Raw genomic sequence first — 57,671 nt, 5'->3', positions numbered from 1 at the left:
ACCTCGCGGTGTCTTTCCCACGCAACGGCGAAGACATGCACTACGCTCGTCAGCTCGCACGAGAAGCAGGTTTAGAAGCTCACCTTGTAGCAAAAGTTGAGCGAGCAGAGACGGTAGCCACTGTTGAGAACATGGATGACATCATAATGGCCTCAGATGTGGTCATGGTGGCTCGTGGTGACCTTGGAGTCGAAATTGGCGACCCTGAATTGGTCGGAGTACAAAAACAGCTTATACGCCGTGCTAGAGCGCTTAACCGAACGGTGATCACCGCAACCCAAATGATGGAATCGATGATTTCAGCGCCAATGCCAACCCGTGCCGAAGTCATGGACGTTGCCAATGCGGTACTTGATGGAACAGATGCGGTCATGCTTTCAGGTGAAACAGCTGCAGGTGATTACCCGGTCGAAACCGTAAAATCGATGGCTGAAGTGTGTATTGGTGCTGAGAAAATGGCGGGGATTAACAACCAATCCAATTACCGAATTGATCGCACATTTGTGACCGCAGAAGAAACCGTTTCGATGGCGACTATCTACTCGGCAAACCATATGGAAGGCATTAAAGGCGTAGTCACTCTCACTGAATCAGGCCGTACTGCACTGATGATGTCTCGTCTAAGTGCTGACATGCCTATCTACGCGCTGTCTCGTAACGAAGGAACTCTTAATCGCTGCACCTTGTACCGAGGTGTAACACCTATCTACTTCGAGACAGAAGCCAAAGACAGTTTTGACATTGCCCTATCTACGCTCACCTGCCTAAAAGAGCAAGAGCATCTTAAGTTTGGCGATCTCGTTATCGTCACTCAGGGCGACATTATGGATGTGGCAGGATCAACCAACTGTATGAGAATCTTACCTGTCACCTAATGTTTGACCGTAAGGCGAAACGATTTGCCTAATCTCAAGACAAAAAAAGGGTTATCGAACCAAGTTCAATAACCTTTTTTCATTTCAGAACACGACTCACTAACGATCAGCTTAAACAGCACGATCAGCTCACAGCATGCTAACTCATCAACTTCAAATATTATTAATCAACCTCAAGCATTACTTCTCAGCAGCAATGGTTGCCAAATATTGCATGTGTGAGCTTCGAGCATTTTCCGTTGAGGTATAAGTTTCAACAAATCGGTAACCGGCTTCTAAACCCAATTCATAATCGTGCAGTAAATCTTCTTTATTACTCATTAATGAATTGGATTTCAGCGGCTTACTCGGGGCAATTTGCACGACAAAAGCATCGTCTGGTGGGGAGTTCAAAAAATCCTGAGTCAATGAGTAAGTTTGGTAATGCACCATCAGCATATCTGCTAAGCCGGAATCAAACTTATCACCAATTAAATGACTTAATCTATAGATGTCATCCGCCCCGAATAACCATCGACCACCATTCAACAAATCCAAATGTGATCTGTCGCGCTTCTGTTCTTTTGAGCTGAGAATTTGTTGTTGAAAGAACGAGCTCCAATCGGTTTTCCACTGCTCCACTTTTTGTTGCCAATGACCTTGAACACTGTCAAAAGATTCGCGGAACCATTCCAGTTCTTCGGCTGATATCGGTTTGGGTGTTTTTAATCTCGTACTGTTAGCTTGAACCTCGACCTCTTCCTCTAGCGTAGGCTCAGTTCGGATCACAACAATGGAACGGGCTTGTCTACGCCACGCTTCTTGAACTGGGATGCAAGCTGATACACCACCATCCACATAAGCATTGTCGCCAATAAAGATTTCATCATTGTATAAGCGAGGAATCGCACAGGTTGCAATCATCACTTTGTACCAATCTTCACCCAATACTGGAAAGTAGTGATCTCGTAAGTCTTTAGAATCCGTGACGGCTGCATAGAAATGGCGATCGCCTAGCGTTTGTCGTCCTAAATCCAAATCAAGCTTGTATGGGTAAGCCATGATTTGTTCTAAGGCCCACTCTAATCCAAGGTTCTTTCTGTGTCGTATATAAGAAAAGAGATTGAAGAATTCAGGTGATGTTGTGAGATCGAGAAGGAAAGAACGGCCAAGGCCTTTATCGCGGCACAGATAAGCACACAAATTAAGAGCACCTGCAGAGGTACCAAAAAACTCGTCGAAGGGGTCAAAATTAGAAAGAAGAAAGGCATCCAGCACTCCAGAAGTAAAAATACTTCTCTGTCCACCACCTTGGGCGACCAGTGCTGTTTTTCCAGCAATAAACTTAGCGTAATAATCTAAGTCTATTGCTGTATCAATATTGGTTATAATCCCACTATTCATTATTCCCTGAGTATAAAAACCCAGCCTCGCAATAAATGGTATTAACTACCAATTGCAATAAAGCCAAATGAGAGAATGATTGCGTAGATGACAACCGTTATTTGTAGGGCATTTTTCAGATTATGGTCCATAGACACCTCTGTCTTATTATTAATTTGTCGAGTCTCTATTTAAGTACTATCAGGTGTGTGAAGTATCTTCAAGAATCGTCGAAATTAGTCGCACAATATTGATGTAACCATCACAATTAGTAAGTGTATGGATAAGGATATACTCATGAATAACAAAGCAAATATAATGGCACTGATTACGCTTCTCTCCGTTTCGAGCGTATATGCCTCGCCGGAGATCATCATTACTCCGATGGTGGGCTATACAGGCGGTGGCAGTGTCGAAGACCAGGACGGTAAAACCTATGATATGAAAGGGTCTGAAAACTACACCTTTTCGATTGAAACGCCATTTGAAAAAGGACGCATCGGCTTTTTCTATTCTAATCAAAGCTCTGAATTAGAAACGCTCAACCTAAGCTCCTCCATCCAATACCTGCACTTTCAAAGTAGCATTTACTACCCAGCTTCTTCTGTGTTGTCTGGTTATTTGGGGTTAGGCCTTGGTGCTTCTTACGTCGATGTAGACTGGGCAAAGGATAAGTATGGGTTCTCAACCTCTATCTTTGGTGGTTTAGAGTACAAATTTAGTGACCGATTAGCGTTAAACACACAACTACGTTGGTTAGGTACCGTTGTCGATAACGACACCTCCGGCGTTTGTAACATCCCAAGTAACGGGCAAGAGTGCATCATCCGCTTTGATACCGACTGGATGAACCAATTCCAAGCCAATGTCGGACTGAGTTTTACTTTCTAAGTATCGATGACCATCTCATACCAATAGAACCTCCGAATAGTTGGTCAGTTCAACTATAGAGTGTATGAATTTCAGTCATACGCTCTACTTTTAAATAAAGTCACATAACCTAATAAAGCCGAAAAAATCAGACACATAAACCAACCAGAAAACCCCAAACCAATTAATACCTCTAAAATAACCGCCATTTAACATCTTAAAGACCATAACCCTACAGTTATTAAACATAGCTAATCTATTGCTTTAACCATTCTAACTAGGTAGGCTCATTAGCACGCATCAGCTGAATATTTCAGGTTATGCAAACACACATCAAACAATTAAGAATTATCCGCTGAGTTCTCCAATCGCTAACAACATAATAATCTAAACTTTTGCTTAATCACGGAAGATAAAGTAAACAGTCAAACCGTTTACCTGTTTTAACTATCATCTCCTTACCAAGCACAGCGTGACGAGAAGCTTCATACCTCAGGGAAGTTGTAAAGGAGTTAAATATGAAGCGAGAACAGTGGGGATCCCGAGCAGGATTTATCCTTGCCGCAGTAGGATCTGCTATTGGTTTAGGAAACATTTGGCGTTTTCCATATATGGCTTATGAAAATGGCGGCGGTGCTTTTTTCATTCCATATCTATTTGCCATGCTTACGGCTGGTATCCCATTTATGATCCTAGAGTTCAGTATGGGTCAAAAATATCGTGGCTCTGCACCTGCAACCTTAGCGCGCATCAACTCAAAATTTGAGTGGCTTGGTTGGTTCCAAGTGGGTGTAGCGGCTGTCATCGCGGTCTACTATGTTGCCGTTATCGGTTGGGCAATTTCATACTTCGGTATGTCATTCAATCAAAGCTGGGGAACAGACACTAACGCATTCTTCTTCAGTGAATATCTAGCTCTAGGTGATAACTCACCGACGAACCTAGGTAGCATCCAATGGGGCATCGCTGGCGCAATGTTACTCGCTTGGGCAATCACTTATGCAGCTATCGTGGGTGGTGTTAAAGCTGGTATCGAACGTGCTTCTAAAGTAATGATGCCAGTGTTGTTCATAATGGTGATTTTGCTTATCGGACGCATGGTTTTCCTTCCTGGTGCTCTAGATGGTGTGAACTACATGTTCGAACCTGATTTCAGCAAGATCTGGGACGTAAAAGTATGGGCTGCTGCTTATGGACAAATCTTCTTCACGCTAAGTATCGGTTTTGCGATCATGCTGGCTTACTCAAGCTACCTGCCTGAAAAATCAGATATCACGAACAACGCGTTCATGACGGTTCTTATCAACTGTGGTTTCTCAATTCTTGCGGGTATTATGATTTTCTCTGTTCTTGGCTACATGGCTCAAGAACAAGGTAAACCATTAACTGAAGTAGTATCAGCAGGCGTTGGCCTTGCGTTTGTTACGCTACCTGCTGCGATTAATTTACTTCCAGCACCGTATATTCTGGGTCCACTATTCTTCTTTGCACTTGTTGTGGCTGGTTTAAGCTCTCATATCTCAATTATGGAAGCAGTAACATCTGCAATTATGGACAAGCTGAACTGGAGCCGTAAAAAAGCAGCAAGTATTGTTATTGGCGTTGGTGTTGTGGTGTCTATGGCATTTGCAACTAACGGCGGCCTACTTCTACTAGACCTAGTCGATCACTTCGCTAACAACGTCGGCATCATGGTAGGCGGATTCATTGAAATCCTTCTAATGGCATGGCTACTAAACAAAGTTAGCGATGTACGTGCGTACGTCAATGAGATTTCAGATTTCTCTATTGGCGTATGGTTTAACGTATGTTTACGCTTCGTCACTCCAGTTATGCTTGCAATCATTCTTGCAACTAAACTAAGCGCATTGTTTACAGACGGTTACGGTGGCTACGACCTGACTCTTGGCTGGGCGATGATCGCAGGATTACTAGCGATTGGCATTATCATAAATATGACAAGTAAGAAGGAAGCATAATCATGACAACGAGTGCGATTATTATGATGGTTCTTGGTCTTGGTATCACTTGGGGTGGTGCTGCAATTTGCATAAAGCGTGCAATGGACAAACAGAAATAACCTTATTTAAACCATTCAAAAATGCCAGCTACTAAGCTGGCATTTTTTTGTCTCATCACCTAGAACTTGTAGGTGATACCCAGTGCACCACCCACTTGTAATTCAACACCTTTATACATGTCGAGCTCAGGGTGAACTTGCACGTACGCATTCCAACCTTCGTAGAAATTCACTTTAATACCTAAAGGCAAACGTAAGCCAAAATCATTATTCCACTCAGCCCAAGCACCTGCACCGACATATCAACTCAACGGAGCTTCAGCCTCAAACTGACCACGCTTCAAAATGTAGTCAAATGCAGCACCGTCGTTGCCAATCGTGGCACGGTATTTCTGATCAAATTCGACAACGACACTCAGGTCTTGGTCTATGGCTAATCCAACTTCCAAATCTGGAGCTTCAGAAGCATGCACAAACGCGGCTCCGCTGCAGCACATAAGGCCGATCAAATAACGATGTTTCATAATATTCTCAGACTGTTTTTAAAAATGATAGTGTACTGGGTTCACAAAGAGAGGTGTCATCGCTAGGTAAAAGCGAACTGGTGCTCAAGGTTCGGTATCGGCCTTCAACACATAGAGTTGAGTAGAACTAGTTGAGTAAAAAGAGCTTATACCAATCACAGTAAGTAAGTGTTCAGGAATAGCGCAGGAAAAAACCTTGAGAACAAGGCATAATTTTTTGATAAGTAGTTGTTCTACAATCAAAAATTCTAACGAAGTTATCGAGGTTTTTAACAAGCTAGGATGACCAGTTATTTACTACGATTGGTATTAAACGTGAGGGTATTTTGCATATTGCAGAAAACAAAAAAGGAGGCCTTTCGGCCTCCTTTCAATCTATTGAATCAGTGAATTAACCGTTGTTACGGATCCACTCATCCATGTCTGTCTTAAGGTTGTCAGACTTAGTACCGAAGATAGCTTGTACGCCACCAGCAACTACAACAACACCTGCAGCGCCTAGTTTCTTCAGTTTGTCTTGGTCAACAAGAGCGGTATCAGCTACTGCAACACGTAGACGAGTAATACAAGCGTCAAGACCAGTGATGTTCGCTTTACCACCGAATGCAGCAACTAGCTCACCAGCAAGTTCAGAACCTGTAGCAACTACTTCTTCTTCAGATTCGTCTTCACGGCCCGGAGTTTTAAGGTCAAGTGCTTTAATCACAGTGCGGAATACGATGTAGTAAATTGCAGCGTAAGCAACACCACATACAACCATTAGACCCATCTTAGACGCGTTGCCAGATAGAACTAGGAAGTCGATTAGACCGTGTGAGAAAGATGTACCGTGTACAAAACCTAGAGTGTTCGCAAGAACGTATGCAGAACCAGCTAATAGAGCGTGGATTGCGTACAGTACAGGAGCAACGAATAGGAATGAGAATTCGATTGGTTCAGTGATACCCGTTAGGAATGAAGTCAACGCAGCAGAAGCCATGATGCCCATTACTTTAGCGCGGTTTTCAGGTTTAGCTGAATGTGCAATCGCGATTGCAGCAGCAGGTAGACCGAACATCTTGAACATGTAACCACCAGCTAGCTGACCGAAGCCATTGCCCGCTGCACGAGATGCGTCATCAGCAACTAGGTAACAAGTAAGAACACCGTTTTGAGTTTCGCCAGCAGCGTTTACACAAGTACCAGCTTCGAAGAAGAAAGGTACGTTCCAAACGTGGTGAAGACCAAATGGAATCAGAGAACGCTCAACGATACCGTAGATACCAAACGCCACTTGTGGGTTTTGGTGAGCAGCCCAATCAGAGAACGCAGAGATAGCGCCGCCAACTGGTGGCCATACTACAGATAGTAGGATTGCTAGACCAATCGCAGAGAAACCTGTGATGATTGGCACAGCACGCTTACCAGCGAAGAAGCCAAGGTACTCCGGTAGTTGAATACGGAAGAAACGGTTGAATGCCCAAGCAGCAACACCACCGACTAGGATACCACCTAGTACACCAGTGTCGATTTTATCAACGCCCATTACACCAGCCATTACGCCTAGTGTAGCAGTCATGATGCCGTAACCAACGATAGCAGCTAGACCAGCTACACCGTCGTTATTAGTAAAGCCAAGTGCTACGCCTACTGCGAACAGTAGTGCCATTTGACCGAATACTGAACCACCCGCTTGTTCCATTAAGTTTGAAACGATTTCTGGAATGAAAGGAAGGTCTGCTGCACCGACACCTAGCAAAATACCCGCAACTGGTAAAACTGATACTGGTAGCATCAGAGACTTACCAACTTTCTGCAGGCTAGCAAAAAGGTTCTTAAACATGTTTATGCTCCTGATAAAGATAAAATAATTATATGGGTCCTAACGGCACACCCCCGTAGCCTATATGTTAGCACCCAGTGAAAATGTAACCATGTATTGCATTATATTTTCTGCCGCTAAATATATATTGATGGGGAACTAACTTTCTAGTCACTTACGAAATTTAGTTTCAAAACACGTCTTGGATCACATGTCAAATATAGAAATGCAATGCTTTACAAGTCTATAACTAACTGAAAAGTAAATGAATTATAACACCCTTCTATTATTTTACTGAGTAAATAAAATAGAGGGTAATGTTATTTTTAGTAACAAAATTACAAATGTTGTAATTCACGCTCTCAAGTTCAACATATTCCGTAAACATTAAAAAAAAACGCATTTTTGGTGATCAAAAACACAAAAAGGGAGCTTTCGCTCCCTTTTGTTTGTTTAGTTAGATTTCTATCGCAAAAAAAGTTTTTGGTAATTTTTGGTCGTTTGTTCAGCAACCTCTTTCATTGATACCCCTTTTAACTGGGCGATATAAGCCGCAACTTCGACTACATATGCAGGCTGATTCTCTTTACCACGATATGGAATTGGCGCCAAATATGGCGAATCCGTTTCGATCAGCAACCTATCTAGAGGTAGGTTTTTCACAACGTCTTTAAGTTCAGTGGCTTGTTTAAAGGTCACAATACCTGAGATCGAGATATAGAAACCTAGTTCCATTGCCGCTTCAGCGAACGCTTGATCTTCAGTAAAGCAGTGAATCACACCACCACACTTCTCTGCTCCGCCATCGCGTAAAATAGCTAACGTATCTTCACGCGCGTTACGCGTGTGGATGATCAAAGGTTTATTAAGCTCAACAGCCAACTCAACGTGCTGCTTGAACCTGAGCTGTTGTAGCTCTGCAGTCTCTGGTTGGTAATGATAATCTAGGCCAGTTTCACCAATCGCCACCACTTTAGGGTTGCTCGCGTACTCACGCATTCTTTCTAAACAGAAGTCGCTCTCTACGTCGAGAGGGTGAACGCCACACGAAGCCTTAACGTTATCAAACGGCGAGATCATCTCAAGCATGTTTTCAAACGAATCCAACGTCACACCGACAGAAAGCAGTTGGTCAACGTTGGCTGCTTTCGCTTTATTAACCACGTCTTCTACGCTGGTGTGTAAATTTTGGTAATCCAGTTTGTCTAAATGACAATGGGAATCTACGAACATGTTTCCTCGCAAGTGGCTATCAGCCAATTCATTATGAGTAGCTCCGTATTGAGCCCAGGGTGTTGCTTTAACTGCTCAATCAATATCAGCAGTTTATTCGACGCTGCATAAGCACTTTGATAAGACATCACCTCATACAGTGCTTTCGCACTCGGAATAATAGCCTGATTAGCTAAACCAAAATGCAGCTTTTGTACATCTGACAACAAATGCCAAAGCCAGCTAAGTTGAATCAAAGGGTCTTTGCTAAGCTCTGTAGAGAACTTCAGCATGTCGGGTTGAGTGCCTTTTATCACATTCATAAAGCCATCGAGCGCTTTTGTTGAAGCTTCGACACCACCTTGATCAAACATTGCTTTCGCTTTCAGGGGGGCGTTGTCGTTCAATGTCAGTATGTACTGAGGAACCGTTTTACCAACTTCTCCATTTAACCATGCCGATCCTGCATCCAATTGTGGACACACCACATTAAATTGCTGGCAACGGCTAAGAATAGTTGGCATTAAGCGATTACTGTTGCGCGTTGAAAGGATGAAAATACAATTACTCGCAGGTTCTTCCAGTGTTTTCAACAGCGCATTAGACGCCGATTCATTCATCGCTTCAGCCGGACTCAGCAAAATGACACGCAAGCCACCCAACTGTGACGATTGTTGAGCCCAGCGGTTACTCGCACGCACTTGGTCAACGGTAATCGATTTACCTTCTTTCTCAGGTTCGATCACATGGAAATCCGGGTGACTCCCCGACTTCATCAGTTCACAACTGTGGCAAAATCCGCACGCTTCACTTTCGTAATTAACACACATCAATGCATCGGTAAGTTGGCTAACCAGCGCTTCCACACCAAGCCCTTCCGGCGCATTAACGATCACAGAGTTAGGAAAACGTTCTGCATCGAGACTTTTTTTCCACTCACTCCATACAGGTGTGAGCCAAGAATAAACTTCAGCCATGACTACCTACTGTTTATTGAGCCAAGCACTGAGCGCGACTTTAATATCAGCGGCTACTTGCTCAATTTCTTGCTGCGCATTAATCACGAGTACAGAATCGTCTTGCCCTGCAATTTCTAAGTAACGCTCACGCGTGCGATCGAAAAATGAGATGTCCATCTTTTCAATTCTATCAAGCTCACCACGACCTCTAGCGCGTTCAAGCCCGACTCTAGGGTCTAGGTCCAAATATAGTGTTAAATCTGGCTTAAAGCCGCCTAGCGTGGTTGCTTTCAGTGATTCCATAGTGCTACGAGCGATCTGACGACCACCACCTTGGTATGCTTGAGAAGACATATCATGGCGATCACCCAACACCCATTTACCACTGTCTAGTGCAGGCTTGATGACGTTTTCTACTAATTGAACACGCGCTGCGTACATCAGCAGCAACTCAGTCATGTCTTGAAGCTTCTCGCCCTCGTGTTCTTCTTTGACCAACGAGCGCATCTTCTCGGCAAGCACGGTACCACCGGGTTCACGAGTATTAACGATGTCAGCGACACCAGCTGTTTTCAATGTCTCAACGATGGCATTGATTGCTGTACTTTTGCCAGCACCTTCAAGGCCTTCAACCACGATAAATTTCGACTGATTCATAATTCTTTCTTTATTTGTTTTTTCTTAATTGCTTTAAGTAAGCTCGTACTGCACGGTTATGCTCAGTCAAACTCTTTGAAAATACGTGACCGCCGGTTCCACTCGCAACAAAATAAAGGTAGTTGCTCTTCTCTGGATTCAGAGCCGCGTTGATAGACGCTTTACCCGCCATCGCGATCGGTGTTGGCGGTAAACCGCTCATTGTATAGGTGTTGTACGGCGTTGGTGTGCGTAGATCTTTCTTACGAATATTGCCTTTGTAGCTATCGCCCATGCCGTAGATAACCGTTGGGTCAGTTTGCAAACGCATACGCTTGTTCAAGCGGTTAACGAATACAGAAGACACACGCTCACGCTCAGAAGCGACAGCAGTCTCTTTCTCGATGATAGACGCAAGAATTAAAGCTTCATAAGGCGATTTAAGAGGCAGTTTATCGGCTCTATTTTCCCACTCATCATTGACCACGTTCATTAGATCTCGGTGGGCACGTTTCAACAAATCTAAATCCGTTGTGCCATAGGTGTAGTGGTATGTTTCCGCTAAGAAAAGGCCTTCTAGCTTTTCATTTTCAATACCAAGCTTTTGTGCGATCTCTTTTTCAGAGACATCATTCAACGTCTGCTGAATGAATTCGTTGTCTTTTAGCTGAACAAGCCACTCGTCAAAACGACTGCCTTCTACAAAGGTAATGGTAAATTGGTGCTCCTTCCCTTCTACAAGCACTTGTAGCGCTTGCTCTAAGGTTAAACCTGGTTCAAGCAGGAAAGTACCCGCTTTTACGTCTACAAGCTCAGGATGTAACTTACGGATTAATTTCTCGTAAGGAGAAGCCTCAAACAGGCCTTCGTTAATCAACTGGGCTAGAACGCGGTTAAAGCTGCTACCTGAAGCAACAGTCACGACTTGTGGTTTTTCTAATTGAATAACTTGTTTCAGGTTATCTTGCGCTTGGTTGTAAACATAAAAACCAGCAGCACCGGCTGCGATTAAGCACAAGATAATAAAAATAAATAACTTTTTGATCACGAGTTTAGTTGTCCTTGAAGGCTACGAGTAACGGTTCCAATGTTAAATTGGGTATCACTAATACGGGTAACTGGGGCAACCCCTAAGATGGAGTTGGTCATGAAAACCTCATCAGCTTGCATGAGTTGAGATAAGCAGTAGTCACTAATTGTAACGGAAAGTTCAGCTTGATTCAGCGCGGTTAACACTTGCTTACGCATAACCCCCGCGACACCACTTTGAGTGAGTTGAGGTGTGTATATCGCCTGACCTTTTCGCCAAAACAGATTGGCCATGGTGGTTTCAATCACATTGCCCGATATATCAAGAACCACACCATCCACTTCATTAGCCTGATCCATTTCATCTTTCATCAAAATCTGCTCAAGACGATTATTGTGCTTATGGCCAGCAAGTAGTGGGCTCAAACCTAGCGCTTGATGACAGATACCGAGTTCAACACCGGAGTCTTGCCACGCTGAATAATGACTTGGGTAATCAAAGGTACTGATGGTGATTGTCGGCTTGGCGATATTCTTAGTACTGTAGCCACGTCCACCAGCGCCACGGCTAACGTGCAGCTTGAGCCCTGCTTTTTCATTATGAGGCTTGTTTTTGTCTTGAAGATTCGTTGAACCATTAAGGCTCTTTGTACCAGGAAGCGCATTGTGTTGGATATGTTCAAGTGCATTATCGAGCCAAAGGTTAACCGTATTCCAATCAAGTTCGGAAATGCGTAACGCTTTAAGACAATCATCAACACGACGCTGATGATCGTGAAAATATTGAATCTGGCCATCTTGAACAAGCATGGTAGTAAAACAGCCGTCTCCATACTGAAACGAGCGATCTAAGATATCGACAGTTTGCTGACTTTCTCCATCAACCCAAAACATGTTTTTCCCCATAAAAAGAAACGGCTCAATGCTAAAGCATCGAGCCGTTTAAAAACAGTTCTAATTATGACTATCTACGATGTTTGACTCTTATATAAGATGATTAAATCTTTTTGAAGATCAAACAGCCGTTAGTACCACCGAAACCGAATGAGTTACATGCAGCATATTCCATACCGCTAACTTTACGCGCAGTGTGAGGTACTAAGTCAATATCTAAGCCTTCTTCAGGATCATCTAAATTGATTGTTGGTGGAACAATTTGATCAATTAGAGACATCGCAGTGATGATCGCTTCAGCAGAACCCGCAGCACCTAGAAGGTGGCCAGTCATTGATTTCGTAGAAGAAACCAAGACTTGCTTGCTGCCTGCTTCGCCAAGAGCACGCTTGATGCCCTTCACTTCCGCTACGTCACCTGCAGGAGTCGAAGTACCGTGTGCGTTAACATAACCGATTTGTTCACCAGTAATGCCAGCATCACGCATAGCCGCTTCCATTGCTAGTGCGCCACCAGAACCATCTTCACTTGGAGATGTCATGTGGTAAGCGTCACCCGACATACCGAAGCCAACTAGCTCACAGTAAATCTTAGCGCCACGAGCTTTAGCATGTTCATACTCTTCAAGAACCATCATGCCTGCACCGTCACCAAGAACGAAGCCGTCACGGCCTTTGTCCCATGGACGAGAAGCTTTTTGAGGCTCATCGTTACGAGTAGACAGTGCTTTAGCCGCACCAAAACCGCCCATACCTAGTGGTGTCGATGCTTTTTCAGCACCACCCGCTAGCATTGCGTCAGCATCGCCGTATGCAATCATACGAGCCGCGTGGCCAATGTTATGTAGGCCAGTCGTACATGCTGTAGAGATCGCGATGTTTGGACCGCGTAGGCCACGCATGATAGACATGTGACCCGCAATCATATTCACGATCGTCGACGGTACGAAGAACGGGCTGATTTTACGAGGGCCTTTTTCAGTTAGAGCCTTGTGACCGGCTTCGATCAAACCAAGACCACCAATACCAGAACCGATAGCAACGCCTACACGAGGAGCGTTTTCTTCAGTAATAGTTAGGGCTGAATCATCTAAAGCTTGAATACCTGCTGCGACGCCGTACTGGATGAACAAGTCCATCTTACGAGCATCTTTTTTAGTCATATACTCTTCGCAGTTAAAGTCTTTAACTAGACCTGCAAAACGAGTTGAGAAATTGGTTGCGTCAAAATGATCGATATTAACGATACCACTTTGACCAGCTAGCAGGGCTTTCCAAGAAGATTCTACAGTGTTGCCTACCGGCGACAACATACCCATGCCAGTGACAACTACACGACGCTTGGACACGATATTACACTCCGGGGATTGAGGTGATTTAAGATGAGGATAGATGAGTTAGATAAAACACAGGCGGTCGAGGTGACCGCCTGGGAGAGATTATTACTGAGCGCTAGTTACGTAATCGATAGCAGCTTGAACAGTAGTAATTTTCTCAGCTTCGTCATCTGGAATCTCAGTGTCGAATTCTTCTTCTAGAGCCATTACTAGCTCAACTGTGTCTAGAGAATCTGCACCTAGGTCATCAACGAAAGAAGCTTCGTTTTTAACTTCAGCTTCGTCTACACCTAGCTGTTCAACAATGATTTTCTTTACGCGTTCTTCGAGGTTGCTCATTTTTTCTTTTCCTTTACAGAGTTCGCTTTATGCGATGTTTTCCGTAGTTTATTCAATCTATTGAAAGTTGCAAGGTCAACTTTTCTGGTCAAACCACAATTTTCACGATTTTAACCGAAATTACGTATGATCTTGACTTAAATCATGCACAAATGTTGCACATAATTTACACCATGTACATACCGCCATTGACGTGAAGTGTTTCACCTGTGATATAAGCTGCCGCAGGTGACGCCAAAAATACCACAGCTTCAGCGATTTCGCGAGGGTCACCTAGTCGACCTGCTGGTACATTCGCCAAAGTTACTGCACGTTGGTCATCATTTAGCGCTTTAGTCATGTCAGTTTCGATGAAACCAGGTGCTACAGTGTTCACTGTAATACCACGAGACGCAACTTCACGAGCCATTGATTTAGTAAAACCAATTACGCCTGCTTTTGCAGCTGCGTAGTTAGCTTGACCAGCGTTACCCATAGTACCGACTACAGAACCAACGTTTACGATACGTCCTTGACGCTTCTTCATCATGCCACGCAATACAGCTTTAGACATGCGGAAGATAGGCGTTAGGTTAGTATCGATGATGTCATTCCATTCATCGTCTTTCATACGCATAAGTAGGTTATCACGAGTGATACCTGCGTTGTTAACCAGAATGTCAATCGCACCGAATTCATCGTTGATGGTTTTCAGTGTAGCTGCAATTGAGTCAACATCCGTTACATTAAGAGCAAGACCTTTACCGTTCTCACCTAGGTACTCACTGATTGCAGCAGCGCCGCCTTCAGACGTAGCAGTACCGATAACTTTAGCACCACGCTCAACTAAAAGTTCAGCGATTGCACGACCGATACCACGGCTTGCGCCTGTAACTAGTGCAACTTTGCCTTCTAAATTCATCATAACTTCTCTATTAAGTGTTTATTTACTTAGCAGCTTCTAGTGATGCAGTGTCATTAACTGCAGCAGCTGTCATAGTTTTTACGATTCGTTTTGTTAGACCGGTAAGAACTTTACCTGGGCCTAATTCTAGTAGCTTCTCTACGCCTTGCTCATTCATAGCTTGTACACCTTCAGTCCAACGAACTGGGCTGTACAGCTGGCGAACAAGTGCGCTTTTGATTTTTGCCGGGTCTGTTTCAGCAATAACATCAACGTTATTGATAACAGGCAGTGCCGGCGTGTTGAACTCTAGAGCTTCCAGAGCAACCGCTAGCTTGTCTGCTGCAGGCTTCATAAGGGCACAGTGAGACGGCACAGATACTGGTAAAGGAAGAGCACGTTTAGCGCCCGCTTCTTTACATAGTGCACCAGCGCGCTCTACTGCTGCTTTGTTACCCGCGATAACAACTTGGCCAGGTGAATTGAAGTTAACTGGAGACACAACTTCGTCTTGTGCCGCTTCTTCACACGCTTTAGCAATCGCTTCATCATCTAGACCGATGATTGCGTACATTGCACCAACACCCACAGGAACCGCTTCTTGCATCAGTTGACCACGTAGCTCAACTAGCTTGATCGCTTCTTTAAAGTCGATAACACCCGCACACACTAGTGCAGAGTATTCGCCTAGGCTGTGGCCGGCTAGGTTTGCAGGTTGCTCTAGACCAAGCTCTTGCCATACACGCCAGATTGCAACAGACGCTGTTAGTAGAGCCGGTTGAGTACGGAAAGTTTCATTTAGATTTTCTACTGGACCATCTTGAACCAATGCCCATAGATCGTAACCAAGTGCTTCTGAAGCTTCAGCAAATGTCTTTTTAACAACATCATACTGTTCGCCTAGGTCAGCAAGCATACCGATAGCTTGAGAGCCTTGGCCTGGGAATACGATAGCAAATTTGCTCATAGTAATTTTCCTTTAAGCAAAGCAAAAAATTGAATAAGGCACATAAGTTATGTGCCTTGTTTGTTGATTATCGCTTGGGGTTAGAATTTAACTAACGCAGAACCCCAAGTGAAGCCGCCACCAAACGCTTCAAGTAGAAGCGTTTGACCACGTTTAATTCGCCCGTCGCGAACTGCCTCATCAAGGGCCGTTGGTACGGTAGCTGCCGACGTATTGCCGTGCTTATCAAGAGTAATCACAACTTGATCAAGCGACATCGTCAGCTTTTTAGCGGTTGCCGAGATAATACGGTAGTTCGCTTGATGTGGAACTAACCAATCAAGCTCTGACTTATCCATATTGTTCGCCGCTAATGTGTCTTTCACTAGCTTAGAAAGCTGAGTTACCGCCACTTTAAATACTTCGTTGCCCGCCATGTGCAACCATTTGTCTGCATCACCGCCACGCTCTGGAACTTCTAGGCTTAGAAGCTCACCATATTTACCATCAGAGTAAATGTGAGTAGACAAAATACCTGGCTCTTCGCTTGCGCCAACAACCACCGCACCTGCAGCATCACCAAATAAGATGATAGTAGAGCGGTCAGTCGGATCACAGGTTTTTGACAGTGCATCCGCACCGATTACCAAAACGTTCTTACACATGCCAGTCTTGATGTGTTGATCAGCAACAGACAGTGCGTAGACAAAACCAGAACACGCCGCAGCCAAATCAAACGCAGGGCAGCCTTTGATACCAAGCTTGCCTTGTACCTGACATGCCGAAGACGGAAATGTGTGGCTACTGCTGGTTGTCGCAACAATGATTAAATCAATATCTTCTTTGTCGATACCTGCCATTTCAATGGCATTCTCAGCAGCGTAAAACGCCATATCCGCAACAGTTTCGTTTTCCGCTGAAATACGACGCTCTTTAATACCTGTTCTAGCAACGATCCACTCATCGCTAGTCTCTACCATTTTCTCTAAGTCTGCGTTAGTACGCACCTGAGATGGCAAGTAGCTGCCAGTACCTAAAATTTTGCTATACATGAAGACTAATAATGCCTCTCGAGTAAAACCGCTTCCAAACGATCGCTAATGCGACTGGGGACTTGTCGTTTGACCTCGTGTACTGCCTCACCAATCGCGTTGACGACTGCAGACACATCAGCACTTCCATGGCTTTTAATGACAATGCCGCGCAATCCTAACAAACTTGCGCCGTTATACTGGTCGGGGTTCAAGGTTTTTAATTCAGTAAATAGCTCAGAAAACAACATTCTGGCGATCCAACCCTTTATTGTTGAAGCCATCATGCGCGTTTTTAGCTTATCAATAAAGAGCTGAGCCGTACCTTCACACGTTTTTAAGCAGACATTGCCCACAAAACCATCACATACGACGACATCAGCAGCATCTTGAAGTAATTGATTACCTTCAATATAGCCTATGAAGTTCACAGACTGAGTATTCGACAACATTTCAGCGCATCGTTTTACAAGGTCATTGCCTTTGATTTCTTCAGCGCCGATATTCAAGATAGCGACACGAGGCACGCGACCTAAATGTTGTTCTGCTAATGCACTGCCCATTACGGCAAACTGAAACAGTGAATCCGCGTCACTAGAAACGTTCGCTCCTAAATCAAGCATCCATGTACGGTTGCCAGAAGCGGTAGGCAAAGCTGAAACCAATGCAGGCCTATCAATACCAGGAAGGAGTTTGAGTCGGAAACGAGATAACGCCATCAGTGCGCCGGTGTTGCCACCACTCACACAAGCATCAGCTTGTGACTCGGCAACCAGATCGATAGCAGCACGCATAGAGCTACCCTGACTGTTGCGTAGGGCCAGTGAAGGTTTTTCAGAATTGGAAATAACTCGATCACAATGCTGGATACTCAAACGAGAATCAGGCATTCGACCTAATGAAGATAATTGAGATGTGATCGCGTTTCGATCACCTATTAGAATGACTTTTAGCTCTGGGAAATACGACAGTGCCTGCACGGCGGCAGGCACTGTAACACGAGGACCGAAGTCCCCGCCCATTGCATCAAGCGCAACGGTTAGATTTTGCAAAGGTCAACCTTACTTGTTGATAACCTTTTTGCCGCGGTAGAAACCTTCGGCAGTCACGTTGTGACGTAGGTGAGTTTCACCTGAAGTTGCGTCTACAGAAAGTGCAGCTGTAGTTAGCGCATCGTGTGAACGACGCATGCCACGCATTGAACGTGATTTCTTGCTCTTTTGTACGGCCATTGACCCTACTCCTATGTAAATTCTTAAAGATACTTACTAATAAGTTACTTCTTTAAGTTTTTTAAAACATCAAATGGATTCGGCTTTTTATCTTCCTCAATTTCTTCAGGAAGTTCACCAAACACCAAGTTATTTGAGTTAACGCTACATTTCGCATCGTCGTGCATTGCTATTTGTGGCAATCCAAGGATGAACTCGTCTTCAACTAATTGAATCAGGTCTAACTCACCGTACTCGTTCAGATCTACCAAATCGTACTCTTCCGGTGCTTCCTCTTCACTTTTCTCGCTGTAAACAGGAGTATAAGTAAATTGGACATCGCACTCATGTGCGAAAACCTCATTACAACGTTGACACTCTAAATCGACTTCGACGTTAGCTTTACCAGAGATAACGACTAATCGTTGTTCATCAAGCCCAAATGACATTGAGACTTGCGCGTCACGTTTTACGCCTTCAGTTGTTTCGGTTAAACGCTTTAAAAGACTGACTTGAATGATACCATCCATATCGAGTCGTTTTTGAGCCGTTCTTGCCGGATCAACTGTACGCGGTATTTTTTCCTTTTGCATAGGGCGCGAATCTTATCTTCCAAATCGTGTTTAGTCAAAGGAAATGGCAAAAAAAATGTACTTTCCTACCTTTCCTGTTCAGAGCATTATGAATAGCAGGCTAAGTTACGTTATCCTGAACTAAATGCTTACACGAATTGTAAATTAAAATGAGAAATTACCAACTAGTTTTAGCTTCTACATCTCCATTTAGGCAAGAGATCCTCAAAAAACTACAGTTAGACTTTGTCACAGCGAAGCCTGACTGCGATGAAACGCCACTTCCAGAAGAGACTCCTCAACAATTGGTAATGCGTCTTGCTGAAACCAAAGCCAAGTCTTGTGCTGTCGAACAACCAAGCCTAGTGATTGGTTCCGATCAAGTATGTGTGATTGACGAAGAAATTATTGGCAAACCTCATACTCGTGAGAAAGCGATTGAGCAGTTGTCTCGTCAAAGTGGTAAGAGCATCACTTTCTATACTGGGATAACGGTATGGAACAGCGAGACCAGTAAAGCTGACACGCGTCTCGACACCTTTGTTGTGCATTTCCGCGATTTAACTGAGCAACAGATCATTTCTTATGTTGAGAAAGAGCAGCCTTATTACTGCGCGGGCAGTTTTATGTGCGAAGGGTTAGGTATTGCATTGTTTAAACAGATGGAAGGTAAAGACCCAAACACGCTGATCGGCTTACCTCTGATCGATTTAGTCGATATGCTTGAGGCACAAGGAATGAACGTGTTGTAAGCGATACTTACCACTCTGTTGGAGATTCCCTACTCCTTCCTTCGTCAGTCCAGGGAATGACGGAACGCGAATTTTATCTAATCCGCTAATGATATAGAACGTAACCTTAAAAAGTCGTCATCCTCAAGAGCGAGGAACGAGCGAGTTGGGGAGCTTCTGCAACATATGAAAACAAAAAAGGTTGACGATATTCGTCAACCTTTTCCATTTGATGCATATTATACTCAATTCACGAAAAATCTCGTATCTTCTTAAAGCTTACGTAAACCAGTTAAGGCTTTCTCTAGCCTTCTTTCCATTGGCGCCGAGATATCCATCTTCTCTTCGCTACCCGGGTGGGTAAACTTGATGTTGGCTGCATGTAAGAACAGACGATTCAGTCCTACTTTGCCCGTATAAGCATCGAAACGACGATCACCGTAACGATCATCCCAAGCTATTGGATGACCAGTATACTGAGCGTGCACACGGATTTGGTGTGTACGGCCTGTAATTGGGCTAGCTTGAATCAACGTCGCCTCTTGGAATTTCTCTAAAACCTTAAAGCGGGTTTCAGAAGCTTTACCATTCGGGTTCACTCGAACAATGCTATTCACTTCATTTTTTAACAAAGGTGCGTTGACGACTTTACAGCTGTTTTTCCATTCGCCCATCACTAAAGCGAAATAGTATTTTTGAACCGTTTTTTCACGGAACTGTGCTTGAAGGTGTCTTAGCGCCGAGCGCTTCTTAGCAACAAGCAAAATGCCAGACGTATCTCTATCAATACGGTGCACTAACTCAAGAAAACGAGCATCAGGGCGAAGAGCACGCAATGCTTCAATCGCGCCAAACTTCAAGCCGCTGCCACCATGAACCGCAGTACCTGATGGTTTATTGAGAATCAGCATGTGATCATCTTCATAGATGATGCACTGTTCCAATTCCGAAACCTTATTGAGTTTCGTACTCGGTACGTTCTCTTCCGTTTTCTCTTCAATAGTAACGGGAGGGATACGTACTAAGTCGCCAGCTTTTAGTTTGTACTCAGCCTTGATACGTTTCTTGTTAACGCGGACTTCGCCTTTACGCACGATTCGGTAAATCATGCTTTTCGGGATGTTTTTTAATTGGTTGCGTAAGAAGTTATCAATACGCTGACCAGCCATATCTTCGTCAATGTCGACAAATTGGACTTGGGTTCTAATTTCGCTCATTGGGTTATTGTATCACTGTCACTTTTGATAATTGAGATTTTCTTAACCCTATTCTGAACTTATTTATCTAAAATCCCTGCGACTCTATCCCTAAAAGGTCATTGAAGTTCTATATTTCTTTGATTCTCCGAACAAAAAAGCACCAAGCTTCCTGCAAATTAAAATATCAATTGATAAATTATTTATAGACAGTGAGTTAGAGCTATCAAAACCCAAACAAAAACTGTTTTTTTTACCGCATTACGACAAAGCAGATTGCTGTGTTTACCGACCACTGCTATAGTTCACAGCTGCTATCAATGGATTGACTAATATTTAAACAGCTAACCATTCATAAGCAAGTAAATGAGTAGATGACTCAGATTAGACAGTGCTGCAATCGGCGTAAGACACGGTCAACTGAGTTCCTTATCGCTCTACTCACGTACACTCATGTTGAGTATTCACCGCCACATCGCGGATCATAGGCTAACTCCCTATGATGACTGACGTGCCCCAGAGCATCCCTCTCCAGCCGGGAGGCTGCACCGATAAAGCCATGGGATCTGGCACCATGAGAAACGAACTAAAGCGATAAGACCAATGATGAAAATAAGAAAAGACAATGAGAATTTCTAAATGAAAAGAATGTTAATTAACGCAACTCAAAAAGAAGAGTTGCGTGTCGCTTTGGTTGATGGCCAGCGACTGTTCGATCTAGATATCGAAAGTCCAGGTCACGAATCAAAGAAAGCGAATATCTACAAAGGACGTATTACCCGTATTGAACCAAGCCTAGAAGCGGCATTTGTTGATTACGGCGCAGAACGTCACGGTTTCCTCCCTCTTAAAGAAATTGCCCGCGAATACTTCCCTGAAGGTTATACATACCAAGGCCGCCCTAGCATTAAAGAAGTGCTAAGAGAAGGACAAGAAGTAATCGTACAAGTTGAGAAAGAAGAACGTGGTAGCAAAGGCGCTGCACTGACAACTTTCATCTCTTTGGCGGGTAGTTACTTAGTTCTTATGCCAAATAACCCTCGCGCTGGCGGTATTTCTCGTCGTATCGAAGGTGATGAACGCACTCAACTGAAAGCAGCATTAAGCACTCTTGAGCTTCCTCAAGGTATGGGCTTAATTGTGCGTACAGCGGGTGTAGGCAAAAGTGCAGAAGAGCTAGAGTGGGACTTGAACGTTCTATTGAATCACTGGGGCGCTATCAAGCAAGCTTCTGATTCAAATGCAGCTCCTTTCCTTATTCACCAAGAAAGTAACGTTATCGTTCGTGCGATTCGTGACTATCTACGTCGTGATATTGGCGAGATTCTAATCGACAGCAATACTATTTTTGAACGTGCACAAGCGCACATTCAATTAATACGCCCAGATTTCATGAATCGCGTTAAGAAATACGATGGTGAAGTACCACTATTCAGCCATTACCAGATTGAAAGCCAGATCGAATCTGCTTTCCAACGTGAAGTTCGTCTTCCATCTGGTGGTTCTATCGTAATCGACCCAACAGAAGCTCTGACTTCTATCGATATCAACTCTGCTCGTGCAACAAAGGGCGGCGATATCGAAGAAACAGCACTTAACACTAACCTAGAAGCAGCCGATGAAATTGCACGTCAATTACGTCTACGTGACCTAGGTGGTCTTGTTGTTATCGACTTTATCGATATGACTCCGGTTCGCCACCAACGCGAAGTAGAAAGCCGTCTACGTGATGCCGTCCGTTTAGATCGCGCACGTGTTCAGATTGGTCGTATTTCTCGCTTTGGTCTTCTAGAGATGTCTCGTCAACGTTTGAGTCCATCACTAGCAGAAGCAAGCCACCACATTTGTCCTCGTTGTACAGGTACTGGTGTTGTTCGTGATAACGAATCTCTAGCACTATCTGTTCTACGTCTGATCGAAGAAGAAGCTCTAAAAGACAACACTGCGCAAGTTCTTGCTGTAGTCCCTGTTCCTATCGCTTCTTACCTATTGAACGAAAAACGTCGCTCAGTAAACCACATCGAGAAGAACCAAGAAGTTAAGATCACTGTAGTTCCTAACTCTGACATGGAAACACCGCACTTTGAGGTTATCCGTGTTCGTGAAGGTGAAGAGTTCGACCTACTGTCTTACTTGCTGCCTACCAAGCTAGAAGCTCTAAAAGAAGCAGAAAGCAAAGAGCCTGCAGAACAGACTATTCGTCCTAAGAAGATCGAAGAGCCAGCTCTTAAAGGCTTCGCAGCTCCTGCTCAATCAGCACCGACTCCAGCTCCAGCTCCTAAAGCTGTAGAAGAGAAAAAAGCTGAATCAGCAGCGACTCAAGAACCAGGTTTAGTTGGTCGTTTCTTCAAAGCTATCGGTAGCTTCTTATTTGGCTCTTCAACTCAAGAAGAGAAAAAAGAAGAAGAGAAGCAAGAAGAGAAGCCTAAGAACAATCGCAACAACGGCAACCGTCAACGCCGTGATCGTAACGATAACCGTCGTCGTAACCAACGTGGTGACCGTGGTGAACAACGTGGTGAGCGTGGTGACAATCGTAACGAAAACCGTGACAACAAACGCCGTCGTAAACCAGTTCGTGATGAGAAACCTGAAGAGCAGAAAGAAACTGCTCCACAGCAAAATCGCCAGCCTCGTAAGCCTAAGCAAGACCGTCGCAATAAGTCACGTGATGAGCAGAAGCAACGCGAAGAGCTAGCACCATCTAAATTAGCAGAAGAAGGTCTACAGCTAGCGGCAGAAGCTCAAGCTGATAAACTAGAAGCGCCTAAGGCTAAGCCAGAAGCGAAAGCAGCTAAGATTAAAGAGCGTCGTCAGCGTCGTAAACTGAACAAACAAGTTCGTATTAAAGACCAACAAGCTGAAGCTTCAGAAAACTCGTCAAATGAGTCTGCTGTTGCTAAAGAACAGTCTATTGCGAAAGAACAATCAGTAGCTCAAGAGCAAAAAGTTGCGGAACAAGTAGAAGCAACTCAAGTAAACGCTGATGAACAAACAGAACAGGAAGAGCCGAAGCAACGTCGCAACCGTCGTTCTCCACGTCACCTACGTGCAAGTGGTCAACGTCGTCGTCGCGGTCGTGATCGTCGTCCTAACCCATTCCGCCTACGTAAAGGTGGTGTAGCTTCTCCAGAGATGGCTATGGGTAAAGTGATGCCTCGCTTCATTCCAAAACCTCACCATAATCAGGCAAAACCTGAAGTGGCTGAAGTTCAAGTAGCAGTTGAAACTCAAGTTGCTGTACAGGAGCAAAACGTAGCTCAAGAGACGGCACCACAAAGTAACACAGCTATTGCTGGCGGCTTTGCATGTCCTGAACTTGCGATGGGTAAAGTCATTATCCGCCGTGAAGAAGCTGAAACTGTCGTTGAAACTCAGTTAACTGAAGCTCCTGCGGTAGTTGAAACTGAGAAAGTTGAAACTCCAGTGATTGCTGAAACTGCGAAAGTTGAATCGCCTGTTGTAGCAGAAGCTGTGCAAGTAGAAGCAACACCAGTTGTTGAAGCTGAAGCACCTAAAGCTGAAAGTGTAAAAGTAGAAGAAGCTCCTGTGGTAAAAGTAGAAGCTCCTAAAGCGGCACCAAAGGCAGCGGTTGCTAAAAAACAAGCAGGTTCACCAATGACTAAAGCTCCTGGTCCTCAAGAGATCAAAGAGATTCAAGTTGTTGCGGCTCCATTCCGTACTGAGCGTTTTGTATCGAAAGGTGCAGGTAGCCAAGCAGCGTCAAATAAAGCCGGCGCAGGCATGACTAAACCTCAATACTAATGAGCTTCGCAGAGTAATCTGCAGAGAACTATCTAAGGGCGACTTATTCATAAGTCGCCCTTTTTTTATATCCACAGTTCCGATTAGTTATAATAGATATATTACTCAAAATAGGGTTCAACCTTGAACTTAATCACATTTTTGGGTAGCATTCGCGCACTTATATTTTCGACACTTAGCTATTGCCGCTCTTTTTCATCACTGTTTGGCTACGCAATACATTCGTGTCGGTAAACCCATTTTAAGCATAGCTGAGCAAACATGTTCGAATTCCCACAATTTTCAAAGCACTCTGTAAAAAATGATGTGCTTTCAGGTCTTACCGTAGCCTTAGCTCTGGTACCTGAAGCCGTAGCATTCGCCTTTGTTGCAGGCGTTGACCCAATGGTTGGTCTTTACGCAGCATTCATCGTAGGTTTAATCACTTCTGTCTTCGGTGGTCGTCCAGGTATGATTTCTGGTGCAACTGGCGCAATGGCTGTTGTAATGGTTAGCCTAGTAGCAACCCATGGCGTTCAATACCTCTTTGCGGCAGTTATGCTAGCCGGCCTTCTGCAAATTGCAGCGGGTGTATTTAAGCTAGGTAAATTCATCCGTATCGTTCCGCACCCAGTAATGATTGGTTTCGTGAACGGTTTAGCGATCGTTATCTTCTTAGCGCAGCTTGGACAATTTAAAGCACCAGACGTAACAGGTGCCTTAACTTGGTTACCAAGCGGTCAAATGACACTAATGCTAGGTCTAGTAGCCCTTACAATGGCTATCATCCACTTCCTACCTAAGCTCACTACAGCAGTACCTTCTTCATTGGTAGCTATTGTTACAGTAACAGCTTTGGTTGTAGGCCTTGATCTTGAAACTCGCACTGTTGTTGATTTCCTACGTACTATGTCTGGTGACGAAGCAGCAACACTAGCGGGCTCTCTACCAACATTCTCTATTCCAGCAGTACCGTTTAGCCTAGAAACGCTATACATCATCCTGCCTTACGCAGTGATTCTTGCAGCGATTGGTCTAATCGAATCACTACTAACGCTAACCGTACTAGACGAAATGACAAACACTCGTGGACAATCTAACCGTGAATGTGTTGGTCAAGGTATGGCGAACGTGACGTGTTCAGTATTTGGCGCGATGGGTGGTTGTGCGATGATCGGTCAATCGATGATCAACGTAAACTCAGGTGGTCGTGGTCGTCTTTCAGGTATCGTAGCGGCAGTTGCACTACTGATGTTCATCCTGTTCGGCTCTGCACTGATTGAAATGATTCCTCTAGCAGCACTTGTGGGCGTTATGTTCATGGTTGTTATCGGTACGTTTGAATGGGCAACCTTCAAGTTGGCACGTCGCGTTCCTAAGCAAGACTTCTTCGTTATCGTCCTTGTAACTGTCGTTACAGTACTAACAGACCTTGCGGTAGCAGTTGGTGTGGGTGTTGTTGCTTCTGCACTAATGTTTGCATGGCAACATGCTAAGCACATCTACGCAGACACATCGGTTAACGCTGAAGGCTCTAAAGAGTACAAAGTTAACGGTCCAATCTTCTTTGGTTCAACCGCTAACTTCCTTGAGTTGTTTGACTCATACAACGATCCACAAGATGTTATCGTTGATTTCGCAAACTCACGCGTTACTGACCACTCTGCTATTGAAGCGATCGACACGATTGCTGACCGTTACGCGGCACTAGGTAAAACACTTCACCTTCGCCACCTAAGCCAAGACTGTGTTGCTATGCTGCACAAAGCCGGTAGCTTAGTTGAAGCGAACGTTGCAGAAGACCCAATCTACAAAGTAATGTCTAAGTAAGCTTAGTCATAGCTTAAAGCTAGATTTAGAAAGGCCGACATTCAATGTCGGCCTTTTTTATATCGATGAACCTTGATACTTTATCGCCCACCAAGAACACAGCCTCTACACTATATTGAACGCAGTATCGCTTCGCTCGACTCTTCGATTAAATCCAACACTAATTCAAAGCCATTCCCCTCACCATAATAAGGATCGGGAATTTCTTGATATTGTGACTCTCCAAAACTCAAAAATAACGCGAGCTTGTATTGGAGGTGAACTGGACACTGGCTCACTAAGTCATCTAAATTCGCCTTGTCTGCCGCAAGTATCAGGTCAAACTCTTCGAAGTCATTATCTACCACTTTACGAGAAGTAATCCCTTTAAAGCTGTAGCCTCGCTTCTCTCCTGCTGATTTTGAACGTGAGTCTGGCGCATTGCCTTGATGAAAGCCAATCGTCCCAGCGGAGTCGACCGTTACATTAATATCCATCTGCTGAGCTTTCTTTCTCAGCACCGCTTCACCTGTTGGCGAACGACAAATATTCCCCATACAAACCACGAGTATCTTTTTCATCCGTAATCACCTGTTCTTCCGATGGTTTTTGCTATCGTTAAGTTAGGCTATGATAGGCGTAATCACAACTTAAAAGGATTTGTTATGTCGACCGAAGACAACAAAGAACAACGCCACAAAGCAAGACAACAGAAAGTAAAAGAGCAAGTCGATGCACGTGTTGCAGCAGCGCAAGAAGTGAAAGGACTGTTATTGGTTATTACTGGCAACGGGAAAGGGAAATCGACATCAGGTTTCGGTACGATTACACGTGCAGTCGGTCACGGTAAGAAATGTGCCGTTGCTCAGTTTGTAAAGGGAACCTGGGATAACGGTGAAAAGAACGTTCTTCAAAAACTCGATGTAGAGTTCCAAGTGATGGGTACAGGCTTTACTTGGGAAACTCAAAATAAGGCGAAAGATATTGAAGCCGCACAGCGCGTATGGAAAGAGTGCCAACGCATGCTAGCTGATGAGTCGATTGATGTAATTCTGTTTGATGAGCTGACGTACATGGTGAGCTATGGCTACATTGAATTGGATGAAGTGGTAGAAGCTCTGAATAACCGCCCTAAAATGCAATCAGTGATCATCACAGGCCGTGGAGCGCATCGAACTTTAACGGACATGGCCGATACCGTGTCTGAAGTTCGTAACGTTAAACACGCTTTTGAATCTGGTGTTAAAGCTCTGCAAGGCGTTGACTGGTAATTGCATTCAACCAGAGATCCCCGACTCGGTCATTCTTCCCTCTCGAGGATGACGACCACTAGACTGTCACGCCCTTGAACAAGGCACTAATACCTATCGTCATTCCCTAATGCGAGGGGCGAGCTTCATAGGGAATCTCTCTTGGGTATTATCGGCAGCCAAACAAAAGCGCCATTCCTCGTAATAAGGAATGGCGCTATTTATATGCTATTTATTTAAAATGGCGATTAGTTAAACAAGCCTTTGAGTAAACCATTGACTGCATCTCTAGTTTTCTCATCTTTGATCTTGTCACCGTATTTTTCTTCAAGTTTCTTAATACCGCGATCAATCTCTTTTTCAGCTTTCTGTTTCAACACATCATCAAAAACAAGCCCAAATTTCGGGTCAGCCCACTGGCCGGTTACCTTAATTGGAATCGTCACATCTTTGAGATCATCAATGCTCTTACCACCCTGGCCTTCAAGCGAACCAACAATTGACGTGCGAACCAGGAAGTCGACCGTTTCATTGATGAAGTTTGCTTTACCTTGACCTGTCACGCGTAAAAGAGGCGACTGTGCCGATAAGTCGTTCGTTGAAACCCAACCTTTATCAACCTTGAGTGTTGCTTTCATTGCACTAAAATCTGTCTTTTGAGACTCATCTTTGCTTTCGACTTTTTCGCCTTTGATCTTAGCGTAGTTTTCTCTAATCAGTTGCGCGATGTTGATGCCATTAACCGCACCATCTTCAAAGTTAATCGCAATAGTACCTACCAAGTTCTTCTTGATTCCTGTTGGCGTCAAGCTCTTACCTTTAACGTTAACATCGATATTACCGGTACCTTCCAGCGTATCGTTGTTCGCTACGTCAACCAGTAACGGTTGTACTTTTACGCCTTTAATCTTTTTCTTAGCCGTGTAAGTCGCAGGCGTCTTGCGTGCATCTAATCGTGCTGTTGCCGAGATAGAGCCTTGGTAAAGATTCGAGGTAAACGATGTCAGATCTGCGATACCACGGTTAACTAAGAACGCAGTTTTCACGTTCTGCATTTTTGCGTTGTTCGCCTTGAACTTATCGATTGTGATATTACCTTTCACATCGAGCGTTTTCAGAGCTGACAGATCAGGTTCTACTTCTTTCGCAGGAGCCGAGTTATCTGAACTTGACGTCGAAGAAGCTGTAGTATTTGAAGTTGAGCCACCAGCAGAATCAGAAGGCGCAGCACTCGCTGTTTCTGATGTATTACCTAGGCCTAAAAACTCATCTAAATCGATGTTCGGGCTATGAAGAGAAAAACGAACCTTTGGTATTTCAGATAAAGTGATGTCCGCTTTACCGTCTAGTGCGATAGCGTTAGCTTGCAGCTTCTCTAGCACAAAGCTCAAGTGACTCTTAGTTAGATCAAAGCTTAAGTCAGACAGCATATCCACTTTCATTGGTGATTGAGGAAGCGTTTCACCTTTGAATGTTGAGTCTAATGTTAACTTGTTTAGTGTAACTTTTGAGATCGCGCTATCGACAGTTAAGTCACCGCCACCTTTAAGATCAAGGTCAAGACCAGCAGCATTACCAATCACCGCATAAGTCAATTGGTTAACCTTATCGAACTCAAACGTATTTAAGCCAATCTTCGCTGACTCGATCGACGTTGCTGGATCATTGAACTTCGCATTAAGGTCAATATTTCGTAATGCGTAGCTTGCAAAGCCTTCCGCTAATTTGAATTCAGCACTGCCATTTGCAGAGAACTTCTGTTGGTTGTTTTCACCAGAAGCCGCAAACGTCGCGGTCGTCCATGTATCAACGGCAAACTCAGAAAGACTCAAAGACACATCGTATAGCTTAGTGAATGAACCTGCTTGCTTGTCGTCCATCTCAAACAATGCGTTTGAGACAGTTACACCTGCAAGATTGATCGTCCAGCCAGATGTGTCTGTAGAAGTTTGCTCTTGAGGCGCCGGTGTTGCTTCAGAACTTGTATCCGCTGCAGGTTCAGACTCCTTAGGAGCAGACACTTGTGTGAGCGCATCGATGTTCTTGCGACCATCTTTAAGCGTTTCTAAATAAAATTCTGCACCATCTAGAGTGATATTGCCGATCTCTAGTTGATTGCTAAATAGCGGAGTAACCGAAACATCAACGCCAACCGTATCAACCTTAAACAGGTTTGGTTGAGTGAACCCTTCAGGGTTACGTAATTCAGTTTGACCAAGTTCGAAGCCAATAGATGGGAAGAATTGCCAACTGATATCACCCTCGATCACGAGCTCTAGGCCTGTGTGTTTTTGGGCTTGTTCGACAATTAATGGCTTAAATTGGTTGGGATTCACTAACAGCACTAGTGCCAGAGTTGCTGCAACGACAACAAACAGTGGTACAGCTATGAAAATGAGTAGTTTCTTCATCCGCATATTCCTTGCTTAGATTCCAAAAGAAAGTGGCACTATAAAAGTGCCACTGATTCGGTAAAAAATAAAGCTAAGTGAGTCACTTAGGCAAAATTTTATTCGATTAAGACTTCAACAACTTCGCAATATGCGCTTTTAGAACATCAATCGCAATACGGTTTTTACCACCACGAGGAACGATGATGTCTGCATGTTGTTTTGAAGGCTCGATAAACTGCATGAACATTGGGCGTACTGTTTCTTGGTATTGTTTAAGTACCGTATCCATTGTTCGACCACGCTCTTCTACATCACGCTTAACACGACGTAGTAGACAGATGTCCAACGGTGTATCCATAAATACGCTTGCGTGCATTAGTTTACGAAGACGCGGGTCTGTCAGAAGCAGAATACCTTCTAAAATGATCACTTTCTTAGGAGTAAGTGTAGTCGTTTCAGAAGTGCGTGTGTGCTCTGTGTAGCTGTATTCAGGAACTTCCACGGCATTGCCACTCATTAGCTGCTGTAGATGTTCGCATAAAAGGTCATGATCTAGTGCATTTGGGTGGTCGTAGTTAGTTTTAACTCGCTCTTCCATACTCAAGTGACTTTGGTCGCTGTAATAGCAATCTTCCGTGATAACACCAATTTGATGGTCGCCTACTTTTTCGCGCAGCTCATTATAAATCGTACTCGCGATCAGGCTTTTTCCTGAAGCTGAAGCGCCAGCGATACCTACGATGACACATTGATTATTATCAGACATTAATTTGCACCCGATATGGTTTGGTGGTGGGAAGAGATAAACCGCCTGATTATAGGGGCTAAAGCATATAGATTCTAGTCGCGATGTTAGCTAATTGCAGTCAAATTGATGATCTCAATACATTTACTTAAAACAATCGTTTGCTTTCAAATAACTTAAATACAACTATGTGCACAAGCCCTATGGCTATCCACTTAATCCAACCGTTGTTTATCTCACCCAAACATGATTTACACACCTTTGTGATCAGCCATTGCTATTCAACCATCGAGAAGTTAATCGCCTCTGGTCTCGCTTTTCCCGTCCAGAACATCTTCGCAGCCACATTCTCAGCAAGCTCTAAGTAATGACGCGTGTGTTCACTATCTGGACGACGTATAACGGTTGGGCAACCTGCATCAATATCTTCACGTACATCAATGTGCAGCGGGATTTGCGCTAAGATATCGAGGTAAAACTCTTCTGACATGGCTTCCGCGCCACCAGCGCCAAAGATATGCTCTTTCTCGCCACAGTGGCTACAGATATGGTAGCTCATGTTTTCCACTAAGCCTGCCACTGGCACGCTCACTTTATCAAACATCGCCACACCTTTACGCGCATCGGCTAATGCCAAATCTTGAGGGGTGGTCACCACAACCGCGCCCGTCACTGGGATCTGCTGCGAAAGCGTTAACTGAATATCACCCGTGCCCGGTGGCATGTCGATAACAAGGTAATCCAACTCTGGCCATACGGTTTCGTTAACAAGCTGACCTAATGCTTTCGCCGCCATTGGACCACGCCAGATAGCTGCATCATCTTTTGATACAAGGTAACCGATAGAATGCGTAAAAATGCCGTGCGCTTCGATTGGCATCATCCATTTGTTATTCTGTACTTCTGGTTTTGCGTCTAGCTGACCAAGCATCATAGGCACAGATGGACCGTAGATATCCGCATCCAACAAGCCCACTTTTGAACCTGACTTAGATAACGCAAGCGCAAGGTTTACAGAAGTAGTCGATTTACCCACCCCACCCTTTGCCGACGTCACGGCGATAATGTTCTTAACGCCCTTCAAAGGTGTCGCGACTGTTGTTTCTAGCGCAGACGGCTTCACTTGTACTTCAAACTGAAAAGCACTAACAAGTTGCTGTTCAATCTGGGAGTGGATCCACTGTTCCAGTTCAATTGCGAGCTGATTAGCAGCAAAGGGTAAAGTAATAATGAATGATCCACGCGGATCAACCGATACAATATTTTGGTGTAGCGCCCACTCTGGGATGAGAATTGGTGACTCGAACTCATTCAGACATGAACAGAAATCTTGCTTAGAAGTAAAGTTACGCATTGGGGCTCCTTTTTTTATTTATGCTATCACCCACGAGATGAAGACTGAACCCCTAAAAAACTAGGGGAATCCTTTGTCTGATAACTTGGCGTATCACACGTTATAAAGTAGTATTACCTCTCAAAATTTATACCTATCAAAAAAGCGAATTATTAAGTATGGCAACTGATCCAAGACAACTTTTGGTAACTTGTGCGCTTCCGTACGCTAACGGCTCTATTCACCTTGGTCATATGCTTGAGCATATCCAAGCTGATATCTGGGTTCGATACCAGCGTCTACGTGGCAACACTGTAAACTTCATCTGTGCTGACGATGCTCACGGCACGCCAATTATGCTTAAAGCTCAACAGATGGGTATCACGCCAGAAGAGATGATCGCTGCTGTTAGTGAAGAGCACCAAAAAGACTTCGCTGGCTTTGATATCAGCTTTGATAACTACCACAGCACACATAGTGAAGAGAACCGTGAACTGGCTTCTCACATCTATCTAGAACTTAAAAAGAACGGCTTCATTTCTAGCCGTACTATTTCTCAGCTTTTCGATCCTGAGAAAGAGATGTTCCTACCAGACCGCTTCGTAAAAGGTACTTGCCCTAAGTGTAAGTCAGAAGACCAGTATGGTGATAACTGTGATAACTGTGGTGAGACATACAGCCCAACTGAGCTAATTAGCCCTAAATCAGCGGTTTCTGGCGCAACTCCAGTAATGAAAGATTCTGAGCACTTCTTCTTCGATCTGCCTCAGTTCGAAAGCATGCTAAAAGAGTGGACTCGTTCTGGCTCTCTACAGAATGAAACTGCAAACAAAATGCAGGAATGGTTCGAGTCTGGCCTGCAACAGTGGGATATCTCACGTGATGCACCTTACTTCGGTTTCGAAATCCCAGGCGAGAAAAACAAATTTTTCTACGTTTGGCTAGACGCTCCTGTTGGCTACATGGCTTCTTTCAAGAACCTATGTGACAAGCGCGACGATCTCAACTTTGACGAATACTGGAAGAAAGACAGCACAACTGAGCTTTACCACTTCATCGGTAAAGACATCGTTTACTTCCACAGCCTATTCTGGCCTGCAATGCTTGAAGGCGCTGGTTTCCGTAAGCCAAACAACGTATTCGTACACGGCTACGTAACGGTGAACGGTGCGAAAATGTCTAAGTCGAAAGGCACATTCATCAAAGCAAGTACGTACTTAAATCACCTAGACCCTGAGTGTCTACGCTACTACTACGCTGCTAAGCTAAACAGCCGTATCGATGACCTTGACCTTAACCTTGAAGACTTCACTCAACGTGTAAACGCGGATGTAGTAAACAAGATTGTTAACCTAGCGTCTCGTAACGCTGGCTTCATCACGAAGCGTTTTGAAGGCAAACTTGCTGCTGAATTTGCAGAACCTGAGCTATACAACGAATTCGTTGCTGCTGCTGAGCGTATCGGTCAGCTATACGAAACTCGTGAGTTCAGCCGCGCTATCCGTGAAATTACTGCACTAGCTGATAAAGCTAACCAGTACATCGACGAAAAAGCACCTTGGGTTCTTGCAAAAGAAGAAGGTAAAGAGAAAGAGCTTCAAGAAGTTTCTTCTGTCGGTATTAACCTATTCCGCGTGCTAATGGCTTACCTTAAACCCGTTATGCCAGAGCTTGCGGCTCGCACTGAGGCTTTCCTAAACGAAGAGCTTACGTGGGAAGCGATTGCTACTCCGCTAACTGATCACGAAATCACTAAGTTCAAGGCGTTGTTTAGCCGTATTGATCCGAAGAAAGTAGAAGCAATGATCGAGTCTTCTAAAGAAGATGCAGCCGCAGAAGCCGCTGCGAAAGAAAAAGCAGAAGCTGAAAAAGAGCAAGCAAGCCAAACTGAGCTAGACAAAGAGCCAATCGCAGACGAGATTGAATTCGATGCCTTTGCAGCAGTCGATATGCGTATTGCTCGTATTATCTCATGTGAAGAAGTACCAAAAGCGAACAAGCTACTGAAGTTCCAACTGGACATCGGTGGTGAAACTCGCCAAGTATTCTCTGGTATCAAGTCAGCATACAAACCTGAAGAGCTAGAAGGCAAGCTAACTGTAATGGTAGCCAACCTAAAACCTCGTAAGATGAAGTTTGGTATGTCTGAAGGCATGATCTTAGCTGCTGGTCCTGGTGGCAGTGACTTGTGGATCCTTGAACCACACGAAGGTGCTCAACCTGGCATGCGTGTAATGTAGCTCTGGCTTCAGTCAGATAACAAGCACTCATAGCGAAATCCCTAATGCACTTTTAACTTGAATGAGTTGATAAGCATTGGGGATTTTTTATATCTACCGAAAATAAGCGTTCTCTGTTAGAGTCGCCGTCAACTATGCTATGTAGAGTAGAAATTTGTTTGCCGACAATAACGGGCTAACCAACACCTCTTTACTCTTCAAACCCTTTTTAGGAATCCCCAGTGACTAACAACGAAATCTTGCGTCGTATTCAACACGCGCTAAACCTTAAAAATGCACAGATCATTAAAGCTATCGAGCAAGCTGATGTGACCGTTGCTCATGACCAAGTGATTAATTGGCTAAAAGACGACAACGACAAGTCATGCTCTACGATGAAAGATAAAGAGTTAGCGGTATTCCTAAATGGTTTTATCAATCTTAAGCGTGGCAAAAAAGAAGGTGTTCAACCTAAACCTGAAGTTGCTCTGACTAACAACATGATTTTCATGAAGCTGCGTATTGCGTTGAACATGAAAGCAGAAGATGTATTAGATATATTAGAAGTGGTAGGCATCAGCCTAAGTAAGTACGAGATTGGTGCCTACTTCCGTAAGCCAGAGAACAAGAACTACAAAGTATGTGAAGACCAACTACTTTGCGATTTTCTAAATGGCGTGCAATTTACTAACCGTCCAGACTCAGAAGAGTTTGCAGGGTAAGTTACTGCCTATTGATACATTCTCACCAACTATCAATAAATAAAAAGCGGCGAGATAATTTGATTATCTCGCCGCTTTTTCGTTTTCTTTACGTCGTTTACTCAATAAGTAAAACAACCGAACAGTAGTTTAATGAAAAGACTTAGCTGTCGTCTTCAGTAAAGTTTGTCGGTAACGTTGTCTTCATCTCGTTCCAAATCTGTGCGCTTGCGATACCGTAGTTACGAATCACAAGTGGCAAATTTTCACGCTCACCGCTTTCACAAATAACAAACAAGTTTTTGTAGAACTCCATGGCTAAACGACGAGCTTCTGGGTTAGAGAAGTAGTAGCTACCAACACGGTCGTACAATTTACGAACACCATTAAAGATCAGGCCATAAATTTGGTTACCTGAATGGAATGCTAAACGTTGGAAAAGCATGTAATCGTAGAAGTTAAAAGTTTTAGCAATTAAGATCGTTTGACGCTTCGCTTCATCTTTTTCTACGTCTTCTTTCACCGATTGTTTGATCTTGTCAGCATATGGCGACGATTCTAAGAATTCATCCCATGTCGGTGCCGCAAGTAAAGATTCACAAGATTCAATCACGTTAGTAATCGTACGCTCTGAAGCCTCTTTATTTGCTTTGAATGCATAACGCATAAAGATAGGGCTGATATTAGTACGAGCAGCAAGCAGGTCTTCTACCATTTTACTTGCGTTATCAACGTCCAACGTCATTAATGTATCAAGGATATGAAGACCTGACGTTTCCATAAACTGATTAACTTTAGTTGGCTTACCGTGTTGGATTGTCAACCAACCATCACGAGCAAGACGCTGAAGTACTTCACGAAGCGTAGTACGTGTAACACCAATCAGCTCAGAAAGCTCACGCTCTGCGGGCAAGATAGAACCTGGAGCGAAACGGCCATTCCAAATACTTTCAATGATATACTTTTCTGCAAATCCTGCCGGGCTCTTTGCCTTAATGACCATCTACACTTCAATCCAATTTAATTATTTTATTCTAATTTACTCATCATACCACTAGTTAACACCCTGCGGAAATACCCCCAAAAAATTTTACTCACTCAAAACCCAAGTAGAGTTAAAACTCTAAAGTTCAGCACACGTTTTCACTCAAGGTTTGGATAGCAAGCGACTACAAACCATCATTTAAACAAACTATTAACACAACAAATTCTTTTTAAAATCAATGAGATTGGTCATATTTTCAAATCTATTAATTTGCAATATTAAGTTGTAATAATCATATATAAGCCGTCGTTATTCTGTAAATTTTAATCATTTCGCTGAAATATTGATTCTAGTCGGTTTTTATCACATTTTAAGTGGTATGCTTGCGCTACTTTGATCGCGTTTCTCAACAAAAAAGAGGTATTTTTAGTGCTACAGGGGTTTTCCTGTTGACTAAATGTTATCTAAGAGTAGAGTTGCGCTCAAAAATAAGCAGTGCTTGAGTTTCTAAGGGAGTGACTTGGCAAGACCACAGAACATTACATGGAATGTAGTTTTTCTAAGTCACTGTTAGTTATAGGTTTTAACTAAACCTACAACTCGATTCTCAAAATGTTGTATTGCTTGTCTATTCATAATCAACATAAAAGAGTATTAACATGCCGATGTCTCTCGGAAACGCTTTTATCAAAAACTTCCTTGGTAAAGCTCCTGATTGGTATAAACTTGCCATCATTTCCTTTTTAATCATCAACCCGTTTGTTTTTTTCCTAGTTGACCCATTCGTTGCGGGCTGGCTATTAGTGGTTGAGTTTATTTTCACTCTAGCTATGGCTCTAAAGTGCTACCCTCTCCAACCCGGTGGCTTATTGGCAATTCAAGCCGTCGCCATTGGCATGACTAAACCAGAAATGGTTTATCATGAGCTACAAGCAAACCTACCAGTATTACTCTTACTAGTATTCATGGTTGCTGGCATCTACTTCATGAAAGAACTACTTCTGTTCATTTTTACGAAGATCCTGCTCGGTATCCAATCCAAAATTCTACTCTCTGTCGCTTTCTGTGTCGCCGCAGCATTCTTGTCTGCCTTCCTAGATGCGCTGACAGTAATCGCCGTAGTCATTAGCGTTGCAGTGGGCTTCTACTCTATCTACCACAAGGTTGCATCAGGCAAGGGCACAACGTCTGCGCACGATCATACTCATGATGAAGAGATCTCTGAGCTAACTCGTGATGACCTAGAAAACTACCGCGCATTCCTACGTTCACTACTTATGCACGCCGGTGTTGGTACTGCTCTGGGTGGTGTAATGACCATGGTAGGTGAACCACAAAACTTAGTAATTGCTAAGCAAGCGGGTTGGGAGTTCGGCGAATTTATTATCCGCATGCTGCCAGTTACACTGCCTGTTTTCTTCTGTGGTATTTTAACTTGTGCACTTGTCGAGAAATTCAAAGTGTTTGGCTACGGTGCAGAGCTGCCAAATAACGTTCGCCAAATCTTAGTTGAATTTGACAACAAAGAACGCGCAAACCGTACAAAACAAGATGTAGCTAAACTATGGGTTCAGAGTGCAATCGCAGTTTGGCTTATTGTTGGCCTTGCGCTTCACGTCGCTGAAGTCGGTTTGATTGGCCTTTCAGTGATCATCTTAGCTACAGCGTTTACAGGTGTAATTGAAGAGCACTCGATGGGTAAAGCTTTTGAAGAAGCACTGCCATTTACCGCACTTCTTGCCGTCTTTTTTGCGGTTGTTGCTGTAATCATCGACCAGGCTCTATTTAAGCCAGTAATCGATGCTGTACTTCACGTTGAAGATAAAGGCGCACAGCTCGCACTCTTCTACGTAGCCAACGGTATCTTGTCGATGGTTTCTGACAACGTATTCGTCGGTACGGTTTACATCAACGAAGTTAAAACAGCTCTGGTTGAAGGCGTCATCACTCGCGACCAATTTGATCTGCTTGCTGTTGCTATCAACACAGGTACCAACCTACCTTCTGTTGCTACGCCAAACGGCCAAGCTGCATTCCTATTCCTATTAACGTCAGCACTTGCTCCGTTAATTCGACTGTCTTACGGCCGCATGGTCATCATGGCTTTGCCATATACTCTCGTATTAGCACTTGTTGGCCTTGCCGGTATTGTGTTCTTCGTAGAACCGATGACAGCATGGTTCTATGATGCAGGTTGGATCATTCACCGTACGGGTGAAGTGGTAGCTCCAGTTATCTCCGGTGGCCACTAACCCGGATTTCTATCGCTAAACACAATAGGTGCATCTAACTAATCAAAAATATTAGTTGATTAGGAAACTTATCCAAGATAAAAAGCTCTGAGTAATCAGGGCTTTTTTATTTTATTGACAGGATTAAATTCGTGAACTTTTTTGCAATGCTCAAAGACTTCTCTAAGGGACGTTTATCTTGGCTTTTACTGCTGGCTTTTATTGTCTTTTTTGAAGCATGTGCTCTTTTCTTTCAGCACGTGATGATGCTTGGCCCTTGCGTAATGTGTATCTACGAGCGCGTTGCTATGCTCGCTATCGGCATCGCAGCAATGATTGGTGCTATTGCCCCGCATAATCCGATTTCACGTTGGCTAGGTCTACTTGGTTGGGGGTTAGGTGCGTATAAAGGGTTGATGCTTGCTTTAGAGCACGTTGACTACCAGTTTAACCCATCTCCTTTCGCTACCTGTGACCTGTTCGTGACCTTCCCTAGCTGGGCACCTCTAAACCAATGGGCTCCGTGGATGTTTGAGGCCTACGGCGACTGCAGCAAGGTTGTATGGCAGTTCTTAGAAATTTCAATGCCTCAATGGCTAGTGATTATCTTCGCGGGTAACTTGGTTGCTTTCGGTTTTGTAGTGATTTCTCAATTCGTTAAATCGAAGAATGACTAACAATTAGCACATCATGTTAAGAAACGAAAAAGTCGACATTACGTCGACTTTTTATTATCTATTAACAATGCAATTAAGATTTTTTACCACAGCACTGTTTAAACTTTTTACCACTTTCACACGGGCAAACATCATTTCGGCCGATGCCCTTAAACGGATTCACACTTTGAGATTTATTTCCGAGCATCGCTTCATCCGCTGCTAGCGCAACTTCTGTCACCATCAAATCGACTTGCCCGACGAGATCATTCAAAGTTGGCGGGGTTTCTAATCCAGCCGCTTTCATTTGCTCGATTGTCTGTTCTTCATCAATCGCCAGCATGAATGTTGTTAACATTGCTTGTAGCATGCGTAATGTGCCATCTGCGATTGACGTTTCCTGCCACTGTTCTTCAATCGTCGGCCAGACCATCATAAAACCTTCAGAAAAATCGGCTAGCTGTTCAGCAAAGTTATCTGCATCAAGCACTTCTGTAAGCAAATATTCACTTCGCTGAATGAGGTTATGTTGGCGATTAATTTGCTCGGTGACTTGAGGAACAAAGTCCTGACCAGTTTCAGGAATAGCTATAGGTAACCAAGCCTCTGGGTCAAGAGGTTTAGTTGCAAGGTTAGATGCAAATATAGCACCTTCTACAAACTGGGCTGTTACGTCGTTAATTGAGTCAGGAAGACTCAATAATTGATACTTCATATTACTTCACTAGTCGGTCAATTCTGTTGTCTCCATTATACCCACAAGGCTAACAATTAGTAATTATTCGTATAGCTCTATGATTAATTACACCTACCAGTAGCCACGCAAACATTATCTTTAGTTCAATTCAGCAAACTAAACTTATTTCATTTTGAAAATTTAAGTTTGAAGTGTAAAAAGAGTCACTGAAATATTTAGTTACATATAGAATACATTATGAAACAACACCAAAATGGTTTTACTTTGATAGAGCTGGTCTCTGTCGTCGTTATTTTAGGCATACTTGCCGTTACCGCAGCTCCTCGCTTTCTAAATTACCAACGCGATAGCCATGAAGCTATAGCTCAAGGTGCTTTTTCTTCTTTTCGAACTGCGGTTAACCTTTACCACTCACAGTGGCTTGTTGATGGAGAGCCTGATTTTAATCAAGATGTCGATTATGGTGAAGGCAGCGTTTATCCTTCATCGACTGGTTTTCCAATCGCTGTTGATCAACTACCGATTAATTCGGGGACTGCAATTAGAGGGAGTGACTGCGCAAGGCTTTGGCGGGCGCTCATGAATACTGACCTCACCGTTAGAGATCACGGTAGCTCAGTATTCCCTTCAGAAGAACCGATCGTTGCTTGGTATACATCAGATCCAAGCTGCTATTACTACTACACTGATGGTTACTCGCTAGGCGAAGATTTACCAAGGCTCAACTACTTCCCTCTAACCGGTGAAATAACTGTTACGTCAGATTCACCTAGCTCATAGTGACAAGCTTTTAACTTGCCCGTACAATCACGCGTCTTAATTTTCGATCCATTCAGTTTCGGTAAAGCAAATGCGAGTAATACTTGGCCCTATGGAGGGCGTTTTAGACCATCTAATGCGTGAAATTCTCACAGAGATCAATGATTACGATCTCTGTGTGACGGAATTTGTGCGCGTAGTTGATCAACTTCTTCCTCCGCATGTTTTTCACCGTATTTGCCCTGAATTGCATCAAGGCTCTCAAACCATGGCTGGTGTTCCAATCCATCTCCAGCTTCTAGGACAACACCCAAATTGGATGGCCGAGAATGCTTTTCAAGCTGCTAGTTTAGGCGCTAAAGGCATTGATCTTAATTTTGGTTGCCCTGCAAAAGCGGTAAACAAAAGTAATGGCGGTGCGTCACTGCTAAAAGAACCAGAACTCATCTATCAAGTGGTGAAGTCTTGTCGAGATGCGGTGCCAGCACACATTCCCGTATCTGCAAAAATTCGATTGGGTTGGGAGCACCCGGAAGAGTGCTTTGAAATTGTCGACGCTATCGAACAAGCAAAGGCAGACGAACTCACTGTGCATGCAAGAACCAAAGTTGGCGGCTATAAAGCCAGCGAAATTAAATGGGATTACATCAATCAAATAAGAGAAAAAACGTCTCTACCTTTGATTGCTAATGGGGAAATCTGGAACTATCAAGATGGTCAAGATTGCATAGAAGCCACTGGCGTCGATTCATTGATGGTCTGTCGTGGCGCTTTCAACATTCCAAATCTTGGCAACGTCGTTAAGCACAACCACCCAAAAATGCCGTGGAATAAAGTCATCGAACTTTTGCTACGCTATTCAGAGTTTCAAATAAAAGGGGACAAAGGCATGTACTACCCCAATAGAGTGAAGCAGTGGTTTGTTTATCTAAGTAAAGGCTACCCTGAAGCGAACGAACTATTTAAAGAAATTCGCACTTTCAAGAAAGCGCCACCTATTGTGGAGCGCCTTCAGCGTTATCAAGAGGAACATCGCCAAACTGTGTGAGTTAGTTCCCCTTCTTCTCTAACACAGAAGTTCAATAGCGTGGTTAAAATACGATGCGGTCTTTACCTGTCGTCTTAGCCACGTACAACTTTTCATCCGCGTGTTTGAATATCTCTTCAAAGCTTAGGTTATTATGCTCAGCTTCAGTAATACAAACACCACCAGAGACAGTAAAACCATTAGGTACAATGTTAGCTGAGTTTGCACAGACAGCATTTTTAACACGCTCTAATGTCCTCATTAACGTTTCACGATCATCACCTTTAAGATAAACGACAAACTCTTCACCACCAAACCTTGCTGCTACATCACTACTTCGAATGCTATTACTTATCTGGCGGGACATGTAGCGAATAACATCATCCCCTTTGTCATGCCCAAAGGTATCATTAATCAACTTGAAATTATCAATGTCAAATACAGTCAAGGCGAATAACTGGTCATGCTCCACACTGCGCCAAAAAGCTTCCAATCCTCTGCGATTTAGCAGCCCGGTCATCGGATCTTTAGCTGCTAGCTCTTTGAAGTAACCACGTTCAATATTGGAGTTAACGAAGAAAAAGAGCGTTACAGAGAATAGATATACGATGATAGCGACAATCAGACTGTCTTTCTCGTAGACAAAAAAGTGCTCTACCTCTTTGGCAAAATCTAATTCGTAGTACATCGCGTGATGAGAGGTGACTCCTTCCAGTTGTATCGCGCGATAGAAAGTAGCGCTATCAACCGGATTAACCAAGGTGGTATCAATAATATCGATTCTACCGGCTAAGTGCTCATTCGAACTCGCAAGCAATTTACTGGCGTCAATCTCAACAGAAAGCATTCCTTGATGTATCCCCTTATGAAACACCGGAATCGTCATGCTTATCATACGGTCAAGAGAGTCAAATCGATACGCAGGACCCGTTAAAGTCAATTGTTCTGGATTGTTGGCGGTTCTTTGCCAATACGGGCGGCTTTTTATGGTCGAAAGTAGTTCTTTCCCTAGCTCTTTAGCAAAGTCTTCTGGCGAAGAGATCACATACCCACGAGTATCAATAAAGTGTACGCCGTTGTGATATTCATCAAGCTGGGACAAAAATGAAAGAATTGGCGCGAGAGCAATTTTTTCTGACGCACTTTTATAGCTATCACTGGTTTCATTACAAAGGGGTTCTTGACCAACCAACATATAGTCGATATCGACAGAGGGGATATCTGCGGTTTTTCCGTCAGCAAGAAGTAATACGTCGATGGGCCAAATTCGGCAAAGACCATCAACCACTTGCTTATTGTGATCAAGGAAAAGAGGGTTTCCTGATTTGTAGTAATTAGAGAAGCTGTAATCTAGAGCGGTAACAATTTTGGTCGTTCGTTTAAACACTTCTTCAATACGCTGAAACTCACTGCTGATGTCTTTTTCAACCGCATCAAAATAATTTTTTCCTATCAGCCCAAGTAACATGGTCGCGATCACAGCGGGAAAGCCGAAGACAAAGGTAAGGCTAAAGTGCCTATTTACTTTCATAGAATGTGCTCTTAGCGCTCAGTTATTTTCATTAGTTCCATTAATATTATGACATTAATCGACAGCCCTCTCGATGTAAAATAATGTAAGTTGGTATTAACGATGCACCTATCGGGTAAATAACTACTTAAAAATGAATAAAATAGATCGCAGCTAATGGTGAGAGTCGACTAATGTTGTTCATTATGATGGTTTAAGTCCCTGTTAACAAAGTGACTTATCAAACATGATTTTTTTGATGTAAATACCTATTAACGACTGACTATCGCACGATCAACCACAGACTTAGGTAGCGTCAAACCAAGCATACGAGCGGCATCTAGGTTAACTACCAACTGAGAGCTTTGAGCCGTTTTAACACTCAACTTCCCTGGTTTTTGTCCGTCCAAAATAGCGGCCACATAATCAGCGGTCTGCACCCCAACGTCATAGTAATCTAGACCTAACCCAGCTATTGCTCCCTTGCCAACATAAGACGTTGCTCCTGCAACCACGGGTGTGCCAGCTTGGTTTGCTGCATTTATAAGTCCTTCAATACCGCTTGCCACCGTGTTATCGGTTAGCGCGTAGATAACATCAGATTTTTTAGCCACGGATGCTGTTTTTTCTTCTACATCATCGATAGTCAACGCTTTAGCAGTATGCAAAGTAAAGCCAAAGTCTCGTGTAGCCTGCTTTAACAGCCCTACTAAAGCAACAGCATTTGCCTCTGCTGGGTTATAAACCACACCGACTGAAACTGCATTGGGGAGTAGCTCTTTAATAAGAGATACATGTTGGGAAATAGGTGATAAGTCAGAAAGGCCCGTGACATTTCGTCCCGGCTGCTCCAATTGTTTAACAAGTCTTGCTCCGATAGGGTCTGTCACCGCGGTGAACACAATCGGGATCGTTCGAGTCGCTGAAACCAACGCTTGAGAGGTCGGTGTCGCGATGCCAACTAATACATGAGGGTTCTCACTAACTAACTCTCTGGCTATTTTTGCTGCCTGAACGGGATTGCCACCAGCCATTTCATAAGAAAACTCTAAATTTTTACCCGGTTCGTAACCTTTTGCTCTCAATCCTTCAAGAAGTCCTAGACGTGTTGCATTCAGATCTGGATGGTCAACAACTTGTGAAACCGAAACTTTGGCAACGTTCGCCATGACATTGCTTGTCCATAGCAACAACAGACAACTTACGACCGCTGCCAATACCTTTTTTACAGAACTCATTATCGCTCCCTGAATCAAGCTCTGCTCATTATTGCTCGCTCAAAGAGAACAACATCACTATTGATATTATTACCTGTAACCATTGATGACTTGAAGTTATATTTAACAAAAACACAACAAGGCTCGAAAAATGCGTGAAATAGTGAAAGGCAGAATTTGAAAAGTAAGAAACTACATGAGTAGTAAGAGAAAAAAGGAATGAGGGGGAGCGAGATGAATAAAAACGAAGTGAAAATATTAAAGTCAAACCTGAGAACAAACCATCAATGAAGAATAGTTGCTCTCAGACAAGAGGAGAGTTGAAACTCATTAGAACCAACGTTCCATTGAGGATTTATCCAGCTGACGAAATGCGCGATTTAAAATGATCGCCAATTCTTTATAACGAGGGCGCGACTTCATTGGCTCTAACGCAAAACCCGTTTCAGTGATCTTCTCATGAAGTTCGCGATACCACGAGACTAGCGCAGGTGGAAGTTGTGTGTTTGAGCGATTACCTAACCACCACATGCCTTGAAGCGGTAAGCTGATTGCAAACAAAGCCATGACCACAGCTTGTGGCATCGCTTGGTAATTATTAAAGACCATTTGTGTAAGAACACTAATAGCAGCAATCGCAGGCATCACTTTCACGCCAAAACGGGTCGCTTTAATAATGCGCTGTTCTGGGAAGATCGCGTTTAACTCTTTTCGGACGGGCCAGAGATCCATGTACTTTTGGCCATCTTTTAAACTACTAGCTAAACCAACTCTATTGCTCATATGAGTCTCCCATTAAAAAAAAGTTGAAATCATCAACTAAAAACACAAAAATTTGACGAAAAATAATATTCTTTCAAATTTTTTTGTTATATTTGCACAATATCGCTATTATTTGCAGGCCTCAATCTCATTGTTGCCCTTATTTACAATTTAAGCAACTTTGAGAAGACTTCTGCAAGGAATGCACAAGCCTCTTTTTGATAAAGAGCGCTTTCACTTTATACGGAAATTAACGTTTTTTTGACCAAGGTTAGTACGCAAGCCTATGTGCTTCGACTATTCTTGAGATTAATTTTCATCCTTAACTGATTTCGATCAGAAAAATAAACAGGTAGTCATTAATGTCTAAGCTAGTTTTAGTTTTAAACTGTGGTAGTTCTTCTCTTAAATTTGCTGTAGTTGACGCAGTATCTGGTGACGAGCATCTAACAGGTCTTGCAGAATGTCTGCATCTTCCTGAAGCTCGTATCAAGTGGAAACTTGATGGTAAACACGAAGCTCAACTAGGTAATGGCGCAGCACACGAAGAAGCACTAGCCTTCATGGTAGAAACTATTCTTGCTTCTAAGCCAGAACTTTCTGAAAACCTTGCAGCAATCGGTCACCGTGTTGTGCATGGTGGTGAAAACTTTACTTCATCAGCACTAATCACTGATGAAGTAATTAAAGGTATCGAAGATGCAGCGACTTTCGCTCCTCTTCACAACCCTGCGCACCTTATCGGTATTAAAGCAGCTCAAAAATCATTCCCAGCACTAAAAAACGTTGCTGTATTTGATACTGCTTTCCACACGACAATGCCAGAAGAAGCTTACCTATACGCGCTTCCATACAACCTATACACAGATCACGGTATTCGTCGTTACGGTGCACATGGTACATCTCACCTATTTATTACTCGTGAGTGTGCCACGCTTCTAGACAAACCTATTGAAGAAGTTAACATCATTAACTGTCACCTAGGTAACGGCGCATCTGTTTGTGCAGTCAAGAATGGCCAATCTGTAGATACTTCTATGGGCCTTACTCCTCTTGAAGGTCTTGTAATGGGTACTCGCTGTGGCGACCTTGACCCTGCTGTTATGTTCCACCTACATGACAAACTTGGCATGAGCGTTGATGAAATCAACACAATGTTCACTAAAGAGTCTGGCCTACAAGGTCTAACTCAAGTAACTTCTGACTGTCGTTTCGTTGAAGACAACTACGGCGAGAAAGAAGAAGCTACTCGTGCAATGGACGTATTCTGTCACCGTCTAGCTAAATACGTTGCAAGCTACACTGCAACCCTAGAAGGTCGCCTTGACGCTATCGTATTCACTGGTGGCATCGGTGAAAACTCAGCGCCAATCCGTGAAATGGTTCTTAACCGTCTTGCATTCTTCGGTATCGAAGTAGATAGCGCAGCTAACCTTAAAGCTCGTTTCGGCGGCGAAGGTACTATCACGACTGAAAACAGCCGTGTACCAGCAATGGTTATCTCTACTAATGAAGAGCTAGTGATTGCAGAAGATACAGCTGAACTAGCAGGTCTTTAATCGAATTTTCTGACTAGCTTCACTCGACGCTAGTCAGATTTTTATCTAAGAAAAATGGGGCTCAACTTTTATTCCTACCCCTATATAAATGTTGGTAGGAACAGGAGTTGAGCTTTTTTCATTCCAATAGTTAAAGGTACTCCTCAATGTCCCGTACTATTATGCTTATCCCTACAAGCGCTGGTGTTGGTCTTACTAGTGTAAGCATGGGTGTTCTTCGCGCGATGGAGCGCAAAGGCGTAAGTGTTTCGTTCTACAAACCAATCGCTCAACCTCGTAGCGGTGGCGATCAACCAGATCTAACATCAACTATCATTAGCACAAACAGCGACATCAAGATTGGTGAACCAATTGCGATGACTAAAGCTGAAGCGTTGATCGGTAGTGAAAAAATGGATGTACTTCTTGAATCTGTTGTTGAGCAATACAACAAAATCAACAAAGACGCTGAAGTAACGCTAATCGAAGGCCTAGTCCCTACTCGTAAGCACCCGTTTGCAAACCAAGTGAACGCAGAAATCGCAAAAACGCTTGGCGCAGAGATCGTATTCGTTGCGACTCCTGGTACTGACAACCCTACGCAACTTAAAGAGCGTATCGAAGTAGCATGTTCTAACTTCGGCGGTACAAAAAACAAGAATATCAAAGGCGTAATCATCAACAAGCTTAATGCTCCTGTTGATGAAGCTGGTCGTACTCGCCCTGACCTATCTGAAATCTTTGATGATGCAGACAGCGCTCAGCAAGCGAACCTTGAAGTAATGCAAATCTTCAATTCTAGCCCTATCCGTGTTCTTGGCTGTGTGCCATGGAGCATCGACCTAATCGCAACTCGTGCGGTTGATATGGCTAAGCACCTTAACGCTGAAATCGTTAACGAAGGTGAAATCTCAACTCGTCGTATTAAGAGCATCACTTTCTGTGCACGTTCTCTACCGCACATGATTGAGCACTTCAAGCCAGGTTCACTGCTAGTAACTTCTGCAGACCGTCCTGACGTTATCGTTGCTGCGGCTCTTGCTGCGAAAAACGGTGTTGAGATTGGCGCAATCCTACTGACTGGCGGTTACGACATTCCAGAAAGCATTGCTAACCTTTGCGCACCAGCATTCGCTTCAGGTCTACCGATCTTCAAAGCTCAAGGTAACACTTGGCAGACGTCTCTAAACCTACAGAGCTTCAACCTAGAAGTTCCTGCTGACGATAAAGAGCGTATCGAGTTCGTTAACGATCACGTTGCAAGCCACATTGATGGCCCTTGGATTGATTCTCTATCTGAAGGTACTCAAGGCATCCGTCGTCTAAGCCCACCAGCATTCCGTTACCAGCTAACTGAATTTGCTCGTAAAGCGGCTAAGCGCATCGTTCTTCCTGAAGGTGACGAGCCACGTACAGTTAAAGCTGCGGCTATCTGTGCTGAGCGCGGTATCGCAACGTGTGTACTTCTAGGTAACCCTGAAGAAATCCGTCGCGTTGCAGCGCAGCAAGGTGTTGAGCTTGGCGCTGGCGTTGAGATCATCGATTCTGCATCAGTTCGCGAAAACTACGTAGCTCGTCTAGTAGAACTTCGTGGCGCTAAAGGCATGACTGAAGTTGTTGCTCGTGAGAAGCTAGAAGACTCAGTATTCCTAGGTACTATGATGCTTGAAGCTGGCGAAGTTGACGGCCTAGTTTCTGGTGCTGTTCACACAACGGCGAACACTATCGTTCCTCCGTTCCAGATCATCAAGACTGCTCCTGATGCTTCTATCGTATCTTCAATCTTCTTCATGCTTCTGCCTGATCAAGTGCTTGTATACGGTGACTGTGCGATCAACCCAGATCCAACAGCTGAACAGCTTGCTGAAATCGCTATCCAATCTGCAGATTCTGCTGCGGCATTCGGTATCGACCCACGCGTTGCTATGATCTCTTACTCTACTGGTGAATCTGGTAAAGGTGCAGACGTAGATAAAGTGCGTGAAGCAACCAAACTTGCTCAAGCGAAACGTCCTGATCTAGTGATCGACGGTCCTCTTCAGTACGACGCAGCAATCATGGAAAACGTAGCCGCTTCTAAAGCGCCTAACTCTCCAGTTGCAGGTAAAGCGACAGTATTCGTATTCCCAGACCTAAACACGGGTAACACGACTTACAAAGCGGTACAGCGTTCAGCAGATCTAGTGTCTATCGGTCCAATGCTTCAAGGTATGCGCAAGCCAGTAAATGACTTGTCTCGTGGCGCTCTAGTAGACGATATCGTTTACACAGTAGCTCTAACGGCTATCCAAGCAGACCAAGCAGCTCAAGCTGAAGAAAAAGTAATTAACTAATTTTTCTTTTGTAGAAAGCAAAAAACCCTAGATTCTTATCTAGGGTTTTTTTATATCTAACGCTTAAGGTTACTTGATGCTCTTAAGATTAATCTAACCTCGCCCATGGACTGATTCTAAGTCTAGCGCAGGTCCTTTCGGCACAACTTGGGTTGGGTTTATACCTGTATGGCTGTAATAATAGTGGCGCTTGATGTGATAAAAATCGGTCGTCTCTTTAATGCCTTCGACCTGGTAGAGCTCTTTTAAGTAGCCCTGAATATGGACGTAGTCTGAAATTCGCTGCTTATTACACTTAAAGTGCCCAACATAAACGGCATCAAATCGAACCAGAGTGGTAAACAAGCGCCAATCCGCTTCTGTAATCTCGTTACCCGCTAAATAGCGATGTTCGCTAAGGTGAGCGTCTACTTTGTCTAAGGCTTCAAATAACGCACCATACGCTTCTTCATAAGCTTCTTGTGTGGTTGCAAAGCCAGTACGATAAACACCGTTGTTGATGCTTGGATAGATGTAGTCATTCCACTCATCAACCTTCTTAGCCAATTCCCACGGATAGTAGTCATCCGTATTGCCTGTTAACTCATTAAATTCTGAGTTGAACATGCGGATAATTTCAGAGGATTCGTTGCTCACGATGGTGTTGGTTTTCTTATCCCATAGCACAGGCACCGTCACTCTACCCGAGTAGTCAGGTTTGGCTTGAGTGTAGATTTGATGCATGCGCGTATGGCCGAACAGAGGTTCAGGTAACCCCATTTGCCAACCATCACTCATCATGTCTGGGCAAACAACCGTCACGTCAATGTGATCGGTTAGGTCTTTAAGCTCTCGGAAGATAAGGGTGCGGTGCGCCCAAGGGCAAGCCAATGATACGTACAAGTGATAACGGCCGCTTTCAGGCTGAAACTGCGCGGACGCTTTATTCTCTACCCAGTGACGAAAGCCTGCATCTTCGCGAACAAACTTGCCACCGCTTTCTTTGGTGTCATACCAAACGTCATGCCAAACACCTTCAACTAACTTACCCATATCCAAACCTCTGTCATCCAAACTTTTCTCTAGTATAAAAAAAGCCAACTTTTTCAAAACTAGAAGAAGTTGGCTTAGTTGTTCAAATAATTTGATGAAGGTGAAGATCCTCGAATACGTAAGCATAAAAAAAGCGCAACCTATAAAAAGTTGCGCTTAAGCCTGTCACAGGCTGAACCGTATCAAACGGGTTCTAGACTTGTACGTGCAAGCAAGATACTGCGTGTACGTCATCGCCTTGAATGGTTGGCTTGGTTTGCGCGCAGGCCTCGGTTGCTTCAGGGCAACGAGTACGGAACACACAACCCGATGGTGGGTTGATTGGCGATGGTAAATCACCTTCCAACATCTGAATCGTTTTGCTGCGCTCTAAGCGAGGGTCTGGGATCGGAACTGCAGACATCAATGCTTTGGTATATGGGTGCTTAGGATCTGAGAACAAGGCATCTGATTCACCTAGTTCAACAGCATTACCTAAGTACATCACCAATACACGGTCAGAGATGTGTTTCACAACCGACAAATCGTGCGCGATGAATACCAAAGACAAACCTAACTCTTTCTGTAGTTCCATAAGAAGGTTTACTACTTGAGCTTGGATAGAGACATCCAGAGCAGAAACCGGCTCATCACAGATGATCATCTTAGGCTTCAAGATAAGTGCACGTGCGATACCGATACGTTGACACTGGCCACCAGAGAATTCATGTGGGTAACGGTTGATTACGTTTGGTAGTAAACCAACCTTTGCCATCATCTCTTTAACTCGATCTTTCACTTCCTGTTTAGAAAGCTCTGGATAGAAAGTTTGTAGAGGTTCAGCAATGATGTCTCCAACTGACATACGTGGGTTAAGCGATGCTAGTGGGTCTTGGAAGATCATCTGAATCTCTTTACGAGTCTCACGACGCTTCACTTCCTGCATCTTAGTCAGGTCTTGACCTAACCACATAACTTCGCCTTCAGTTGCCTCCACTAAACCAATAATTGCGCGCGCAAATGTTGATTTACCACAACCAGACTCACCTACCACACCTAGCGTTTCACCTTCGTAAAGATGAACATCCACACCATCAACGGCTTTAAGGTTTGATGGTTTCGCCCAAGGCCAAGCAGACTTAGCCGCAATGCTAAAGTGAACCTTAAGGTTTTTAATATCTAATAGTAATTCTTTACTCATTTTGTCCAAGTCTCCCAATCAGAAAAACAAGCACGCTGACGATCTTTTGCAAATGGCTGCAAAATCGGTGCTTCTTGCTTACAACGGTCCATTACTCGATGACAACGATCTTGGTAAGGACAACCTGTTGGCAGGCGAAGTAAGTTAGGTGGGTTACCTGGAATCGTCGGCAGAATTTCACCTTCGGTATCCAAACGAGGAATTGCTTTAAGCAGGCCTTCCGCATAAGGGTGGCTAGGCTCGTAGAAGATTTCATCTACTGTGCCGTATTCCATGGTACGGCCAGCGTACATCACTAGAACTTTGTCACAAGAACCGGCAACGACACCCAAATCATGGGTGATCATGATGATTGCTGTATTGAACTCATCTTTAAGCTCGTTCAGCAATTCCATGATTTGCGCTTGAATGGTTACATCCAACGCCGTTGTTGGTTCATCAGCAATCAGTAGTTTTGGACGACATAGCAAAGCCATTGCAATCATCACACGTTGACGCATACCGCCAGAAAATTCGTGTGGATACATGGTAATACGTTTACGTGCCTCAGGGATTTTAACCGCTTCCAGCATACGTACTGATTCTTCGAACGCTTCCGCTTTGCCCATGCCTTTATGCAGCATAAGCACTTCCATCAACTGATCACATACTTTCATGTAAGGATTCAGTGACGTCATTGGATCTTGGAAGATCATCGCGATCTGTTCAGCACGGACTTTGTTCAGTGCTTTCTCTGGTAGATTGAGAATCTCATTACCTTCAAACTTTGCACTGCCTGAGATGATGCCGTTCTTAGCCAGCAGTCCCATCAGTGCAAATACCGTTTGAGATTTACCCGAACCCGACTCACCAACAATACCCAGCGTTTCGCCTTGATTGAGTGAGAAGTTCAGGTCGTTTACTGCGGTTACGATACCATCTTGCGTGGTAAATTCGACGCGCAGATCTTTGACATCTAATAAGCTCATTATTGCTTCCTTAATCTTTTATAGCTTTTAATTGCTATTTCTTTATCTGTCTTTTGGATCAAGCGCGTCGCGCAGACCATCACCTACGTAGTTAAAGCAGAACAGCGTAACTACCATAAATGCCGCTGGGAATGCCAGTTGCCAAATAGCAACTTCCATTGTTTGCGAGCCTTCTTGTAACAGCGCGCCCCAACTTGTCATAGGCTCTTGAACACCAAGACCAAGGAAAGATAAGAATGATTCAGTAAGGATCATGCTTGGAATAAGGAGCGTTGAGTAAACCGCAACAATACCCAATACGTTCGGTACGATATGACGTGTAATGATTTTCCATTTACTGACACCACATACGTGCGCAGCCTCAATGAACTCTTTACTACGTAAACTCAACGTTTGGCCACGTACAATACGCGCCATATCGAGCCAAGCAATCGCACCGATAGCAACGAAGATAAGTACGATATTACGACCAAAGAATGTCACCAGTACGATAACTAGGAACATGAATGGCACTGCGTATAGGATCTCTAGGATACGCATCATCACTCGGTCAGTGCGACCGCCAATGAAGCCTGAAGCCGCACCGTAAAGCGTACCTATCAGTACCGCTACGAATGCACCCATCACACCAACCATAAGAGAAATACGGCCACCAATCATCGTACGAACGTATAGGTCACGGCCTAAACTGTCGGTACCAAACCAGTGATCAGCATTTGGGCCTACGTGCATTGCGTACCAGTCAGTATCATCGTAAGCATGCTGTGCCAACATAGGTAAGAAGATTACCGATAGCACCATAACAATTAGAATGAACAGACTGATCATTGCGGCTTTGTTGCGCATAAAACGAATACGCGCATCCTGCCACAAGCTACGACCTTCAATTTCCAAACTCTCAGAGAATTTTTCGATCGCTTCTAAGTTTTCTTTTTTCTTCAACATAACCATGCGTCCCTGCTAGTAGCGAATTTTCGGGTCAATAAGCGCTAGTAAAATATCAACGATTGCGTTGAACAAGATGAATAGGAAACCAATCAAAATGGTTACACCCATTACTAACGAATAATCACGGTTAAACGCGGCGTTAACAAACAGCTTACCGATACCTGGTAGGCCGAAGATGGTTTCAACAACAACTGAACCTGTGATGATACCTACGAACGCAGGCCCCATGTATGAAACAACAGGTAGCATTGCTGGCTTAAGCGCATGTTTAAGAACGATATAACGGTAACTTAGACCTTTAGCGCGAGCGGTACGGATAAAGTTACTGTTTAGGGTTTCAATCATGCTACCGCGAGTGATACGAGCAAAGGTTGCTACGTATAGAAGAGACATCGCGATAACGGGTAGGACGATGTACATGTACGTACCACCGTGCCAACCACCTGCTGGAAATATATGCCAGTGTAGCGAGAATAGGTAGATAAGCGCTGGTGCCAACACGAAGGATGGCATCACCACCCCAAGCATGGCGGTCGACATTATGGTGTAGTCGATCCAGGTGTTGTGCTTCAAGGCGGCAATGGTTCCGACCGTTACCCCCATCAATAATGTGAAGATAAAGGCAACAAAGCCTACCTTCGCAGATACTGGAAGTGCAACCGCAATCAGCTCATTTACTGTGTAATCTTGGTATTTAAAAGATGGACCAAAATCACCCTGAAGGATGTTGGTCAAGTACGTGGTGTACTGTTCAAATACAGGTTTATCTAAGCCATATTTAGCTTCGATGTTAGCCATAACTTCTGGCGGTAATGGACGCTCGCTTGAAAACGGGTTACCCGGTGCGAAACGCATAAGAAAGAAAGATATAGTGATCAACACCAACATGGTTGGAATCGCTTCAAATATCCTTTTCATAATGAATTTAAGCATAAACTCACTCTTTCAGTCTGTGACAATTAAAATTAGAAAGACGCTACATGCGCGCCCTGCGCATGTAGTGTCTGTATCGTTATAGTTATATTAACTTTTTAGAATCGAAGCGTTTATTATTCAGCTTTGATGTAGAGATCTTTTGAGTAGATTTTATCTTCCGCATTATTAGTTGGGAAGCCACCTACATGTGGGTTAAGTAAACGCGTTTTAACGTACTGATAGATAGGAGCAATAGGCATATCGTTCGCCATTAGCTTCTCTGCTTCTAAATACAGTTCGTTACGTTCTTGTTCTGAAGTGGAGTTAATAGCCTTGTCTATCAAAGTGTCATAATCACGATTTCCCCAATGTTGGCCGCCTGTCGTATTAGCACTTACCATCAAGGTCAAAAATGTAGACGCTTCATTGTAGTCACCACACCAACCTGCACGAGCTACTTCAAAGTTGCCAGTATCTTTAGAAGATAGGTAAGTTTTCCATTCTTGATTTTCAAGTGTAACCTTAAGACCCAGTGTCTTCTTCCACATAGAACCTAGTGCTACAGCAACTTTCTTGTGATTCTCATCAGTGTTATATAAGAGGGAGAACTCAAGAGGATTGTCTTTTCCGAAACCCGCTTCTTCAAGAAGGCGCGCCGCTTCAGCATTACGTTCTTTTTGAGACATTTTACCGTATTGAGGAAGCTCAGGTTCGAACCCAGCAGTAATTTCCGGCGTGAGGAAATACGCAGGTTTCTGTCCTTGCCCCATGATTGCACCAGCGACTATGTCACGATCAATCGCATAAGAAATAGCCTTACGTACACGAACATCATCGAAAGGCTTTTTCTTAGTGTTAAATGAGTAGTAGTAGCTACAAAGGTTACCCACAACGGATAGATCTTCTGGATGTTCTTTTTTCATACGCTTGAAATGCTCAATTGGCAGATCATCTGTAAAATCGATTTCACCAGATAGGAAACGGTTCATTTCCGCTACTTGGTTTTCGATTGGCAGGAACGTGACTTTGTTTAGAACAGTCTTATCATTGTTCCAGTATTGGTCGTTACGCTTAAGTACTAGGCGTTCGTTAACAACCCATTTATCAACAGCAAATGCACCATTACCAACAAAGTGATCTGGCTTAGTCCATTGGTCACCGTACTTTTCAACAGTTGCTTTATGTACTGGCTTAACTGTTGTGTGGCCCATCATCATTACGAAATATGGTACCGCTGTATCTAGTTCAACAACAAGCGTGTTTGCATCTACAGCTTTAACACCTAGCTCACTCTTGTCTTTCTTACCCGCTACGATGTCTTTCGCGTTCACCATCTTGGTATATTCCATGTACCAAGCATATGGAGAAGCAGTGGCAGGATCGACTGCACGTTGCCAGCTGTAAACGAAATCTTCAGCTGTTACAGGATCGCCGTTAGACCATTTTGCATCTTTACGTAGGTGGAAAGTGAATGTTTTGTTGTCCGTCGTTTCCCAGCTTTCGGCTACACCTGGGATTGTATTACCTTCGCCATCTTGGTTCACTAGACCTTCTAGAAGATCACGAATTACGTGAGATTCTGGTACACCTTGAGATTTGTGTGGGTCGATAGTCGCAACTTCAGTACCGTTACCGCGAACAAGTTCCTGAACTTTTGCTAGTTCTGTGCCTGCTGGAACTTCAGCAGCGATAGAAAGAGTAGAAGTGGCAGCCACTGCCAAACCAGCACCTAGAAGAAGGGCCTGAGTGATTTTATTCTTGTACATTTAATAAACTCCAAGTTTTACGTATTGCATCCATGACTTCTTTGCTAAGTTCACTGAACGGCAGTGATTTAGATTTATTTAGCTCAAAATTTAAGCATAAAAATCTAAAACCTTACAAAGATTGAGGCACACACTATCAACCATTGAAGTAATTTGCCATAAACAAGTCGCAAAAAATCGGATAATTCTCCGAATTACTCAAGGTCACAGTGTAAATCTCTAATAAAAACCTAATGAATAGTTAATTACACATAGGAATTAATTAAAAAACAGCCTTTAGTGTTGATGTATCTGAATTGATACTTTTATTTAGCATCTTATGCTAGAACACTGTCGGCAAATTAACATTAATGCCACATGAAATCTAATTGCACATCACATATCCCCTAAATAGACTGCACTATTTGTGAGGATTATCACTTTATACAAAACAGCATAAAGCACTGCACCAAAACAGATTTGGAAATGCACCAAGACAGACTAAATCACGCGTTGAATTCATATGCAACTTGACTGCTTAACCATTTATTAAAGAACCTTTTATTTATAAATCACTTTGTAGCACGCACAAAAAAACCGACGTCAAACGTCGGCTTTCTTACTATCTACGTCCCAATCTGAAATACGCTTTCACGTTAAGATCGAAACACGCTATGGAGTGGATTACTTCTTCCAACGCTCCGCTGCTTTCGCGTCGGAGTCTCGAGAGTCAACCCAACGAGTCGCCTCAGTAGTACGTTCTTTTTTCCAAAACGGCGCTTTGGTTTTCAGAAAGTCCATAACAAACTCACACGCTTCGAAGGCAGCGCCACGATGTGCACTGGATACACCAACGTAAACAATCTGGTCACCGATATCTAGGTCACCAACGCGGTGAATCACTCGCATCTTCTGGATAGGCCAGCGCGCTTCAGCTTGGTCACAGATCTCACTCAGAGACTTCTCTGTCATACCCGGATAATGTTCTAGAGACAAACCAATCACGTTGTCGCCAAGGTTCATGTCGCGAACTTTACCTACAAACGTCACAACCGCTCCCGCAGCCGTACCTTGAGCTAGATAATCGTATTCGTCACCCACAGAAAAGTCTTCAGCAGTCACTAATACTCTTGGATCAATAACTCGAGAGTCATTCATGGTTAACCTCCAGTAACTGGTGGGAAGAAAGCCACTTCGTCGCCGTCTTTCACTTCAGTCGTCAAAGGTACAATTGATTGGTTGAGTGCTGCCAGCAGCTTGCCCTCTTCCAATGCGATATCCCATTTGCCTTCTTGTGTTACAAGGTGGCTACGAATCGCTTCAATAGTATTGTATTGCGCATCGACCTCTAGGCTATCAACACCGACAAGTTCACGAGTTTGTGCAAAGAAAAGTACCGTAATCATGATTCCACCTTGAAGTGACCTGATTTACCACCTGTCTTCTCTAGCAGACGTACGTTCTCGATAACAATGTCTTTCTGAACAGCTTTACACATATCGTAAATCGTCAGTGCAGCAACAGAAGCAGCCGTTAGCGCTTCCATTTCTACGCCTGTCTTACCAGCAAGCTTACATACCGATTCGATACGAACCTTGTTTTCAGACTCAATGGCTTCAAGTTGTACTTCTACTTTAGTCAGTAGCAAAGGGTGACACAGTGGAATCAAGTCCCACGTCTTCTTCGCTGCTTGGATACCAGCAATACGTGCCGTTGCGAAAACATCACCTTTATGGTGGCTGCCAGAAACAATCAGCTCTAGCGTTTCTGCTGACATTTGAACGAAAGCCTCTGCTCTCGCCTCACGTACTGTCTCTGCTTTAGCCGATACATCGACCATGTTCGCTTCGCCAGACGCGTTAATGTGTGTAAATTGGCTCATGCTCAATCCACCTTATACAGAAAGATGTGGCATGAAATTGCAAGGACGGTGACTCGCATCCATCTGTTGCTTGATGATCTTAGTCCAACCTGTACGGCACGCACCTGTAGAACCTGGCATCGCAAAGATAACCGTGTGGTTAGCAAAACCCGCAATCGCACGAGATTGAATCGTTGATGTACCAATCTCTTCGTAAGACACTTGGCGGAAAAGCTCACCAAAGCCTTCTACTTCTTTGTCGAATAGTGGTTTAAGTGCTTCAGGCGTGCTGTCACGAGAGGTGAAGCCCGTACCACCAGTGATTATAATCGCTTGAACGCTTTCGTCAGCAATCCACTGAGATACGATCGCACGGATCTTGTACATGTCATCGATAACGATTTGCTTATCAACCACGTTGTGGCCTGCTTCTTTAGCATGCTCAGCTAGGTAACCACCTGACGTGTCATTTTCTTCTGTACGAGTATCTGAAACGGTTAGTACTGCGATGTTTGCTGCTTGAAATTTGCTTTCTGCGTGACCCATTTGTTCACCTATATAAATTTTTCAATTATGAGGGCGTGTTGACCTTTCGTGATTAAATTTTGTTCGAGATAAAAGCGTTTTAATCGCGGCGAGGGGGAAGTAGCCTAGTCATTCTAAGCAAATCTCCCTCAACAAAGAGT

At 43.8% G+C, this 57,671-nt stretch carries 52 protein-coding genes and 1 pseudogene (1 of these 53 running past the window's edge); 16 read left to right on the top strand and 37 right to left on the bottom strand.

The features are described 5' to 3' along the window. A protein-coding gene (gene pyk, locus AB4589_RS01260; RefSeq protein ID WP_012603578.1) for a pyruvate kinase crosses the window boundary here: on the top strand, positions 1 to 875 show its 3' portion. Its footprint begins 574 nt before the window's first position; the window shows 875 of its 1,449 coding nt (coding positions 575-1,449); the start codon falls outside the window, past its left edge; it ends in the stop codon at positions 873 to 875. Positions 876 to 1,055: 180 nt separating this feature from the next. Here pyk and AB4589_RS01255 read toward each other — a convergent pair whose 3' ends face one another. After that, positions 1,056 to 2,258, bottom strand: coding sequence for a patatin family protein (locus tag AB4589_RS01255; protein WP_122047010.1), 1,203 nt, complete (start codon positions 2,256 to 2,258; stop codon positions 1,056 to 1,058). Between the two features lie 41 nt (positions 2,259 to 2,299). Then, entirely contained in the window at positions 2,300 to 2,389 is a 90-nt protein-coding gene (locus AB4589_RS01250; protein WP_102248935.1) for a YnhF family membrane protein, read from the bottom strand. A 145-nt stretch (positions 2,390 to 2,534) separates the two neighbouring features. On the opposite strand from AB4589_RS01250, the gene AB4589_RS01245 reads away from it, so the two are divergent. The 3 genes from AB4589_RS01245 to AB4589_RS01235 all read left to right on the top strand — a co-directional run bounded on the left by AB4589_RS01245 (position 2,535) and on the right by AB4589_RS01235 (position 5,187). After that, positions 2,535 to 3,128, top strand: a complete 594-nt coding sequence (locus AB4589_RS01245; protein WP_009848988.1) for a hypothetical protein — start codon at positions 2,535 to 2,537, stop codon at positions 3,126 to 3,128. A 497-nt stretch (positions 3,129 to 3,625) separates the two neighbouring features. Further along, positions 3,626 to 5,086 carry a sodium-dependent transporter gene (locus AB4589_RS01240; protein WP_009848987.1) on the top strand — a complete coding sequence of 487 codons (1,461 nt, stop codon included), beginning with the start codon at positions 3,626 to 3,628 and terminating at the stop codon, positions 5,084 to 5,086. A 2-nt stretch (positions 5,087 to 5,088) separates the two neighbouring features. Further along, positions 5,089 to 5,187 (top strand): methionine/alanine import family NSS transporter small subunit, encoded by a 99-nt coding sequence (locus AB4589_RS01235; RefSeq protein WP_009848986.1) that lies wholly within the window; start codon positions 5,089 to 5,091, stop codon positions 5,185 to 5,187. Between the two features lie 59 nt (positions 5,188 to 5,246). On the opposite strand, the pseudogene AB4589_RS01230 reads toward AB4589_RS01235, so the two are convergent. The 15 genes and pseudogenes from AB4589_RS01230 to yceD form a co-directional block, all read right to left on the bottom strand. After that, positions 5,247 to 5,651: pseudogene (locus tag AB4589_RS01230) on the bottom strand (hypothetical protein). Between the two features lie 391 nt (positions 5,652 to 6,042). After that, positions 6,043 to 7,473, bottom strand: coding sequence for a PTS glucose transporter subunit IIBC (ptsG, locus tag AB4589_RS01225; RefSeq protein WP_009848984.1), 1,431 nt, complete (start codon positions 7,471 to 7,473; stop codon positions 6,043 to 6,045). 444 nt (positions 7,474 to 7,917) lie between these two features. After that, the gene (locus AB4589_RS01220) at positions 7,918 to 8,685 is read right to left on the bottom strand and encodes a TatD family hydrolase (RefSeq protein ID WP_372099118.1); all 768 of its coding nucleotides are present in this window, start codon (positions 8,683 to 8,685) and stop codon (positions 7,918 to 7,920) included. After that, positions 8,676 to 9,641 (bottom strand): DNA polymerase III subunit delta', encoded by a 966-nt coding sequence (locus AB4589_RS01215; RefSeq protein WP_372099117.1) that lies wholly within the window; start codon positions 9,639 to 9,641, stop codon positions 8,676 to 8,678. The genes AB4589_RS01220 and AB4589_RS01215 overlap by 10 nt, the downstream gene beginning before the upstream one ends. Positions 9,642 to 9,647: 6 nt before the next feature. After that, positions 9,648 to 10,280 carry a dTMP kinase gene (gene tmk, locus AB4589_RS01210; RefSeq protein ID WP_012603572.1) on the bottom strand — a complete coding sequence of 211 codons (633 nt, stop codon included), beginning with the start codon at positions 10,278 to 10,280 and terminating at the stop codon, positions 9,648 to 9,650. 10 nt (positions 10,281 to 10,290) lie between these two features. Continuing rightward, positions 10,291 to 11,307, bottom strand: coding sequence for an endolytic transglycosylase MltG (gene mltG / locus AB4589_RS01205; protein ID WP_372099116.1), 1,017 nt, complete (start codon positions 11,305 to 11,307; stop codon positions 10,291 to 10,293). Further along, positions 11,304 to 12,182 (bottom strand): aminodeoxychorismate lyase, encoded by an 879-nt coding sequence (gene pabC / locus AB4589_RS01200; RefSeq protein ID WP_372099115.1) that lies wholly within the window; start codon positions 12,180 to 12,182, stop codon positions 11,304 to 11,306. Before pabC ends, mltG begins: the two co-directional genes overlap by 4 nt. Positions 12,183 to 12,285: 103 nt before the next feature. Continuing rightward, entirely contained in the window at positions 12,286 to 13,530 is a 1,245-nt protein-coding gene (gene fabF / locus AB4589_RS01195) for a beta-ketoacyl-ACP synthase II (protein ID WP_004736554.1), read from the bottom strand. 93 nt (positions 13,531 to 13,623) lie between these two features. Then, positions 13,624 to 13,857, bottom strand: a complete 234-nt coding sequence (gene acpP / locus AB4589_RS01190) for an acyl carrier protein (RefSeq protein WP_012603569.1) — start codon at positions 13,855 to 13,857, stop codon at positions 13,624 to 13,626. A 166-nt stretch (positions 13,858 to 14,023) separates the two neighbouring features. Next, positions 14,024 to 14,758 (bottom strand): 3-oxoacyl-ACP reductase FabG, encoded by a 735-nt coding sequence (fabG, locus tag AB4589_RS01185; protein WP_029222897.1) that lies wholly within the window; start codon positions 14,756 to 14,758, stop codon positions 14,024 to 14,026. Positions 14,759 to 14,783: 25 nt separating this feature from the next. Further along, positions 14,784 to 15,707, bottom strand: a complete 924-nt coding sequence (gene fabD, locus AB4589_RS01180) for an ACP S-malonyltransferase (protein ID WP_371707013.1) — start codon at positions 15,705 to 15,707, stop codon at positions 14,784 to 14,786. A gap of 80 nt (positions 15,708 to 15,787) precedes the next feature. Then, positions 15,788 to 16,738 (bottom strand): beta-ketoacyl-ACP synthase III, encoded by a 951-nt coding sequence (locus AB4589_RS01175; RefSeq protein ID WP_010437276.1) that lies wholly within the window; start codon positions 16,736 to 16,738, stop codon positions 15,788 to 15,790. Between the two features lie 5 nt (positions 16,739 to 16,743). Then, entirely contained in the window at positions 16,744 to 17,769 is a 1,026-nt protein-coding gene (plsX, locus tag AB4589_RS01170; protein ID WP_012603565.1) for a phosphate acyltransferase PlsX, read from the bottom strand. A 9-nt stretch (positions 17,770 to 17,778) separates the two neighbouring features. Beyond that, on the bottom strand, positions 17,779 to 17,949 hold the full coding sequence (rpmF, locus tag AB4589_RS01165) for a 50S ribosomal protein L32 (RefSeq protein WP_004737376.1): 171 nt from the start codon (positions 17,947 to 17,949) through the stop codon (positions 17,779 to 17,781). A 44-nt stretch (positions 17,950 to 17,993) separates the two neighbouring features. Further along, positions 17,994 to 18,521: a 23S rRNA accumulation protein YceD gene (yceD, locus tag AB4589_RS01160; protein ID WP_004733994.1), complete on the bottom strand. Its 528-nt coding sequence runs from the start codon at positions 18,519 to 18,521 to the stop codon at positions 17,994 to 17,996. 149 nt (positions 18,522 to 18,670) lie between these two features. Here yceD and AB4589_RS01155 point away from each other — a divergent pair, with 149 nt between their 5' ends. Further along, positions 18,671 to 19,252, top strand: a complete 582-nt coding sequence (locus AB4589_RS01155; protein WP_009848611.1) for a nucleoside triphosphate pyrophosphatase — start codon at positions 18,671 to 18,673, stop codon at positions 19,250 to 19,252. Positions 19,253 to 19,503: 251 nt separating this feature from the next. Here the strand turns inward: AB4589_RS01155 and rluC are convergent, their stop codons facing one another. After that, entirely contained in the window at positions 19,504 to 20,448 is a 945-nt protein-coding gene (gene rluC / locus AB4589_RS01150; RefSeq protein WP_017099038.1) for a 23S rRNA pseudouridine(955/2504/2580) synthase RluC, read from the bottom strand. A 618-nt stretch (positions 20,449 to 21,066) separates the two neighbouring features. Here rluC and rne point away from each other — a divergent pair. Together rne and AB4589_RS01140 are read left to right on the top strand one after the other, a co-directional pair. Then, on the top strand, positions 21,067 to 24,192 hold the full coding sequence (rne, locus tag AB4589_RS01145; protein ID WP_372099114.1) for a ribonuclease E: 3,126 nt from the start codon (positions 21,067 to 21,069) through the stop codon (positions 24,190 to 24,192). A 261-nt stretch (positions 24,193 to 24,453) separates the two neighbouring features. Next, a complete protein-coding gene (locus AB4589_RS01140; RefSeq protein ID WP_009848614.1) occupies positions 24,454 to 26,001 on the top strand; it encodes a SulP family inorganic anion transporter in 1,548 nt (515 codons plus the stop codon). Positions 26,002 to 26,111: 110 nt separating this feature from the next. On the opposite strand, the gene AB4589_RS01135 is transcribed toward AB4589_RS01140, so the two are convergent. Next, complete coding sequence (locus AB4589_RS01135; protein WP_017099041.1) at positions 26,112 to 26,561, bottom strand: low molecular weight protein-tyrosine-phosphatase; 450 nt, start codon at positions 26,559 to 26,561, stop codon at positions 26,112 to 26,114. A gap of 84 nt (positions 26,562 to 26,645) precedes the next feature. Between AB4589_RS01135 and cobO the strand changes: the two genes are divergently transcribed. Then, entirely contained in the window at positions 26,646 to 27,251 is a 606-nt protein-coding gene (gene cobO, locus AB4589_RS01130) for a cob(I)yrinic acid a,c-diamide adenosyltransferase (RefSeq protein WP_029224060.1), read from the top strand. A gap of 227 nt (positions 27,252 to 27,478) precedes the next feature. Here cobO and AB4589_RS01125 read toward each other — a convergent pair whose 3' ends face one another. From AB4589_RS01125 to apbC, 3 genes are all read right to left on the bottom strand, one after another. Continuing rightward, complete coding sequence (locus tag AB4589_RS01125; protein ID WP_372099113.1) at positions 27,479 to 29,641, bottom strand: AsmA family protein; 2,163 nt, start codon at positions 29,639 to 29,641, stop codon at positions 27,479 to 27,481. Positions 29,642 to 29,747: 106 nt separating this feature from the next. Continuing rightward, positions 29,748 to 30,389, bottom strand: a complete 642-nt coding sequence (gene udk, locus AB4589_RS01120; protein WP_004734002.1) for a uridine kinase — start codon at positions 30,387 to 30,389, stop codon at positions 29,748 to 29,750. Between the two features lie 256 nt (positions 30,390 to 30,645). Further along, a complete protein-coding gene (apbC, locus tag AB4589_RS01115; RefSeq protein ID WP_372099112.1) occupies positions 30,646 to 31,722 on the bottom strand; it encodes an iron-sulfur cluster carrier protein ApbC in 1,077 nt (358 codons plus the stop codon). Positions 31,723 to 31,880: 158 nt separating this feature from the next. Between apbC and metG the strand changes: the two genes are divergently transcribed. Further along, the gene (gene metG / locus AB4589_RS01110; protein WP_017099464.1) at positions 31,881 to 33,941 is read left to right on the top strand and encodes a methionine--tRNA ligase; all 2,061 of its coding nucleotides are present in this window, start codon (positions 31,881 to 31,883) and stop codon (positions 33,939 to 33,941) included. Between the two features lie 221 nt (positions 33,942 to 34,162). After that, on the top strand, positions 34,163 to 34,642 hold the full coding sequence (locus tag AB4589_RS01105; RefSeq protein WP_004734005.1) for a DUF1456 family protein: 480 nt from the start codon (positions 34,163 to 34,165) through the stop codon (positions 34,640 to 34,642). Between the two features lie 142 nt (positions 34,643 to 34,784). On the opposite strand, the gene fadR is transcribed toward AB4589_RS01105, so the two are convergent. Continuing rightward, positions 34,785 to 35,624 carry a fatty acid metabolism transcriptional regulator FadR gene (gene fadR / locus AB4589_RS01100; protein ID WP_009848622.1) on the bottom strand — a complete coding sequence of 280 codons (840 nt, stop codon included), beginning with the start codon at positions 35,622 to 35,624 and terminating at the stop codon, positions 34,785 to 34,787. Positions 35,625 to 36,265: 641 nt separating this feature from the next. Between fadR and nhaB the strand changes: the two genes are divergently transcribed. Both nhaB and dsbB read left to right on the top strand, forming a co-directional pair. Next, positions 36,266 to 37,858: a Na(+)/H(+) antiporter NhaB gene (gene nhaB, locus AB4589_RS01095; RefSeq protein WP_009848623.1), complete on the top strand. Its 1,593-nt coding sequence runs from the start codon at positions 36,266 to 36,268 to the stop codon at positions 37,856 to 37,858. 131 nt (positions 37,859 to 37,989) lie between these two features. Then, positions 37,990 to 38,514, top strand: coding sequence for a disulfide bond formation protein DsbB (gene dsbB / locus AB4589_RS01090; RefSeq protein WP_372099111.1), 525 nt, complete (start codon positions 37,990 to 37,992; stop codon positions 38,512 to 38,514). A 73-nt stretch (positions 38,515 to 38,587) separates the two neighbouring features. Here dsbB and AB4589_RS01085 read toward each other — a convergent pair whose 3' ends face one another. Beyond that, entirely contained in the window at positions 38,588 to 39,208 is a 621-nt protein-coding gene (locus AB4589_RS01085) for an SEC-C metal-binding domain-containing protein (RefSeq protein ID WP_012603553.1), read from the bottom strand. A 219-nt stretch (positions 39,209 to 39,427) separates the two neighbouring features. Between AB4589_RS01085 and AB4589_RS01080 the strand changes: the two genes are divergently transcribed. Beyond that, a complete protein-coding gene (locus AB4589_RS01080) occupies positions 39,428 to 39,970 on the top strand; it encodes a prepilin-type N-terminal cleavage/methylation domain-containing protein (protein ID WP_009848626.1) in 543 nt (180 codons plus the stop codon). 70 nt (positions 39,971 to 40,040) lie between these two features. Beyond that, complete coding sequence (gene dusC / locus AB4589_RS01075) at positions 40,041 to 40,997, top strand: tRNA dihydrouridine(16) synthase DusC (RefSeq protein WP_017099046.1); 957 nt, start codon at positions 40,041 to 40,043, stop codon at positions 40,995 to 40,997. Positions 40,998 to 41,040: 43 nt separating this feature from the next. Here dusC and AB4589_RS01070 read toward each other — a convergent pair whose 3' ends face one another. The 3 genes from AB4589_RS01070 to yfbV all read right to left on the bottom strand — a co-directional run bounded on the left by AB4589_RS01070 (position 41,041) and on the right by yfbV (position 44,486). Further along, the gene (locus AB4589_RS01070) at positions 41,041 to 42,507 is read right to left on the bottom strand and encodes a sensor domain-containing diguanylate cyclase (protein WP_017102829.1); all 1,467 of its coding nucleotides are present in this window, start codon (positions 42,505 to 42,507) and stop codon (positions 41,041 to 41,043) included. A 251-nt stretch (positions 42,508 to 42,758) separates the two neighbouring features. Beyond that, positions 42,759 to 43,724 (bottom strand): ABC transporter substrate-binding protein, encoded by a 966-nt coding sequence (locus AB4589_RS01065; RefSeq protein ID WP_371709723.1) that lies wholly within the window; start codon positions 43,722 to 43,724, stop codon positions 42,759 to 42,761. A 309-nt stretch (positions 43,725 to 44,033) separates the two neighbouring features. After that, positions 44,034 to 44,486 (bottom strand): terminus macrodomain insulation protein YfbV, encoded by a 453-nt coding sequence (gene yfbV / locus AB4589_RS01060; RefSeq protein WP_017099049.1) that lies wholly within the window; start codon positions 44,484 to 44,486, stop codon positions 44,034 to 44,036. A gap of 341 nt (positions 44,487 to 44,827) precedes the next feature. Between yfbV and AB4589_RS01055 the strand changes: the two genes are divergently transcribed. Further along, on the top strand, positions 44,828 to 46,024 hold the full coding sequence (locus AB4589_RS01055; RefSeq protein WP_017099050.1) for an acetate kinase: 1,197 nt from the start codon (positions 44,828 to 44,830) through the stop codon (positions 46,022 to 46,024). Positions 46,025 to 46,170: 146 nt separating this feature from the next. Next, complete coding sequence (gene pta, locus AB4589_RS01050; protein WP_029224061.1) at positions 46,171 to 48,336, top strand: phosphate acetyltransferase; 2,166 nt, start codon at positions 46,171 to 46,173, stop codon at positions 48,334 to 48,336. Between the two features lie 93 nt (positions 48,337 to 48,429). On the opposite strand, the gene AB4589_RS01045 is transcribed toward pta, so the two are convergent. The 10 genes from AB4589_RS01045 to moaB all read right to left on the bottom strand — a co-directional run bounded on the left by AB4589_RS01045 (position 48,430) and on the right by moaB (position 57,531). Continuing rightward, positions 48,430 to 49,368, bottom strand: coding sequence for a glutathione S-transferase family protein (locus tag AB4589_RS01045; RefSeq protein WP_102248949.1), 939 nt, complete (start codon positions 49,366 to 49,368; stop codon positions 48,430 to 48,432). 193 nt (positions 49,369 to 49,561) lie between these two features. Continuing rightward, a complete protein-coding gene (gene oppF / locus AB4589_RS01040) occupies positions 49,562 to 50,548 on the bottom strand; it encodes a murein tripeptide/oligopeptide ABC transporter ATP binding protein OppF (RefSeq protein ID WP_004734019.1) in 987 nt (328 codons plus the stop codon). After that, on the bottom strand, positions 50,545 to 51,516 hold the full coding sequence (locus AB4589_RS01035) for an ABC transporter ATP-binding protein (RefSeq protein ID WP_017078105.1): 972 nt from the start codon (positions 51,514 to 51,516) through the stop codon (positions 50,545 to 50,547). The genes oppF and AB4589_RS01035 overlap by 4 nt, the downstream gene beginning before the upstream one ends. Before the next feature lie 42 nt (positions 51,517 to 51,558). Continuing rightward, positions 51,559 to 52,461 carry an oligopeptide ABC transporter permease OppC gene (gene oppC / locus AB4589_RS01030; RefSeq protein WP_004734021.1) on the bottom strand — a complete coding sequence of 301 codons (903 nt, stop codon included), beginning with the start codon at positions 52,459 to 52,461 and terminating at the stop codon, positions 51,559 to 51,561. Between the two features lie 15 nt (positions 52,462 to 52,476). Further along, entirely contained in the window at positions 52,477 to 53,397 is a 921-nt protein-coding gene (gene oppB, locus AB4589_RS01025; protein WP_004734022.1) for an oligopeptide ABC transporter permease OppB, read from the bottom strand. A gap of 116 nt (positions 53,398 to 53,513) precedes the next feature. After that, on the bottom strand, positions 53,514 to 55,145 hold the full coding sequence (locus AB4589_RS01020) for an ABC transporter substrate-binding protein (RefSeq protein ID WP_017099054.1): 1,632 nt from the start codon (positions 55,143 to 55,145) through the stop codon (positions 53,514 to 53,516). A 663-nt stretch (positions 55,146 to 55,808) separates the two neighbouring features. Beyond that, positions 55,809 to 56,282, bottom strand: coding sequence for a molybdopterin synthase catalytic subunit MoaE (gene moaE, locus AB4589_RS01015; protein WP_102248946.1), 474 nt, complete (start codon positions 56,280 to 56,282; stop codon positions 55,809 to 55,811). A 2-nt stretch (positions 56,283 to 56,284) separates the two neighbouring features. Beyond that, positions 56,285 to 56,530, bottom strand: a complete 246-nt coding sequence (moaD, locus tag AB4589_RS01010; RefSeq protein ID WP_017085813.1) for a molybdopterin synthase sulfur carrier subunit — start codon at positions 56,528 to 56,530, stop codon at positions 56,285 to 56,287. Then, positions 56,527 to 57,006: a cyclic pyranopterin monophosphate synthase MoaC gene (moaC, locus tag AB4589_RS01005; protein WP_004734026.1), complete on the bottom strand. Its 480-nt coding sequence runs from the start codon at positions 57,004 to 57,006 to the stop codon at positions 56,527 to 56,529. The genes moaD and moaC overlap by 4 nt, the downstream gene beginning before the upstream one ends. Positions 57,007 to 57,018: 12 nt before the next feature. Beyond that, on the bottom strand, positions 57,019 to 57,531 hold the full coding sequence (gene moaB / locus AB4589_RS01000) for a molybdenum cofactor biosynthesis protein B (protein ID WP_017099055.1): 513 nt from the start codon (positions 57,529 to 57,531) through the stop codon (positions 57,019 to 57,021). Positions 57,532 to 57,671 lie beyond the last annotated feature (140 nt).

Origin of the sequence: Vibrio sp. 10N.222.49.A3 (genome assembly GCF_041475145.1) — a bacterium.
Taxonomy (GTDB): domain Bacteria; phylum Pseudomonadota; class Gammaproteobacteria; order Enterobacterales; family Vibrionaceae; genus Vibrio; species Vibrio tasmaniensis_A.
This window is presented reverse-complemented; position numbering and strand designations above follow the sequence as displayed.

What these genes read in the sequence shown, in the direction of transcription:
- AB4589_RS01255 (WP_122047010.1), bottom strand. Translation starts at nt 2,258, where the DNA reads ATGAATAGTGGGATTATAACCAATATTGATACAGCAATAGACTTAGAT.
- AB4589_RS01250 (WP_102248935.1), bottom strand. Translation starts at nt 2,389, where the DNA reads ATGGACCATAATCTGAAAAATGCCCTACAAATAACGGTTGTCATCTAC.
- AB4589_RS01245 (WP_009848988.1), top strand. Translation starts at nt 2,535, where the DNA reads ATGAATAACAAAGCAAATATAATGGCACTGATTACGCTTCTCTCCGTT.
- AB4589_RS01240 (WP_009848987.1), top strand. Translation starts at nt 3,626, where the DNA reads ATGAAGCGAGAACAGTGGGGATCCCGAGCAGGATTTATCCTTGCCGCA.
- AB4589_RS01235 (WP_009848986.1), top strand. Translation starts at nt 5,089, where the DNA reads ATGACAACGAGTGCGATTATTATGATGGTTCTTGGTCTTGGTATCACT.
- ptsG (WP_009848984.1), bottom strand. Translation starts at nt 7,473, where the DNA reads ATGTTTAAGAACCTTTTTGCTAGCCTGCAGAAAGTTGGTAAGTCTCTG.
- AB4589_RS01220 (WP_372099118.1), bottom strand. Translation starts at nt 8,685, where the DNA reads ATGTTCGTAGATTCCCATTGTCATTTAGACAAACTGGATTACCAAAAT.
- AB4589_RS01215 (WP_372099117.1), bottom strand. Translation starts at nt 9,641, where the DNA reads ATGGCTGAAGTTTATTCTTGGCTCACACCTGTATGGAGTGAGTGGAAA.
- tmk (WP_012603572.1), bottom strand. Translation starts at nt 10,280, where the DNA reads ATGAATCAGTCGAAATTTATCGTGGTTGAAGGCCTTGAAGGTGCTGGC.
- pabC (WP_372099115.1), bottom strand. Translation starts at nt 12,182, where the DNA reads ATGTTTTGGGTTGATGGAGAAAGTCAGCAAACTGTCGATATCTTAGAT.
- acpP (WP_012603569.1), bottom strand. Translation starts at nt 13,857, where the DNA reads ATGAGCAACCTCGAAGAACGCGTAAAGAAAATCATTGTTGAACAGCTA.
- fabG (WP_029222897.1), bottom strand. Translation starts at nt 14,758, where the DNA reads ATGAATTTAGAAGGCAAAGTTGCACTAGTTACAGGCGCAAGCCGTGGT.
- fabD (WP_371707013.1), bottom strand. Translation starts at nt 15,707, where the DNA reads ATGAGCAAATTTGCTATCGTATTCCCAGGCCAAGGCTCTCAAGCTATC.
- AB4589_RS01175 (WP_010437276.1), bottom strand. Translation starts at nt 16,738, where the DNA reads ATGTATAGCAAAATTTTAGGTACTGGCAGCTACTTGCCATCTCAGGTG.
- rpmF (WP_004737376.1), bottom strand. Translation starts at nt 17,949, where the DNA reads ATGGCCGTACAAAAGAGCAAGAAATCACGTTCAATGCGTGGCATGCGT.
- yceD (WP_004733994.1), bottom strand. Translation starts at nt 18,521, where the DNA reads ATGCAAAAGGAAAAAATACCGCGTACAGTTGATCCGGCAAGAACGGCT.
- AB4589_RS01155 (WP_009848611.1), top strand. Translation starts at nt 18,671, where the DNA reads ATGAGAAATTACCAACTAGTTTTAGCTTCTACATCTCCATTTAGGCAA.
- rluC (WP_017099038.1), bottom strand. Translation starts at nt 20,448, where the DNA reads ATGAGCGAAATTAGAACCCAAGTCCAATTTGTCGACATTGACGAAGAT.
- rne (WP_372099114.1), top strand. Translation starts at nt 21,067, where the DNA reads ATGAAAAGAATGTTAATTAACGCAACTCAAAAAGAAGAGTTGCGTGTC.
- AB4589_RS01140 (WP_009848614.1), top strand. Translation starts at nt 24,454, where the DNA reads ATGTTCGAATTCCCACAATTTTCAAAGCACTCTGTAAAAAATGATGTG.
- AB4589_RS01135 (WP_017099041.1), bottom strand. Translation starts at nt 26,561, where the DNA reads ATGAAAAAGATACTCGTGGTTTGTATGGGGAATATTTGTCGTTCGCCA.
- cobO (WP_029224060.1), top strand. Translation starts at nt 26,646, where the DNA reads ATGTCGACCGAAGACAACAAAGAACAACGCCACAAAGCAAGACAACAG.
- AB4589_RS01125 (WP_372099113.1), bottom strand. Translation starts at nt 29,641, where the DNA reads ATGAAGAAACTACTCATTTTCATAGCTGTACCACTGTTTGTTGTCGTT.
- udk (WP_004734002.1), bottom strand. Translation starts at nt 30,389, where the DNA reads ATGTCTGATAATAATCAATGTGTCATCGTAGGTATCGCTGGCGCTTCA.
- apbC (WP_372099112.1), bottom strand. Translation starts at nt 31,722, where the DNA reads ATGCGTAACTTTACTTCTAAGCAAGATTTCTGTTCATGTCTGAATGAG.
- metG (WP_017099464.1), top strand. Translation starts at nt 31,881, where the DNA reads ATGGCAACTGATCCAAGACAACTTTTGGTAACTTGTGCGCTTCCGTAC.
- fadR (WP_009848622.1), bottom strand. Translation starts at nt 35,624, where the DNA reads ATGGTCATTAAGGCAAAGAGCCCGGCAGGATTTGCAGAAAAGTATATC.
- nhaB (WP_009848623.1), top strand. Translation starts at nt 36,266, where the DNA reads ATGCCGATGTCTCTCGGAAACGCTTTTATCAAAAACTTCCTTGGTAAA.
- AB4589_RS01085 (WP_012603553.1), bottom strand. Translation starts at nt 39,208, where the DNA reads ATGAAGTATCAATTATTGAGTCTTCCTGACTCAATTAACGACGTAACA.
- AB4589_RS01080 (WP_009848626.1), top strand. Translation starts at nt 39,428, where the DNA reads ATGAAACAACACCAAAATGGTTTTACTTTGATAGAGCTGGTCTCTGTC.
- dusC (WP_017099046.1), top strand. Translation starts at nt 40,041, where the DNA reads ATGCGAGTAATACTTGGCCCTATGGAGGGCGTTTTAGACCATCTAATG.
- AB4589_RS01070 (WP_017102829.1), bottom strand. Translation starts at nt 42,507, where the DNA reads ATGAAAGTAAATAGGCACTTTAGCCTTACCTTTGTCTTCGGCTTTCCC.
- AB4589_RS01065 (WP_371709723.1), bottom strand. Translation starts at nt 43,724, where the DNA reads ATGAGTTCTGTAAAAAAGGTATTGGCAGCGGTCGTAAGTTGTCTGTTG.
- yfbV (WP_017099049.1), bottom strand. Translation starts at nt 44,486, where the DNA reads ATGAGCAATAGAGTTGGTTTAGCTAGTAGTTTAAAAGATGGCCAAAAG.
- AB4589_RS01055 (WP_017099050.1), top strand. Translation starts at nt 44,828, where the DNA reads ATGTCTAAGCTAGTTTTAGTTTTAAACTGTGGTAGTTCTTCTCTTAAA.
- pta (WP_029224061.1), top strand. Translation starts at nt 46,171, where the DNA reads ATGTCCCGTACTATTATGCTTATCCCTACAAGCGCTGGTGTTGGTCTT.
- AB4589_RS01045 (WP_102248949.1), bottom strand. Translation starts at nt 49,368, where the DNA reads ATGGGTAAGTTAGTTGAAGGTGTTTGGCATGACGTTTGGTATGACACC.
- oppF (WP_004734019.1), bottom strand. Translation starts at nt 50,548, where the DNA reads ATGAGTAAAGAATTACTATTAGATATTAAAAACCTTAAGGTTCACTTT.
- AB4589_RS01035 (WP_017078105.1), bottom strand. Translation starts at nt 51,516, where the DNA reads ATGAGCTTATTAGATGTCAAAGATCTGCGCGTCGAATTTACCACGCAA.
- oppC (WP_004734021.1), bottom strand. Translation starts at nt 52,461, where the DNA reads ATGTTGAAGAAAAAAGAAAACTTAGAAGCGATCGAAAAATTCTCTGAG.
- oppB (WP_004734022.1), bottom strand. Translation starts at nt 53,397, where the DNA reads ATGCTTAAATTCATTATGAAAAGGATATTTGAAGCGATTCCAACCATG.
- AB4589_RS01020 (WP_017099054.1), bottom strand. Translation starts at nt 55,145, where the DNA reads ATGTACAAGAATAAAATCACTCAGGCCCTTCTTCTAGGTGCTGGTTTG.
- moaE (WP_102248946.1), bottom strand. Translation starts at nt 56,282, where the DNA reads ATGAATGACTCTCGAGTTATTGATCCAAGAGTATTAGTGACTGCTGAA.
- moaD (WP_017085813.1), bottom strand. Translation starts at nt 56,530, where the DNA reads ATGATTACGGTACTTTTCTTTGCACAAACTCGTGAACTTGTCGGTGTT.
- moaC (WP_004734026.1), bottom strand. Translation starts at nt 57,006, where the DNA reads ATGAGCCAATTTACACACATTAACGCGTCTGGCGAAGCGAACATGGTC.
- moaB (WP_017099055.1), bottom strand. Translation starts at nt 57,531, where the DNA reads ATGGGTCACGCAGAAAGCAAATTTCAAGCAGCAAACATCGCAGTACTA.